The 57671-nt window shown below is 58.0% G+C and carries 38 protein-coding genes, 1 tRNA gene and 1 other RNA gene (1 of these 40 only partly in view); 21 read left to right on the top strand and 19 right to left on the bottom strand.

Translation table 11 applies throughout. The features are described 5' to 3' along the window. Window positions 1-1980, bottom strand: the 5' portion of a protein-coding gene (locus CA85_RS16220) for a hypothetical protein (protein ID WP_222435464.1). The gene continues 1203 nt to the left of window position 1, outside the view; only the first 1980 of its 3183 coding nucleotides appear in the window; its start codon is at window positions 1978-1980; its stop codon lies off the left edge, out of view. A 251-nt stretch (window positions 1981-2231) separates the two neighbouring features. Between CA85_RS16220 and CA85_RS16215 the strand changes: the two genes are divergently transcribed. After that, window positions 2232-3242: a lysophospholipid acyltransferase family protein gene (locus CA85_RS16215; protein WP_246112855.1), complete on the top strand. Its 1011-nt coding sequence runs from the start codon at window positions 2232-2234 to the stop codon at window positions 3240-3242. Continuing rightward, on the top strand, window positions 3239-3433 hold the full coding sequence (locus CA85_RS16210) for a DUF2585 family protein (protein ID WP_146392373.1): 195 nt from the start codon (window positions 3239-3241) through the stop codon (window positions 3431-3433). Before CA85_RS16215 ends, CA85_RS16210 begins: the two co-directional genes overlap by 4 nt. Before the next feature lie 319 nt (window positions 3434-3752). On the opposite strand, the gene CA85_RS16205 is transcribed toward CA85_RS16210, so the two are convergent. After that, a complete protein-coding gene (locus CA85_RS16205) occupies window positions 3753-5285 on the bottom strand; it encodes a hypothetical protein (RefSeq protein ID WP_146392372.1) in 1533 nt (510 codons plus the stop codon). A gap of 241 nt (window positions 5286-5526) precedes the next feature. Here CA85_RS16205 and CA85_RS16200 point away from each other — a divergent pair, with 241 nt between their 5' ends. Next, window positions 5527-6111 (top strand): redoxin family protein, encoded by a 585-nt coding sequence (locus tag CA85_RS16200; RefSeq protein WP_246112854.1) that lies wholly within the window; start codon window positions 5527-5529, stop codon window positions 6109-6111. Window positions 6112-6119: 8 nt separating this feature from the next. Beyond that, the gene (gene sugE / locus CA85_RS16195) at window positions 6120-6437 is read left to right on the top strand and encodes a quaternary ammonium compound efflux SMR transporter SugE (RefSeq protein ID WP_146392370.1); all 318 of its coding nucleotides are present in this window, start codon (window positions 6120-6122) and stop codon (window positions 6435-6437) included. 32 nt (window positions 6438-6469) lie between these two features. On the opposite strand, the gene CA85_RS16190 is transcribed toward sugE, so the two are convergent. Together CA85_RS16190 and CA85_RS16185 are read right to left on the bottom strand one after the other, a co-directional pair. Further along, window positions 6470-7474 (bottom strand): hypothetical protein, encoded by a 1005-nt coding sequence (locus tag CA85_RS16190; RefSeq protein ID WP_146392369.1) that lies wholly within the window; start codon window positions 7472-7474, stop codon window positions 6470-6472. A gap of 30 nt (window positions 7475-7504) precedes the next feature. Continuing rightward, complete coding sequence (locus tag CA85_RS16185) at window positions 7505-8059, bottom strand: hypothetical protein (protein WP_146392368.1); 555 nt, start codon at window positions 8057-8059, stop codon at window positions 7505-7507. 124 nt (window positions 8060-8183) lie between these two features. Here CA85_RS16185 and nadC point away from each other — a divergent pair, with 124 nt between their 5' ends. Beyond that, window positions 8184-9107 carry a carboxylating nicotinate-nucleotide diphosphorylase gene (gene nadC, locus CA85_RS16180; RefSeq protein ID WP_146392420.1) on the top strand — a complete coding sequence of 308 codons (924 nt, stop codon included), beginning with the start codon at window positions 8184-8186 and terminating at the stop codon, window positions 9105-9107. Window positions 9108-9540: 433 nt separating this feature from the next. On the opposite strand, the gene CA85_RS16175 is transcribed toward nadC, so the two are convergent. Continuing rightward, complete coding sequence (locus tag CA85_RS16175; protein ID WP_146392367.1) at window positions 9541-10713, bottom strand: DUF481 domain-containing protein; 1173 nt, start codon at window positions 10711-10713, stop codon at window positions 9541-9543. Window positions 10714-10916: 203 nt separating this feature from the next. On the opposite strand from CA85_RS16175, the gene CA85_RS16170 reads away from it, so the two are divergent. Then, on the top strand, window positions 10917-13577 hold the full coding sequence (locus tag CA85_RS16170; protein ID WP_146392419.1) for a U32 family peptidase: 2661 nt from the start codon (window positions 10917-10919) through the stop codon (window positions 13575-13577). A gap of 26 nt (window positions 13578-13603) precedes the next feature. Here CA85_RS16170 and CA85_RS16165 read toward each other — a convergent pair whose 3' ends face one another. Then, window positions 13604-15046, bottom strand: coding sequence for a sensor histidine kinase (locus tag CA85_RS16165; protein WP_146392366.1), 1443 nt, complete (start codon window positions 15044-15046; stop codon window positions 13604-13606). After that, complete coding sequence (locus CA85_RS16160; RefSeq protein ID WP_146392365.1) at window positions 15043-15732, bottom strand: response regulator transcription factor; 690 nt, start codon at window positions 15730-15732, stop codon at window positions 15043-15045. The genes CA85_RS16165 and CA85_RS16160 overlap by 4 nt, the downstream gene beginning before the upstream one ends. A 144-nt stretch (window positions 15733-15876) precedes the next feature. Here CA85_RS16160 and CA85_RS16155 point away from each other — a divergent pair, with 144 nt between their 5' ends. After that, a complete protein-coding gene (locus CA85_RS16155; RefSeq protein ID WP_146392364.1) occupies window positions 15877-16395 on the top strand; it encodes a hypothetical protein in 519 nt (172 codons plus the stop codon). Here the strand turns inward: CA85_RS16155 and CA85_RS16150 are convergent. After that, a complete protein-coding gene (locus CA85_RS16150; RefSeq protein WP_146392363.1) occupies window positions 16392-18623 on the bottom strand; it encodes an AAA domain-containing protein in 2232 nt (743 codons plus the stop codon). The genes CA85_RS16155 and CA85_RS16150 overlap by 4 nt on opposite strands. Before the next feature lie 32 nt (window positions 18624-18655). Here CA85_RS16150 and CA85_RS16145 point away from each other — a divergent pair, with 32 nt between their 5' ends. Continuing rightward, window positions 18656-19009 carry a DUF1294 domain-containing protein gene (locus CA85_RS16145; protein WP_146392362.1) on the top strand — a complete coding sequence of 118 codons (354 nt, stop codon included), beginning with the start codon at window positions 18656-18658 and terminating at the stop codon, window positions 19007-19009. Between the two features lie 1403 nt (window positions 19010-20412). On the opposite strand, the gene CA85_RS16140 is transcribed toward CA85_RS16145, so the two are convergent. The 9 genes from CA85_RS16140 to CA85_RS16100 all read right to left on the bottom strand — a co-directional run bounded on the left by CA85_RS16140 (window position 20413) and on the right by CA85_RS16100 (window position 34384). After that, on the bottom strand, window positions 20413-20856 hold the full coding sequence (locus tag CA85_RS16140; RefSeq protein WP_146392361.1) for a hypothetical protein: 444 nt from the start codon (window positions 20854-20856) through the stop codon (window positions 20413-20415). 357 nt (window positions 20857-21213) lie between these two features. After that, window positions 21214-21381 (bottom strand): DUF1328 domain-containing protein, encoded by a 168-nt coding sequence (locus tag CA85_RS16135; protein ID WP_146392360.1) that lies wholly within the window; start codon window positions 21379-21381, stop codon window positions 21214-21216. Between the two features lie 266 nt (window positions 21382-21647). After that, window positions 21648-23318: a flavin monoamine oxidase family protein gene (locus tag CA85_RS16130; RefSeq protein ID WP_146392359.1), complete on the bottom strand. Its 1671-nt coding sequence runs from the start codon at window positions 23316-23318 to the stop codon at window positions 21648-21650. Window position 23319: 1 nt separating this feature from the next. Further along, window positions 23320-24309 carry a calcium/sodium antiporter gene (locus CA85_RS16125; RefSeq protein WP_146392358.1) on the bottom strand — a complete coding sequence of 330 codons (990 nt, stop codon included), beginning with the start codon at window positions 24307-24309 and terminating at the stop codon, window positions 23320-23322. 278 nt (window positions 24310-24587) lie between these two features. Then, a complete protein-coding gene (locus CA85_RS16120; RefSeq protein WP_146392357.1) occupies window positions 24588-25283 on the bottom strand; it encodes an RNA polymerase sigma factor in 696 nt (231 codons plus the stop codon). A gap of 377 nt (window positions 25284-25660) precedes the next feature. Further along, a complete protein-coding gene (locus tag CA85_RS16115; protein ID WP_146392356.1) occupies window positions 25661-26737 on the bottom strand; it encodes a Gfo/Idh/MocA family protein in 1077 nt (358 codons plus the stop codon). 313 nt (window positions 26738-27050) lie between these two features. Beyond that, a complete protein-coding gene (locus CA85_RS16110; RefSeq protein ID WP_146392355.1) occupies window positions 27051-28553 on the bottom strand; it encodes a glutamate synthase subunit beta in 1503 nt (500 codons plus the stop codon). Window positions 28554-28786: 233 nt separating this feature from the next. Beyond that, window positions 28787-33364, bottom strand: coding sequence for a glutamate synthase large subunit (gltB, locus tag CA85_RS16105; RefSeq protein WP_146392354.1), 4578 nt, complete (start codon window positions 33362-33364; stop codon window positions 28787-28789). A 48-nt stretch (window positions 33365-33412) separates the two neighbouring features. After that, window positions 33413-34384, bottom strand: coding sequence for a LysR family transcriptional regulator (locus CA85_RS16100; protein ID WP_146392353.1), 972 nt, complete (start codon window positions 34382-34384; stop codon window positions 33413-33415). A 441-nt stretch (window positions 34385-34825) separates the two neighbouring features. On the opposite strand from CA85_RS16100, the gene CA85_RS16090 reads away from it, so the two are divergent. After that, the gene (locus CA85_RS16090) at window positions 34826-35965 is read left to right on the top strand and encodes a tRNA-uridine aminocarboxypropyltransferase (protein ID WP_146392352.1); all 1140 of its coding nucleotides are present in this window, start codon (window positions 34826-34828) and stop codon (window positions 35963-35965) included. Here the strand turns inward: CA85_RS16090 and CA85_RS16085 are convergent. Then, window positions 35916-36695, bottom strand: a complete 780-nt coding sequence (locus tag CA85_RS16085) for a thioesterase II family protein (protein WP_146392351.1) — start codon at window positions 36693-36695, stop codon at window positions 35916-35918. The two genes, CA85_RS16090 and CA85_RS16085, sit on opposite strands and share 50 nt — an antisense overlap. 107 nt (window positions 36696-36802) lie before the next feature. On the opposite strand from CA85_RS16085, the gene CA85_RS16080 reads away from it, so the two are divergent. The 4 genes from CA85_RS16080 (at window position 36803) to ssrA (ending at window position 43021) form a co-directional block, all read left to right on the top strand. Beyond that, entirely contained in the window at window positions 36803-39007 is a 2205-nt protein-coding gene (locus CA85_RS16080; protein WP_246112853.1) for an AMP-binding protein, read from the top strand. 98 nt (window positions 39008-39105) lie between these two features. Continuing rightward, a complete protein-coding gene (locus CA85_RS16075) occupies window positions 39106-40620 on the top strand; it encodes a sulfatase family protein (protein ID WP_246112852.1) in 1515 nt (504 codons plus the stop codon). Window positions 40621-40696: 76 nt separating this feature from the next. Beyond that, entirely contained in the window at window positions 40697-42487 is a 1791-nt protein-coding gene (locus CA85_RS16070) for an arylsulfatase (RefSeq protein WP_146392348.1), read from the top strand. Window positions 42488-42647: 160 nt separating this feature from the next. Beyond that, window positions 42648-43021, top strand: a transfer-messenger RNA (tmRNA) gene (gene ssrA / locus CA85_RS16065). Window positions 43022-43261: 240 nt separating this feature from the next. On the opposite strand, the gene CA85_RS16060 is transcribed toward ssrA, so the two are convergent. Further along, entirely contained in the window at window positions 43262-44380 is a 1119-nt protein-coding gene (locus tag CA85_RS16060; RefSeq protein WP_146392347.1) for a DUF1559 domain-containing protein, read from the bottom strand. Window positions 44381-44899: 519 nt separating this feature from the next. Here CA85_RS16060 and CA85_RS16055 point away from each other — a divergent pair. The 8 genes from CA85_RS16055 to CA85_RS16020 all read left to right on the top strand — a co-directional run bounded on the left by CA85_RS16055 (window position 44900) and on the right by CA85_RS16020 (window position 57267). Next, on the top strand, window positions 44900-49447 hold the full coding sequence (locus CA85_RS16055; RefSeq protein WP_146392346.1) for a CHAT domain-containing protein: 4548 nt from the start codon (window positions 44900-44902) through the stop codon (window positions 49445-49447). Between the two features lie 32 nt (window positions 49448-49479). After that, on the top strand, window positions 49480-49920 hold the full coding sequence (locus tag CA85_RS16050; RefSeq protein WP_146392345.1) for a hypothetical protein: 441 nt from the start codon (window positions 49480-49482) through the stop codon (window positions 49918-49920). An 855-nt stretch (window positions 49921-50775) separates the two neighbouring features. Then, entirely contained in the window at window positions 50776-51306 is a 531-nt protein-coding gene (locus tag CA85_RS16045) for a hypothetical protein (protein ID WP_146392344.1), read from the top strand. A gap of 756 nt (window positions 51307-52062) precedes the next feature. Continuing rightward, on the top strand, window positions 52063-52365 hold the full coding sequence (locus CA85_RS16040) for a hypothetical protein (RefSeq protein ID WP_146392343.1): 303 nt from the start codon (window positions 52063-52065) through the stop codon (window positions 52363-52365). A gap of 13 nt (window positions 52366-52378) precedes the next feature. Continuing rightward, a complete protein-coding gene (locus CA85_RS16035) occupies window positions 52379-53188 on the top strand; it encodes an MBL fold metallo-hydrolase (protein WP_146392342.1) in 810 nt (269 codons plus the stop codon). A gap of 342 nt (window positions 53189-53530) precedes the next feature. Then, window positions 53531-53604 (top strand) — tRNA-Ile (locus tag CA85_RS16030). 173 nt (window positions 53605-53777) lie between these two features. Next, window positions 53778-55820, top strand: coding sequence for a transketolase (gene tkt, locus CA85_RS16025; protein WP_146392341.1), 2043 nt, complete (start codon window positions 53778-53780; stop codon window positions 55818-55820). Between the two features lie 130 nt (window positions 55821-55950). Further along, window positions 55951-57267, top strand: coding sequence for an adenylosuccinate synthase (locus CA85_RS16020; protein ID WP_186774994.1), 1317 nt, complete (start codon window positions 55951-55953; stop codon window positions 57265-57267). The last annotated feature ends 404 nt before the right edge of the window (window positions 57268-57671 follow it).

Raw genomic sequence — 57671 nt, 5'->3', positions numbered from 1 at the left:
GATCAGCGTGCGTTGCGGACGCTCGCCCGTCGCCGCGGCGACTTGATTCGACATCGCATTGGACCGCGCCGAGATACACGCCAGTTCACCGAGGATCCCGAGATTCTCGACGATCGTCGTGACTTGGCGAGTTACCTCCGCAACGCGGCGTGTGGGATCATCCGTTTCCGACGCATACCGCATCGTCGGCGAGATTCGCTGTTCCGCGAAACAGACTACCATGGACGAGGCGGGGATCATGAGCGACGACCCTCGATTCGACGTCTCAGGCGACACGACTGGCACCGTCCCCACCTCCGAGGGTGCAGCCGATGACCAGCGAACGAGATCTGCGAGCGGGAACCGAACCCTCATCGGCCAGGGGGCCTGATTGATACAAACCAACAGGGTTCCTTCCCCGATTCCAGCATGCCGCACCTGGACCAAGGATCGTTCAGACATCCCATTATCTTTGCCGTCGCTAGAAAGGCGAGAGTCCTGCAGCCATCGGGAGTCGGCCGACCAACAGGCTTTCCATAACCTCCCGATATCGCCTGCCGTGCAAGAACGCGATTCCGTGTTCCTGCACAACATGGTTTCATCGACGACCAATCCATGCTGGTCGTTTGACTTCGAATGACGGATACACCATGACGACCAATCCGCCCGCCATGCGTCTGCTTGAAATGCAGCGTCGTGATTTGTCACGGGCGAGGGAGGAGAATCGACTACCGCGCCGCCCATCGATTCGCTCGAGGTGGCGTTGAGTTCCATGGCGATATCCGAGGAGTCTTCAAAGCCAAAACAGAGGAGATCCGCGTCGGGCGCCGCTCGCACGTCAGCGGGGAACTGACTGGAGATCGTTCGCAGCGGCGAACGCAGGAAATTGGCCGCTTTCCGCATCGAAGGCGAATCTTCGTCCGGTGGCCACGACGCCAATTGCTGCAGATCCACCAGTTCCACTGCGGAACCATCCTCAGGTACCTTCATCGATTCGGCTATCGGATTGAATTGCCACACCTCCAGTTCGACTTGCCTGGCTTTCGCGTAGAGGCACTGCATCAGAAGCATCTCGTGTTCGTCGGCGGTCGCCGGTGACAGGCTATCAATCGCAATACCATCGGCTCCGGCAGTGACGATTTGATCAAGCCGCTCATCCATTCGGTGCAGGATCTCGAACCAGCGTTGAGATGGGCTCATTACTTCTCGATCAGAACGGCTCAGAATGCGTGTCAATGACGACATGCCAAGGGTGGAGTACGTGAGCGATTGGCTATTCGCGTTCATGTCAGTAAAACCAGCCCAACGTGCCAATAGGCGACGGCCGAAAGGAGCAGGCTGCTCCGACGCGTCGAGCGGTGCGGCAGTGGCCGAGGCTGCGTCCGTTCGCTGGCTGGCTGGGACACGCGGCAATACGATCACTGGCCAAGTGCGTTCACCGAGGGCCTGGTCGGACGGGAGATGGCTCTCATCTGCGTCTCCACGCTGCCATGTTAGCAGCTCTCGAAAGCGAGAACTCACCGAACCGGCCGGTTCGAGCACAAGCTCGTAGACACCGCTGGGTAGTGGCTCAGAAAACTCGAACGCCCAGTATTCGGTTCCAGCCGGATTGTCTTGGATTGCTGGGTCGGCGGTCTCCCCGGTTGCCGGGACAAGCGTTAGCTCACATTTCTCGACCACTTTCTGGTCGAGCATCGACACTGCCAAAAGATTGAATTTCGCCTCGGAATCACCGTCCTCAGAGGGCGCATCGCTACCCACGCGGTGTTCTTCTCCTAGCACAATCTGGCCACGCGTTTGATCCGATCCCGCCGTCAGGACGACAGGCAATCGAGCCGGGCCGTCCGATCCCGTGTCGGTCGCACCGGCTGTCAAAACCAAAGGCGTTTGAGCATCCCCGGCGGATGCAACGCTCAGAGCGGTAACGATCATCGCCGCCACGACACCAGGGCGGACAACGCTGGACGGAAGAAAGACGCTGTTGCTTAGGTACCGAAACACAATAATTACGTCGCTCGCGCTCGAATAGGATCATGGGAGAGACAGAGAAAAGGACGACATCGAAGCCTAGCGATTTCGAGATTGCTGTCACAAGTCCGCTTTTTTCCAGGTCTCCGTGTGACGCCCTCCCGCCCAGTAATCGGTCTGCCCAGTAATCGGTCTGGTTGCCAAGCCCTGCAACCTGTCAGAATAGGACGACTGCACGCCAGTCGCCTGTCCCTGCCACACACGCCGCCAAGGAGCGGTGATCGATGCCGAGCCGAACCATGACGCCTGCAATGTCCGACGCTTTTGCCTACGCGATCGTGCGGATGGTCGTGGCGGTCATCCAAGTCTTGCCGCTGGACATGGGCGACCACCTCTGCCGCGGCCTTGCGCTCGCACTGTCGGGCCCCCTTGCGATTCGCCGCCGCATCATGGTCGACACCCTGGAGAAGGTGTACCCAACGGCGTCGCCGGAGCAGCGTCGACAACTGACGCTCGGGATGTGGCACCACTTGATGCTGATGGTTTGTGAGATCGCGTGGGCACAGCGCCGTCTGCACCTGGCGAACTGGACCGATCACATCCGCCTGAGCGGCAACCAGCAGATTCTGGCCACAAGCCTATCGCGGCGACCCTCAGTGCTCGTCAGCGGTCATTTTGGTAATTTCGAGATTGGCAGTTACTCGCTGGGACTGATGGGACTGAAGACTCTCGCGATCGCCCGCACGCTCGACAACCCACACCTCCACGATTGGGTCGACCGTTTCCGCAGTGCCAAGGGCCAGCGACTCGTCGACAAGAATGGCTGTGCCCCAGTCGTGGACCAGTTCATGCGAGAAGGTGGAGCACTTTCGCTTCTGGCGGACCAGCACGCAGGCGACAAGGGACTGTGGGTCGACTTCTGTGGCATTCCGGCATCCTGCCACAAAGCGTTGGCACTGTTTTCGCTCACCAACGAAGCCCCGATGCTGGCCCTCTATACCCGCCGAGTCGATGGGCGCCCGATGCAGTTCGAATCCGCCATGCTGGAGATGGTCGATCCACTCGCTGACGACCAGGACGAACGCAGCACCGCGGCGTGCGAGTCCGTTGATTCGCTCACCCATTGGTACAACCGCCAACTCGAGCGGTTCATCGACCTGGCCCCCGAACAATACTGGTGGCTCCATCGCCGCTGGCGAACACCCCCGCCCCGTGTCGCCAAGCGACTTGAGAAGGCGCGCGCTCTCAGCTCGAATCGTGATAATCAGTCGCAAACGGATACGCAGGCCGCGTGATCGCATCGCAGCTTCGCTTCCGGTGGTCTCTTGAATTGATCCTGCTAGCCGAGATCATTCTTTTGATCACGATCCGCGATTCCCTGCTACTCAATGTGATCGTGCTGATCTGCCCCATCAAAGCGTTCTCGATCTCCAACGAGGCGGTCCTCATGTTCACTCGATATCCAGAAGTATCCCGTCAGGGATGATAGAAAATAGCCGGAGGTTTGAGCGCAAGCGAACACCACCGGATACGACGCGAGACGCAAGAGCCAACCCCGAATGGGGTGGAAGATCGTTCATGAGGGATCTGCGACCCACTTCGGGGTCGACGTTCCACCACCAACGAGACACCGCAGGTGGCGCTGCGCTGACCGACGGCTATTCTCTTCAACGCCTCCGGCGCAGGAAGACCTGCGGGGCTCTACAGCCTGAAACTCCAGGCGTTGCCTGGGGCTATCACAGGACTGCCCCGTTGGGGCGTTGTGATGAGCCATCTGTTGCCTTCGTTTCGCTGGGAACCGGCGCTCACAACGCATTCTGGACACGTTCGACCAGCCCATTGTCGCGATCTTGGCTGCCCGGTAGCAAGTACGCGGCACTGGCGAGGTAGGCATTTCGAAACTCGGGCGAAACGGCATAGAAGTCCTCCAACGCTGCGGAACTGAACTTGTAGTCGTGAGCATCGTTTCCTTTCAAGAACACGAGCCGCCGGGCCGCATGAATGAGCGTTTCGGGGCGAGCCCCGGAGGCAAGAAAAGCTTGCATCTCAGACGCCGCCCGCTGCCGGTTGCTGGAAACGGATGTGAAAATCTCTTCCACGCCGGCGACTTCAGCCGGTTCGCTCGAGACGGCGTCCGCATCGATCCGCTGTTCTCCGACATTTCCCCGCGATCGCATGGATTCGCGGAAATAGGGGATGAAAGCAGCATTCTGGAGCAGTAACTCCCGGCGAGTTGAGTCGCGATAGGCAGTACGATAGGCGTACTGCACCGCATTGGTCGTTGTCGCCGAGTGCAGCGAAACGATCCCAGGCTGCTGCCGGAGCATTTCAGCCGATGAGAGGAACAGCGCGTCGCTGATCGATTGAGGCGACACCTCGTTAGCGATCAACTCAGCGGTCGCCGCGACCGCCTCTTCGGGAGTGGCACTGCGGAGGGTATCGAGCAGAGATCGAGTCGCCCCCGCATCGAACCGACCATGACTCCAGTTGGAGCGCAGACCGGGAAGCTTTTCTTGGGTTACCTGCCAAGCGGCGTCAGGCTTTAGCTGGGACTTGGCTGGATTGGGCTCGCCGTTGTGATTGAGTAAAGCATAGACGAGCGAGCGAAGCACGGGCTCGGCATACCTCCATCCGATGCACTGGAGAGTGCGATAGGCATTAGCGACGTAGATTGATTTGTGGCCGATACTGCGGTAGTCCCGACAACCGTAGTGGGCGAGCGTATCGAAAACCTCGGTCGCTGGAGCGGACCGGCAGAGCCCCGCGATCGCCACGTCGGCGGCTTCGACATCCCACGCGTCCATGGCAGCGGTGAAGGCTTTCTTGGCCTGGTGCGATGGCGGCACTTTGGATTCGTCCACCGCCGACAGGGTCCAATCATTCTCGTTGACGTCGCGAGCCTGAGCGGACTTGAAGTAATCCAACGCCCAGAAAATCGGCAGCCAGCGATCGGTACTCGGCGAATTGATGCTGGCCAGATGCGCCGAGTTGACAACCAAAACCGCGTGAAATTTAAACCCTACGCTGGGCCGAGGCTGGACATTGCGAACTCCCGCGAGAAGCAGTGCTGCGAGCACCTCTCGGTAGCTCGTCCCGGATTGAATTTGCGCCGCAAAGGCCTCGATCACCTTTTCTCGCGGGGTGTCTTCGAGGAGGCGAACGAGCGGCTCGATATCAGGTGAGAACGCGACGGCGTCAGCGGGCAATTGGGTATCCGCTGCTGAAACCGACGGCAATCGCCTTAGAAATCCAAACTCCGCTAGCGACAGTGTGGCCCCCGTGACGACCACCTTCTTAAAAAATTCGCGTCTGGGGTCGGTTGCGTTGTACCGTGTCATCTTGCGTTCTCCTTCGTGTTGCCGAGGAACTCATGGAGCGTCTTCAATCCATTCTACACGTTTGACCGACCGTCATCAGCTATCATGCGTGGCAGCACCGCCTGATTGATGGCGGACGAAAGGCGGCAATGACCATTTGCTCCCTTATCGACCGGAGAGGTAGACTCACCCGTGCGTTGCCCGGCCGGCGATTGAATCTATTTTTAGCTCGAAAACCTTGAGGTACCCCATGAAGACCGCGATGCCATTGCTTGCCACTTGCTCTTTCCTTCTCGCCACCGTCGCCGCCGTACCGGTGATGGCACAGTCCGATGCGGCAAACCGATCGAAGGGGTCCGGCACAAAGTTGGCCGAAGGCCAAACCGCGAAGGACTTCACGCTCCCAGCGGTCGCTGGCGAACTTTCCGGTGACGTTAAATTCAGCGAGGTCAACGAGAAGGGACCGGTCGTGGTCGTGGTACTGCGGGGTTACCCCGGCTATCAATGCCCTGCCTGCTCGGCCCAAGTCGCGGACCTCGTCAAGCACGCCGACCAGTTCGCCGAGAAGGGCGTGCGAGTCCTCCTGGTTTATCCCGGTGATGAATCGCAGCTTGCAAAGCATGCCGACGAGTTTCTGCACGGCACGAAGCTGCCACGGCCGATGACGTTTCTGCTGGACCCCGGATATCAATTCACCAATGCCTACGGCCTGCGCTGGGACGCCCCTCGGGAAACGGCGTACCCGTCAACGATCGTCGTCGATCGCTCAGGAAAAATCTCGTTTATGAACGTCAGTAACAGCCATCGCGGCCGCGTCAAAGCGGACGATGTCTTGGCGGCGCTGTAGGGTCCCTGATGTCAGCATGGATCTATTTGATAATCGCCGGTTTCCTTGAGATCGGCTGGGCGATCGGCCTGAAGTACACCGAGGGCTGGACGCGCCTCTGGCCCAGTGTGCTGACGCTCGCCACGATGGCAGCTAGCTTCTACTTCCTGGCGGTGGCCGTGAAGGAGATTCCGATCGGTACCAGCTATGCGATCTGGACCGGCATCGGTGCCGTGGGAACAGCGACTCTCGGCATCGTGTTACTGGGCGAGCCCGCCTCGATGACGCGAGTCGCCTGCATGGCGTTAATCGTCGCTGGAATCGTTGGGCTGAAGCTAGCGGGATGATCCGCCGGCGATTCAGAACTGCGTGGTGCCTGCTATTCGTAGCGGACGCCACGCATTGGATTTCCCGTCGGCGCGGCAGCGGTGTACTGCGAGGGCGTGCCAGCCGCAGTGGTCGTTGGCTCCGCCCAGGCGGAGGTTCCCGGCGGGGGTGAATAGGAGGTCGCTTGCGGCATGCCTGTCATCTGCAGCAGGTCGAGCCGATTCTCAGTCGCTGGCATTTGAAACAACTGAGGATCCCCCGATAGCAACTGATTGATGCTATAGGTTGGCACGTGCAACTGCATCGCCAACGGCGGCCCCGCGCTGGGGAAGAGCTCGATCTTCACACGGTGCGGCAGCACACTGTCGACACTCTCAAAGTACTCGTGTTCGCTCGAAAAGCTCTTGGCGACCAATCGTCCGTTGGGTGAGTACAGAAAGAGATGACTGATGTAGCCCGCAGTCGGCTCGATGAAACAAACTCGCTGGTACGTTCCCGCAGCGGTCGATACCGAGTTGCGAACTTCGATCAAACCGTCGGTGCGGGTAACCGGGCCCGCAATCACGGTGGTCGGATCAAGCCGGGCCAACCCGATCGCTTCGATCAGCCAACTTGGGTCGACGGGAAGAATCGCCCGCTGGAGATTGTGGGAATACTGTTCATGATTGGCATAGTAGAGAGTTTGCGACATCCCCTCGGGAACCTCGAACCAGAATTCCTTCGAGTTGCTGCCCAGATCGATGCCGCTGCCCATGATCAGTGGGATGCTTGCCTTGAGCCGAAAGTTTCGCTCGCGCTGCAAGTGCATCGTCGCTGTCAACTTCGGCACGGCGGTCATGCTGAGCACATCGAGCGTCGCCGAATTGGTCGACAACTCACGAATCGCGTCAGTACGATTGACCGCAGCAGCGAGCGCGTTGATGTCCGGCGCCGCTGGCAGGACAACCGGCGGAGGCGGCAGATTGGCAACCGTTGCGTTGCGAACACAGCCACCCGACAGAACCAGGCCGAGAGCCAAGGCAGATCGAAGGACCGTTTTGGTGCGTGCATCATGCATTGCGAGAACTGGCTCCCTTGCCAAGATCGGTTATTCGACGTCGCGGTAGAGCAGGTCGACAAGTTGCTCTTGTAGGCTTTCCGCTTCGCTCGAGGCAATGTCAGCTACCACGATCGAAAGGACCGATCCGTCGATGCTCGATTCCAGCTGCAACGTATCAACCTCTGGCGAGTTCGCCCCCTCGCCGCTCGGTCTGCCACCCGGCCCCTGCGTGGCTGCGGGCTCCGATCGGATCAACGTGGCATCCTCGTGCGGCTTGAGCTGCCGTTTGCGGAGCAGCATCAGCGCGAGCAAGTACCGCATCTTGACCATGTTCGGCTGCTCAGCCATCGACCGGAGAAGCTCAATCAGGACCTCGGGCGGCGCCAGCTCTCGTTTCTTTTCCTCCGGCAGGGGGACGCGATTTTTCCAATGGCCGATGCAGCCCTCGGGGGGCCCCTCCCAGGCATCCGCTGCGATATCGAAGCGACGAAAGTCCTCATCCTCTTCGGTCACGACACTGTAGTAGTACTCGCCCGGTTCAAGGGGGCGGTCTCCCACGCTGCAGCGACGGGTGGTACGGTTGATTTTGTATTCGCCTATCATATTGATCCTTCCCCGGTCACAGGCTTCCGCAGGTCACTGGCATCGTCGCCGGCATGCCGATGACATCACTACCACACCGCCACGACTCAACGAAAGGTCGACGTTGGACTCATCACACACCCCCCTGGATTATACCCCCGTTGAAATCGACGATCGCCTCGAAAATGACTTGCGTCAACTCGTGCGGCTAGCGATTGCGGAGGACCTCGACGTCGCCGTCGACTGGACGACGATCGCCATGATTGACGCCGAGCGCCGAGGCGCTTGCGAGATCGTATCGCGTGCACATGGGATCGCCGCCGGAATCGCACTGACACCTTGGATCATCGACGAGTTCGACGCGGAATTAACGACAGAACTGCTGGTAGACGAAGGTGATGCTTTCACCCCAGGGACACCATTGGTGCGGCTCTCGGGATCCGCCCGCGACCTTCTCACCAGCGAGCGGGTGACCCTGAACCTGCTTTCACGATTGTGTGGGATCGCGACGATAACGCGGTGTTACGTCGACAAACTGGCTGGCACAAACGCCCGCTTGTACGACACCCGCAAAACCACCCCCGGAATGCGGCGGTTAGAGAAGTACGCTGTTCGGTGTGGCGGTGGTCATAACCACCGCACCGGACTATTCGATGGATTCCTGATCAAAGATAATCATTTGGCACTGGGGGGCTCGTCGGAGTCGCAAGACAGTGCGCAGCTGAGCCCAATCGAGGCGGCTGGCCGCGCCGTTGCCATGCGAGGAGGGATGATGAATCAACTCGTGGCGCCTTCGATCGTCGAAATCGAAGTGGATCGATTGGACCAGATGGAAACGGTGTTGAGCAGTGGCATCGACATCATCCTGCTCGATAATTTCTCGCTCGAGGACCTCCGCTCGGCGGTCTCCAAACGCGACGCCGCCGCGGTCCCTGTCGAGCTGGAGGCATCGGGCAATATCACGATCGATACGATCGCCGATGTTGCTGGCACAGGCGTGGATCGCATCAGCAGTGGGGCTCTCACCCATCAAGCGACCTCGTTGGACCTGGGGATGGATTGGTCCTAGTGGTGCTGTGCCGCCTTGGTTTTAGGGTAGAAGATAGCTCATGACAACGCCCCAACGGGGCAGTTCTATGAAAGCCCCAGGCAACGCCTGGGGTTTCAGACGCCACCACCTCGCGCTAGCCCCAACGGGGCGGCTCTATTTGCACATGCCATCCGAACGGCAGGATTGCGGCGAACATGAGGGCCGCCCCGTTGGGGCTCAAGAACGCTTCCTTCGGGATACATGCGGGTAATCACAAAACCGGGATTCCTGTCAGACAAGCTGACGGGGGATCCGGTTTTGTGGGTAACTGGCAGGAGGCGACGAGTCCTTAACTAGCGTCAAATCCAAGGAGTCGTTGCCTCGTCCACTGCGTTCAACCCTGACTTTTAACTGTGACACACCAACAGTGGTGCTGTCCCAGTGGTGTATTACGCCGCGAGTCATGCCGATTTTAGAACTTGTACAGCAGCAGCGCCGCGTAATAGACGTCGTTGGGAAGTGCGCCCTGCGGCGTGCTGTCGTAGCGGTCGGTAACGGAGAGCCGGAGCGATAGATTTTCCGCAGTATCGATCAAGGTCTCCCACGCGAGATCAGCGACCACTCGGTAGTCGCCCAGTTCACGCAAGCTCGGGAAGTAGTCGAGCTTCGCGATAATTTTCTGACGTTCGGAAATCTGGTGATCCAAACTCATCCCCAGCACCGCTTCCGGCGTCCAGCGGTCGATCGGGGCCCCGAACTCTCTCGACGCACCAGCACCCATCCGGGTGATGAAGTTCGTGTCGTCGTTCCGAATCCAGTAATACCCCAGACCAGTGTTCATATTCAGACGCAGGTCAAACGACTTGAATTTGTCGTACATCAATCCGAGCTTCCCAAACGCGGTCCAGCTAGAATCGCCGAGCAGGCGGTCGTAGTCGACATCGAGCCGCCCGTTGCTTTCGGTGTTCCGCCCGTCCGTGCTGGCCTGGCGATAATTGAAATCGATCCCGAGTGTGTAGATATCGGTTTTCCGTCTCATCTCCAGACCAGTTTGAATCGCCGAGGTGACGGAGTTTCCGTGACTGCCGTTGAGCCCCAGTTCGGCGTGGTTGGTCCACCCTTTGCGGATCCATTGCCACGGAATCTCGTACCAACTCAGGATCTCCTCGTGCAGTGGTGGCTCCTCCATGGCGGCCGACTCACCGAGTCCCGCACCAATCGGCAAATCTCGGAGGCTCTCTGGATCGCCTGTGAGTGGATAGTCCGCGTACGCCCCCGAGGGGTCCGTTAGAATCACCTCGCCCTGCATGTCACCGGGGTCGCTTAGGGGCACAGACTCCATGACCGATTGCGATGGGCCGGGGGCGGATAAGCCGAAATTCTCTTGCCACTCCGCGGGTAGTTCGATGGGCAGTTCGACGGATTCAGCCGGAGTCGGGGCAGGCGTCGGCACTGTTTCGTAGTTGTCGCCGTTCCAGCTCGAGTGACCAGATTGCCATCCCGTCTCTGGCGAAATGGGAGGAGCTGGTAGTGTCTGTTGGGCGGTGGCAGGCGTTCCCACAAGAACGAGCAACACGACGGCGACCCACTCGCGGCACGGGAACCCGTTCCGGCTCGCTCGACGGGAGGTGAGTTGTCTCGGCATGATATCCTTCGCGGTCGATAATGGGATCGGTCAGCTCGTATTCCAGCCGAGCAAACTGCTGATTAACAAACCCGCCCGCCGGAGGGAAAGAGGAGCTTTTTGCAGCGAAGTTCGCTGGCGTCGTCTTGGCCGCCACAGAAATCAAATCGATGATTCCTCCGCTTGCCTCTGGGCCTGGTTTGATTAGCGGGTATCCTGATGCCATGGATCACACACACCCCTACCAGCCGGCACCCGAGAGGCCTGAACTTCTGTCCCCTGCAGGGAGCTGGGACTGCGCCGATGCGGCGGTCGAGAACGGAGCGGACGCAATCTACTTCGGCGTCGATCGAGGCTTCAATGCTCGCTCGCGGGCGGCAAATTTCGGTGTGGGCGATCTGCCCGGATTGATGAAAATGCTGCGGCGGCGCGGCGTGCGGGGCTACGTGACCCTCAATACACTCGTCTTCCCCGCCGAAATGCCCTCCCTGGTGGAGGTCGTCGCTGCAGTTGCTGAGGCCGGGGTCGACGCGGTATTGGTCCAAGACTTTGGCGTCGCTCGGATCGTCCGTGCCATCTGCCCCGAACTGGAGGTGCATGCCTCAACACAGATGAGCTTGACCTCCGCCGAGACGATCGCGGTGGCTGCGGAACTGGGCTTGGCTCGCGTGGTGTTGGCGCGGGAGCTATCGATCGCGGAGATCACGAAAATCCGTTCCAAGACCGCAATGCCTCTGGAAGCTTTCATTCACGGTGCATTGTGCGTGGCATATTCAGGGCAATGCCTGACGAGCGAGTCGCTCGGGGGGCGAAGCGCCAACCGCGGCCAATGTGCTCAGGCGTGCCGGTTGCCCTACGAACTCGTCTGTGACGGGCAAGACCAAGACCTGGGAGATGTGCGGTACCTGCTTTCGCCGCAAGATTTGGCTGGCTACGCAGCGATCCCTGACATGATCTCAGCCGGCGTCGACAGTCTCAAGATCGAAGGTCGGCTAAAGACGCCCGAGTACGTCGCGAATATCACCGGGCACTACCGTCGAGCGATCGATCAAGCGGTCGCTGATGGTTCAGTGCGGCTGACAGACCGTGACCGACAGGAGATGGAGCTCTCCTTCTCTCGAGGCTTTGCCCCGGGATGGTTAGAGGGCAACGATCACAAGCGTTTGGTCCCTGGCCTGCGGGCGGCCAAGCAGGGCATCTTGCTCGGCCAGGTCATGGACGTTCGCGGGGACGAGATCCGAGTGACGCTGGCCGCCGACGTTGCTCTTGGCGATGGGCTGGCGATCGCATCACGGCCGGCCCCGTCGCCGAGCGATGCCTACGCAGGCAGCGGTTTTGCTGACAACCATCAAGGGGGCAGGATTTATTCGCTGCAGGAAAATCATCGATCGACGGCGACGTCTACCGACCGGACGTCTTCACCCAACCGCCGGAAAGATCCCGCCGCACTCCGACGCCGACCCTCGAGCGAGAAGATGCAAACCGCCAAAGCGGGCAGCGATGTATGGATTGGCTTTGCTCGCGACTCGATTGATTTTCTGCGTATCGAGCCCGCTGCGGATGTCTTCAAGAACGACGATCCCAAGCTCAATAAAAAATTGGCGGCAACCTTCGGTGGCAAACCACGCCGCACGCGGGGGATCGATTTTCGAGTCGAGGCCCACTGTGGCAACCCGCTATGCGTCACCGGGGTCATTGACGATCAGACCCGGCCGCCCGCGATGTCGTGCCAGTTCACTTCCCAGACGCCTCTCGAATCTGCCCGCAAACACGCCATCACCTCGGAAGTCCTCGCCGACAAGCTCGGCCGTCTCGGTGGCACGCCGTTTCATCTCGGTCGAATCGACGCGGCCATCGAGGACGCCCCCATGGTGCCGCTGGCGATGATCAACGCAGCCCGCCGGGAGATCATCGATGGCCTCACCTCCGAGTTGGAGCAGGTGCCAGCTCGCAGCGTCGATGCTGCCGCTGGGATGGCCTTCACCGACGGCCTACGTGATCCCGCCGGACCAGAAAACGCTCCCGCGCCGAAGCTCTCGGTGCTGTGCCGGACCGTCGATCAACTCGCCGCCGCAGCCGAGATGGGTGTCGAAACGGTGATCGCTGATTTTCACGATGTGCGAACACACCGCGACGCTGTCCGGATCGGTCGCGCCGCGGGAGTCCCGACCTGGATCGCCACCATTCGCATGCAGAAGCCAAGCGAGATGGGATTGATACGCCAGGTATTGAAGTACCAGCCCGATGGGGTGTTGGCGCGAAACCTCGCTGCGGTCGATGCCGCAGTCGCTGCAGGGGTACCCACGGTGGCAGACTTTTCGCTCAACATCGCCAACCACCGCTCAGCGGAATGGCTGATCGGCCGGGGCGTCGAGCGTGTGACCGCTTCTTACGACCTCAATGCGGACCAGCTCGACGGATTGATTTCCACGACGCCGGGCCAGTGGATTGAAATGGTGATGCATCAACACATGCCAATGTTCCATATGGAGCACTGTGTGTTTTGCAGTGTCTTGTCGCCCGGCACAAACAAAACGAACTGCGGTCGGCCCTGTGATCGTCACGTCGTGCAGCTGCGCGATCGCGTGGGCAAGATGCATGTTCTGCAAGCCGATATTGCCTGTCGCAACACGCTCTACAACGCTACACCACAAAGCGCGGCCGATGTCGTCAGTTCGCTCGTTGACCGAGGGGTCGGCTGGTTCCGCGTCGAGCTGCTCGATGAATCAGCCGCGGAGGCTGAGAAAATTCTCTCTCTGTACCGCCGATTGCTATCGGGCCAGATCAGCGGCACCGAGGTGTGGCAATCCTTGGCGGCCGATAATCGTGTCGGTGTCACTCGGGGAACCCTGGAAGCGAAACGCAATCCGCTAGCAATCCTATAGCCCCACACGCGCATTCCCCCTCACCCTCAATGGTCCGCTGGCTCCGGACGAGCATTCACGGGCAAATACAATCCGAATCGGCTGCCTTGGCCGAGCCTGCTCGTGCACTGCAGCCTGCCGCCCAATGCATTTGCAATCCGGCTGGCAATGGCCAGCCCGAGGCCGTTGCCAGCAATCCCCCGGTTTCTCGCATCGCTGGAGCGAAAGAAAGCATCGAAGAGATGCTCCTGATCCGCATCGCTGATCCCGTAGCCAGAATCGGCAACCTCGATCAATACCTCTTCCTCCACACACTCCGCACTCACCACCACGGGCGTCCCCGGTTCGCTGTACTTCAGTGCATTGGAAACGAGGTTCTCAACAATCTGAGCTAAAAGAGAGTTCGTGCCCAACACAGTGGTGGAGGCCTCGAGATGGTTCTGCAGTTGCAGGTCGGTACCGCGAGGTCGGTTCGCCCAGGATCGGAAATGGTTGTCCAGCCAGGAATGTAGGTCGATGGGCTGCAATTCGGGCAGCGTTGCATCGCCCTCGCTCCGGGCCAAGAACAACAGCGATTCCACAATCTCCTGCAGCGTCTTGGTTTGCTTTCGCAACACCTCCAGTGCACCCTGGTACTCCGTTTCGGAGCGTGGGCGGCGGAGAGTAACATCAATCTCTCCCATCAGCACCGTGATGGGGGACCTGAGTTCGTGCGCCGCGTCTCCTGCAAAGCGACGCTGCTGCTCAAAGGCAACCTGTTGGCGATCGAGTAATCGATTGAAAGCCAGCCCCAACTCGGCGAGTTCGTCACCGGTATCGTCTACCTGCAGACGTGTCTGAAAATCGGTCCCCGCAATCATTTGGGCCTGCTCGGACATCTTCGAAACGGGGCGAAGTGATTGCCGGACAGCCCAACGGCCCAGGATCGCTGCGATCAACCAAGCCGCTAATGGTAAAAGGATTACCAGAGTGGTTAACCGCCAGAGCAGCGCATCACGTTTGACCGTCGACCGGCTGACAAATACCATGACTTCGTCAAACTCATCCAGCTCGCGAGCGATCGCTTGCGGGTGTGGGGCTTGCAAGCGTCGATACATCATTAGCCGAGGTTCTGATCGCGACGCTTCGATATGCAGTGCCCCGCGGTCGACGCTGGAGGCAACCAATTCTCTCGCCTCCTTCTGAAAAGCTGGATCCACGCTCCGGGCGGACTCCACCATGATCTGTTGGTCACCGATGACAATCCACTCGACCTCGCCAAACTCATCGAGGGATCCAAACGCGATCGAGTGTTCCAAGGGTTGCCACTTGACCTCGGTATCCTCCACCTCAGCGGCTGCCACCAAGGCGTTGAGAACACCGCTCATCTCACGTTCAAACTGGAAATGAATCTGCCGACTTGTGACCGAATAGAACGCGAGCGAGTAGACTGCCAAGGCAGCAGCGAGCATGACGAGAAAAAAGGCGGAAACGCGGGTGGTCAGTGTCATGCGTCTGCCGAGAGAGGTGCTTCGAGAATGTAACCTTGGCCGCGTCGGGTTTGGATGACGCGAGGACCAAACTTCTCGAGTTTGCGCCGCAAGTCTTTGATGTGCACTTCCAGCGTATTGGACAACCCGTCAAAGTTCTCGTCCCAAACCGTCTCATAAATCCGGGTCCGCGAAAGCACTCGCTGAGGGTTCCGAAGGAACATGGTCAGCAACGAAAACTCTTTCGCGGTCAAATCGAGTGCTTCACCACTGCGGCTGGCACGCTGTTGAGCCAGATCAATGCGAATGTCTCGATAGTCCAAATAGACCGAGTCCGATTGGTTGGGACGCCGCAGCAGGACACGTACTCGCGCCAGCAGTTCCTCGAAAGCAAAGGGTTTGGTCAGGTAATCGTCCGCCCCCGCATCCAGCCCCGTGACGCGTTCGGTCACTCCATCGCGAGCGGTTAAAAAAAGCACCGGCGTGGTGCGATTCTTCTGTCGGTATCGCTGCAGAATGTGAATGCCATCCTCGCCCGGCAGCCACCAATCCAACAGCACCAGGTCCCACGTTTCGGACTGCAGTCGCAGCCATCCATGCCGCCCATCGGCAGCATGCTCGACCACATATCCCTCTTCGACGAGCCCGCGGACGAGGAAATCCGCGATGCCAGGATCGTCTTCGATTACGAGAATGCGGACGCTCATCGTTAAGCCTTTCTATCGAACATGAAGAAATCTTTAGACCACGTTCATGATGCGTTTCAGGTGCCGTGCCAGAATATGGTTGTCGTTGGAAACCGTCTCGCCGATTGACGCACAACCATTCCTATTCTGCAGCAGATTATAACCATGTCCATGCAAACGATCACCACCTCACCTTTCCCCTTGCCCCGTGCTCTCGCACCGACGCTGGCAAACAGCTTCGCCATGATGGGAGCTCCTCGGCCGGTCGACAGGAGCACTCCGTCGATCTCCGTGACATCGTTCCACTCGGTTGCCAATCTAGGCGAGATTTTCAGTGCGCTCGATCATCGCTTCGCCAGCGGTCTGGGCGTGATCATCGAAGCCCCGGATCACTGGACACCGCAATGGGACAAGTTGGCGCGTCGACAGGAATCGGGTGGCCGTCTGGCGGTAGTGCTCCCACCGCACACCGCAGACTCCTTGCCGGCGCACCTCAACGAGAACGAAGTGCTGGCAATCGACGGTTGGGACGCCGCTGCCAACTGCGGTACCATCGATCACGCAATCGCGTTTCTATTCTCAGACCCTGACGCGATTGACCAATGCTACATTCTGCGTCCGGAGTGGCACGATCCGTCGCCAATCTTCTCCGCCGTTGGGCGCCGTGTCGTCGAAGGCTTTTAGCATTCGTGCTCAAACACGCTTTGGTAAGCATTGTTGTCTTCAAAGTACTTCAGCACATCGGCGTAGAATTCATGAACACATAATGTCGCGCTATCGCCGACAATAATCAGCTTGCGCTTGGCTCGCGTCATGGCCACGTTGCTACGCCGCCGATCGGACAAGAATCCAATGATGGCTTCCGGATTGCTGCGGACCATTGTCAACAACACGACTTCTTTCTCGCGGCCCTGAAAACCGTCGACCGTATCGACCTGCAATCCCTCGAGATCGAGTCGTGAGCGAAGCAATCGCACCTGGGCCGCGTAGGGGGCAATGATCGCGATCTCCTCACCTTCGATGCCCGCGTCAACGAGTTGATGGACGAGATCCACAACCAGATTTGCTTCCGCCGGATTCAGTTTGCTCTGGCCATCGGGTTCGAGCTCTTCCTCATAGCCCGCGCCCGCCGTATCAATCCAAAGCAACGGCGATTCGGTCAGAGACGTCTGGTCGACGCCCTCGATATCGGACAACAGGTGAGACCGAACCGAGGCGTCAGCAATCAGCGACCCCTCATAGAAATGATCACTACTGAATCTCATGATCGCTTCATGCATCCGGTATTGCACGGTCAAACGCCGGTAGACGGGTTCTCCAAAGCGTTGAACGAGCCGCTGCATGAGAGAATCACGCATCCCAATCCTTGCCGCCTCGTCGCTCAGGACGGTGGGTGGCAATTGACAGTGGTCACCTGCGATGATCAGTCGATCGGCTCGCAGGATGGCCTGCCACATGCCACCTTCGGTGCTCTGACACGCTTCATCGATGACGATCAAATCGAACCGCTCGTCACCGAGTAATTCCTCGTCGAGGGTCATGGTCGTGCAGATCACATCGGCACGATCGAGGACGCCGCGCACGATGGATTTTTCCAAGGATCGGATCTGCCCGCGCAGTCGCCCGGCCTGGGCGAACCACTCACCGCGCTGGCGGCCTCCCGGGGCGCGCTGGGCCATTCGCAAGCATTGCTCGAGTTCACGGCGGAGATCCTTCACCACGTGGCTCGACGGATCCTTCTCGACCTGTCCGTCGAGCGTGTAGTCCCGCAAATGCTCGAACACACGGGCCGGGTGGCCCACCCGGACGACATAGGGAACCAGCCGCTGCACGCGTTCGAGTAGATTGTCGACGGCCGTATTGCTCGCCGCACACGCCAGCACCCGCTCACCGCGATCGACCGCTTGAGCGATCACCTCGGCCAGTGTCGTGGTTTTTCCCGTCCCCGGTGGCCCGTGAATGATCGCAACGTCATCGGCGAGCAATGCGAATGCGACCGCATCTTGCTGCGGCGGATTGAGCTCGGTGCGAAAGCGAAGATCGGCTCGTTCTTCGGCAATCGTGTCCGCGCTCAGTGGCCCGGCACTGAGCTTCTTTCCGTCAAAGCGGGGAGAGTCGCTTCCCAACAAGACATCCCGCAGCCGGCCACCGCGGCCACGCTCGGTGCGAGCTCTTGCCATCGCAACGAGTTGACGCTTGCGCGTCGTCTCATCGGGTGACAGATCCAATCGGTAGCGAATCTCTCCGATCGCCCCTTGAGCACGCTTGCTCGATTTGGCCTGGGGCGCCTCGGGATCAGGAAAGACTTCCGTGGCGATCTGAATCTGATGGTTCTTGCGTAGGCTAACGACACCGGCAATGCCCTCATCGGAAGGGTCCGCGTCGTTGGACAATACAACTGGCGAACCGACCTTGAGCCGGTTCATGGGCAGTTGCTGGCGGGCCGGTTTTGCCAGGTCCAAGAGATACCGCCCGGCCAAGCCAGTGTGGTAATCGACCAAATCGAGACCCACGATCGCTTGCCCCGTGCTCTCAACATCTCGCTCGTTGCGAATCTGGCGGAGTCGCGCCAGCCGCGCGCGCTCCGCATCGGCCTCGAGATCCAACCACAGAGCGAGCTGATCGAAGTAGTCGTCGACATCGAGCGGCCGATCCGTCGGCAAACCCTGCGGGTAGGGCACCTCGCGTGGTGCCGCATCGGAGGCATCGGCGAGCTTGGCATGCTTGGCCGATTTTTTCTTTTTTGCCGACTTCCCACCAGCCGAGCTTCGCCCCCCAATCCCATCGCCAAAGGAGTCCGCGGCCTGTGCTAAACGCACTTCATGACCGCTCGAGCTGCGATTCTGGCGTTGATTTTTCTGATGAGAGGTATCTGGCCGGGCGGATCGACCTTTACGAGAACGTGCCGACATGCGATGAGTCCGAACGAAAACTGAAATAAAAAATGGACTCGGTGCCCATGCGCTATCTACCTATCATCGTCATCGAAATGATTCTCGCCAGTGCTCTTGCCATTGTTTTGTTCTGGTGGGACAAGCGGATGGCGACAAAAAACGGAAAATCGCAGGCGGAGCCTTCAGCGTCTTCGCGTCGCGCGCAATCGCCTGCAAGGCGGTCTCAGCGCATTTCCGAGCGGACGCTCTTGCTCGTCTCTCTGGTCGGTGGTTGGCCCGGCGCCTGGTGGGCCTCGCAACGCTTTCGACACAAAACCCAGAAGCGATCATTCCGAATTCGGTTCTGGATCGCCGCCACCATCCACATCGCCATCCTCGCGGCCTGGCTCAGCTATGCGGCCTGAGCAGGAAGCAGTGCAATGCGTGTGCAGGATCGCGTCCGAGGAGTTGAAACGTTGAGAAAACGCTGGTCGCTATCCTGGTTCACCCTCCCGAGCGAAGCTTGGGAGGGTCGAGAGACGAGCCTTCAGCGAGTTTCTCGGGGAGGGCTCAGTCACGATTGCGTCACGATTGACGCGTTCTCGCAGCACTCGGCGTACGACGGGGGCATGCCGTTTCTGAAATGGTTGTTTGCAAGACTTCACCCGCCCCCTGCGTTCAGGCTGAATCCCGGGTGATCTCCGAACTACTTTCGCAGCTCAGCCGCTTCGGCCTCGAGCTTGCTGATCTCGTTCTCGAGCTCTGCCAGTTCCGATGGATCATCGGCTTGCTCTTTCGACCCAGCCAAACGGGGGCGGAGTGTCTGCAGCTTTTTTATTGATCACGTCGAGTCGCTTCTTGGCTTTCTCGGGCGAAGAAAGGGTGTCCGGTACCGATTAGGTGATTGACCAGTCGTTGGCCGGGCGAAGAAAGGGTGTCCGGTACGAATGGCATTGTCTACGCTGTTTTTGACAGCTTTTGGCAAGCGACGGTCGACTTCCGCGCAGCACTGAGGGCCGCGTTCCTTCGCGGTTCAAAATTTCGGGCGAAGAAAGGGTGTCCGGTACCGATTAGGTGATTGACCAGTCGTTGGCCGAAGAAAAGGCGAAGGGGGTCGATTAAGGGCTCATCCGACGCAAGCGTGCGCTGGAGGTTTTCAAGGCATGGCTCCCGTATCCAAGGATTTATTTGTGGGATGTGATTATCAATGTTAGACTGGCACTGCCGGGAGAAACGGAGCCGAGCTCGAATGGCGTGGACTTAAGCGATTGCCGCGTGTGAAACATTCTTCCGTCGAGCTTGTCTCGGCGGAGGAATCAACTGGCAGCTACCGAAAAAATGCGAAGTAGAAACGGTGCTCCGTCTCGGGCTTGTCCCGGCGGTCACACGACTTGATTCGCTGATTCCGCCGGGACAAGCCCGGAGCGGAGATCGATCTGGCGAGGGCGTTTTGCAGGTAGCTTGCAGTTGCCGCTCCGCCCGGACAAGCCGGACGGAAGCGAAAACAGATGCCCGTGAAACTCGAGTAAAGCTGCTTAAGTCCACGCCATTCGAGCCGAGCTCTGCCGAGGTGCTGGCTTGGCAAGGGATATCTCGGTCGCCAGCGTTTCCCTGCAAAAGCGGTACGCCAATGGTGTTGTCGGTCCCTGGCGAGCGTTTGTTCGTCAGGGACGCATTTTTGAACGAGCATTGGATACCTCTGCAGAGCTCGGCTCCGTTTCTCCCGGCAGTGCCAGTCTAACATTGATAATCACATCCCACAAATAAATCCTTCGATACGGGAGCCATGCCTTGAAAACCTCGGGCGCACGCTTCCGGCGGATGAGCCTTAAAAGCAGGAGCGTGTCCGCACTCGATCCCAAGTCGATGGCTCCGGTCGCGAGCTCATCACGAGGGCGGTAACTGCCGCTCCAACGACGATCCCAGCGACGAAACTAGCCACCACCGATTCGGTTGGTCGCTCGGCGATACATTCATCGGCCCGCATGTAGGCGTACTGCGCTGACTCGCTCGCCCTGTGCAGTTGGTCGCTAGCCGCCTGACTGACACGGTCGACGACCGTCTCGCTGGGGGCGAACTCGGAAACCACTGATTCGACCTCGTCACTACTGGCGCCGACACGCTGCTTGACGAACTCGATCAGGTCACCGGAGTCGTTCTTGCATTCCGCCAGCTCATCACGATTGATCTGAGGCCAGCGTTCTGCGATCGCTTCGCGGACATATTCCCAATCGGCGCTCGATTTTTCTTCCGTTGCTACTTGATCTGTCATCACTGAATCTCTTGGTGGGGGAATGAAGGGAAAAGCGTCCGCGGCTTCAAAGTGCCAGACGGCAGCAAAACGCATTTAACATCGCGGGAGACTAATCGAATTCTACTCTCATCTCTCACGCAGTGCTGCAGATCGGAAGAGATCGTCTCCAGCATTACGATCGTCCTCGATGAGCCCTAAGCAACGCACGATCAATTTCTGTCGTAGTGGACGAGGCGACGAGTCCTGCGGCTTTGGACTCGTCGCCTCGTCCACTACTAAAACCGACATTTATTCATCGTGCGTTGCTAACTTGAGCACGACAACGCGACTCAAGTGCAGGGCCATCTAAATCCGCGGCTTTACCGGGACCCCACGCTAGGCGACTGGACCACGGCGTCCCATGATCAGGCCGATCACGAACAGCACCAAGAACACAACGAAGAGGATTTTTGCGATGGTGGTCGCAGTGCCTGCCACACCCAAGAACCCGAATGCGCCTGCGATCAATGCGATGACCAAAAAAGTTAAAGCCCAGCCTAACATGGCAGTCTCCCAATATTTGTAGTTGATTTTGCGGAGCCGTGTACGTCACTTCTCTCGCGTTCAATGGAAGCATTTCGCATTTGCTGTGCCAAACGTGATTGGATGCATCCAATTGCTGTCAAAAACCGGAAAACTACGTTTCTCATTGAATCAGTGGCCCGCCATCCGCTGCAAAACAACTGTGGTCCTACCATCGGGAGCACCAATTCATCCCATTGTCGCCAGACCTTGGTCGAATTCGTTCCACATTGACCGCTGCTGCGCCGCTACGCGAAACATTCCAATGCGGCGCGTCTTCCATGGTCGAAGGCTTCCTCGAAGAGCGCGATTCCACTCAGATCGGTGCAGGCAAAATGCACGTTTCCAACGGGCAACTGAGCAGCGTGACGGGTGGGATGAAAAATCGATCCAACGCGAGGACAGGGCATCGCGTGAGCCCAGATCATGGCATCGAGACGTGTGATCAAACGACGGATATCAGGATGAGCCAGTTCTAAATCCATGATCACGGTTTCAGCGATTTCCTCCCAAGTTCGACTCATGAGTCGTTGGCGAACTTCGGCGGGCTGGTCGGCGGGAATCGCTTGATACCAAGTCAGCACAGTCGGTCCATGGTCCATCCCAAGTTGATGCGTCGCGTTGACATAACCGAGCGATCCGGACGCCATGGTGACATTGTCCCAACTCATAGGAAACTTGGTTTCCCGCGGTCGCTCGCTCAAGTGCACATTAGCTACCAGCCACGATCCATACGAGAAAACGTTCGGCGGTGTCTCACGTTCGATGCCCAGCGACGACATCCAAGCTGCGTCGAGCATACGCGATGCGATGAACTGCGGCACCGCCACGATCACATGTTCCGCTGCTAACGTTGACATTGCTCCCGAGTGGCTGTCCATAACATCGATTTCCAACGCTGTGGTTTTCGACGACGCGTCCTGCGGTGAAATTCGCACAACGGCTTGGCCGAGTCGCAAACGGTTGCCCAGAGGAGCGGCCAACTGATCAACCAGAAATCCGTTGCCAGCCGGCCATGTCATCACATCCTGCGACTCTCCGCTAATCGGATCGATCCGCGCCGCAAAGTAGAACAGCCCCGCCCACGCACTCGTTTGGTCAGCATTCAATCCGTAGTCATCGCGACAGGCATAGTCGACCAACCAGCGTAGTGGCTTCGAATCAAAGTGATGAGCATCCATCCACTGCGACATCGAGATCCGGTCGAGTTCGCGGGCCTGCTCAGCGGTCGAACAATGACGCGTCGGAAGGATGAACAGCGGCCGTCCCTGAACATCACGCTGAGCCGCCAGCCGTTGTAAGTTCGCACGAAAGCGTTTTAGTTCCAACAGATCGGCCGGCGTTGCCACCGCTTCCGGATACAAACCACCCCACCACTGATCTGCAACGAAGATTCGTTCTTCGGGCTCACGACAGAGATACTGCTCCTGCACTTCCAAGGCTGCGTTGGAAGCTACTTTCAAGACGCCGCATTGGGATAGAAAGTGGACGAGAGGTTGATTGTCAGGTTTGGGAACGGGAAGATAGTGGGCCCCCCACGGAAACTGGAATCCTTCGAGGCTTCCACTGCGTGAGGTACCGCCGATCTCGTCTTCCAACTCCAGCACGACTATTTCTTCGACGCCCTGTTCGATCGCATGCCACGCGGCAGACAGGCCGGCGACGCCTGCGCCGATCACCACACAGTGATGCTTCTCCGAAGGTCGTTGCGGAGCTCGCGGTTTGGCGGCAAAGTCACGCACCTGGTGGCCGGCGCGGCGATCCTGAGAGAGCAAGCGACCTGCGTCAGGAAGGTCGCCAGAAACCCAGTCAGCAATCGAGTCGCAGCCTAACGTCGACGCAAAGAGGCCAACCGCCGACGCCCCAAACGCCATCTCGATCAGTTCTCGTCGAGAATGCTGCAGACGACGCCTGCCCATCTCAGACGGTTTCAATCAAAAGATAGGCGATGTAAGCACAGTACAGACCAACCATCACGAAACCTTCGACTCGCGTGACCACTTGATGCGTCCGCAACACGGCCCACGTCAGTACGGCTGCTCCAATCATGACGGGGATGTCGAAGAACTCCAACGACGGCGCCACATGCAGGCTGACCGGGGACACGGTAGCCGCGACGCCCAGAACGGCGAGGATATTCAGAATCGTACTGCCGACCGCATTGCCGATCGCAATCCCTCGCTCGCCCTTGAGCGTGGCGGCCACCGACGTTACGAGTTCGGGAAGCGACGTGCCGACGGACACGATGGTCAGTCCAATCACGGCTTCGGAAAGCCCAAAGTATCTCGCAAATGTGACCGACCCCGCGACGAACCATTCACATCCCAAGACCAAAGCGCCAACGCCAAGGGACAAAATCAGAAGCTGCAGCAGCACCGCTGCGGCACTCCGTGCCCAGGACGGTGCGGCCAGGGGCTCGCCGGCGACATCGTCAACAAACTCCTCAATGTCCTCAGATGTCTTTCGCTTGCCAAGTCGGTAGGAGATGGCGAAGTACACGACCATTGCCACCAACAAAGCAATACCATCGAATCGGTCGATACTGCCGTCGTATCCCACGACACCCATCGCGATGCAGACCGCGACCATCACGGGGGCGTCGAAATAGGTGATCTGACGCTCGACAGGCAGAGCCGCGACGATCGCACTCAGTCCCACGATCATCAACATATTGAACAGATTACTACCGACCACGTTCCCGATGGTGATGTCGGCCTGGCCCTGCATAGCGGTCGCCACACTTACGGCCATTTCAGGTGCGCTCGTCCCCAATGACACGACTGTCAAACCAACGAACAAAGGGCTCAGCTTCGCTAGAATCGCTAACCGCGAGGCTCCCCGAACAACACCCTCACCCCCGATGAGCAATAACAGCGAGCCCACAACGAGTTGTCCAACGGCAAAAAGCATGATGATGGAAATCGTTTGTAAGAGGGATTTCAAGCGGTGAAGTAAGCCGAGAGGGTTGCTCGACAAAGGAGCCTACCAAAGCCAATTCCTTTCGTCATCAGGCAGCGTCGCATTTCGCCGCCCAACCGGATATGAAGTACCAGCAGCGCATAAAAAAAGCCACGCAGCTTTCCAGTGCGTGGCTGAACAACATTCCGCAGATTCGCGGCGAGCCCTATCGGTGCCTCGGTACCCCGACCGATTTACCGGATCGGGGCACAGAGCAGAGCTGGCAGAGACTAGTCCGAAGAGTGGGAATCGTCCCAGAAGCCACCGAGCTGATGAATTGCCGAGTGCAAACGGCTCTTGACCGTGCCGACGGGAATCCCCAGCACTTCGGCTGCTTCGCGATACTTCAGACCTTGGTAGTAAACCAGTTCGACAACCTGCTGCATCGGCTGGCCCAACTTCGCAACAGCATCATGGACCCACCGGCCATTCTCCTCGCGGGAGGCCTCAGCAAGCGGATCGGCACTGGACCCAACCAGCTTTTCGGACCAACTGCCACCGCGGTCGTCATCTTGCCACGACCCGGGACGATCGAGACTCACCATTCGGTGGCGTTTATTGCGGCGCTGGACATCGATCGCTTGGTTGGTCGCGATTGCATACAACCAGGGCCGAAACCGGCGGGTGAGATCGAACTGTTGGCACTTCAAGTGGACCTGCAAGAAGGTGCCTTGGAAGGCATCCTCTGCCATCTCGGCATTGCCCATATAACGGCGAAGGTACGCGTAGATTTCGCGTTCATAACGCCGCATTACCGTTTCGTAAATCGCGCGGTCACCGCTCTCGCGATATCGTGCGATCAATTCTTCATCAGTTATTTCTTGCTCAGGAGAAGCCGGCTCGCTACCGCGGCGGAGTGAATCCGAGGGCCGCGGCGAGACGTTGATCGGCTTTTCTGGAGCAAGAGTGCTCGTTGAAAAGTTCATGGGTTCCGTCTGCTTAATAAAAAGGAATTAAAAACGGACAATACCGATTATTCGTGAAAAACACGCATCAGCAAAAAATGTCCGAAGAAGGTTAACTTCTCATTCAATAAATGCACGTACAGCATGATAACCCGCCAAACGGGTTAGCCCATTCACCACATTTTCAGCTTTGAGCAGCGAAATTTCGTCTCTTAAGCATAGAACGTCCGCAAAATCGGGCCAGAAATGGCTCGTTTCAACACGGCAAACCGACGACACATTATCGCGTCAGCATACGGAAAAGTCAACCATTCACCTTCAACAGGGGGGCACCCGGTGTCCCTAAATAAGCCGCCTCCTAACTCTCCTATCTCTCCTAACTCTCCTAGCTCTCCTAACTACTCACTCGCCTCATCGAGCTTGCCCGCGAGCAACCGGTCCGCTTCCGCAGTAGCCTCTTGCACCACGTCAGCGATCGCGACCGGATCGCCGCCCGCCTGTTTACTGGCAAACGCAGCTTGCATGAACGCATAGATCTCAATCGTCTCTTGAGCGTCAATCGGTGGCTCATGACTATGAAAGAACTCTGCGACCTGAACGAACAACGGTTCATAGCCTGAATACGGTCCGATTTCGGCGATTCCCTTGTCTCCGAAAGCGGTCCCGCCATAACCTCGTTGGCCAATTTGAATCCCCCGAAAGGTTCCGATCCGCCCGTCATCCCATTGCCCCACTGCGAGCTGGCAACTGTCGGTTTCGGTGTGCCGTACCGTTTGACACCCCGTGCCCATGCAGGTGAACAGGGTTTCGACCCCATGGATGCCGTACCAGAACAGGTCGACGTGCGATGGCTCCAGTGAGCACGGACTGTAGGCGCTGCATCCGATTACCCGCCCCACTTTGCCGTTCCGAATCGCTTGCGCGCCCTCGGTGTATCGCAGTGACGAAGCGGAAAACATCGGCACCTGATAGTGTTCGGCGGCCCGGAAGATCGCCACGGTCTCCGCCAAATTCGATCCTGTCGGCTTGTCGATGAACACGGGTTTGGACGCTCGAAAAACTGGCAACGCCTGTTCAAGGTGCAACTGTCCATCGTTGGTCTCGAGGAAGACACAGTCGACCTGGCTGAGCAGCTCGTCGATGGAATCGACAATCTTCACCCCTTCCTTTTCAACGGATTCGGTGATCGCAGGAATTCGGCTGGAGCTCGATTCAATCGTGCGGCTGCCGTAGGGGTACGCCGCAACAACACGGAAGTCATTGAAAATCTCGTTCTCAGGATTGGGATTGTTGAATATCTTGATAATCGCAGGCGAATGCGAAGTATCCAATCCAATGATGCCTAGACGCACAACCTCCGGTGACGACGTGGATTCGTCTGCCAAGACAGTCGGAGCGAACAGACTCAACCCGGACCAGGCGAACAAACAGACCAGGGAAGTGAATCGAGCGAAGGAGAGCGGCGTCCAATGCATGCGTGATACTCAAAAGGCGAGGGAGGCGGAATCGGGGAGGGGCCCGCGAAATCGCTGTCTCGTTTACATGACTGGAGTCGTGCAAAGCGGAGAACGCACGCCGCGGGGGGCACCGAGCGGCATGGCCGCCCGGTCTGGCGTGCAGTATATCCGCAATCAGCAGCGTCTGCTGGTGTTACGCCTTATGAGATTCGACCTTCATCCCAGCCGCGAGCACGAGAGCTCTGCTCACCAACTGCATCGCCGCCGATCAACACCCCGGTGCATGCCACTGGGATGTTGATCAACTCCAGATCGATATGCCGACCGGCGTCTAGACGCCGGCTAACGACGTCCCCAAAGTAATCCCCGGTGCGGGAAGACAGCTTGACCCTTGCAAGAAGACGTCGACCGCACGCGCCGCGCCACGACCTTCGTTGATCGCCCAAACGACGAGGCTCTGACCGCGCCGGCAATCCCCCGCCGCGAAGACACCCTCGACGCTCGTTGCAAACTTCCCGTACTCAGCCTGGAAGTTGCTACGGGCATCGGTCTCCACCCCGAGCGATTCGGGCACATACTGCTCAGGCCCCAAGAATCCCATCGCGAGCAAGATCAGTTGAGCGGGCCAGTCCTTTTCGCTGCCTTCGACTTCGCTCATCTGCCAACCGCCTTCATCGTTCTTGGTCCACTGGACCTCGACGGTTTGAATGCCAGCCAGTTTGCCCGCATCGTCGACCAAAAATTTCTTGCTGAGAATTTGGTACTCACGTGGATCCTTGCCAAATTTGGCTTCGGCTTCCTCGTGACCGTAGTCGACACGGAATACGCGCGGCCACTCCGGCCAGGGGTTGTCGGGAGCCCGGTCTTCAGCCGGTTTCGGAAGCAACTCGAAATTAACTAGTGAGCGGCAGCCATGACGGATGCTTGTCCCGATACAATCCGTCCCCGTGTCGCCGCCGCCAATGACGATCACATCTTTCCCTTCGGCACTGATGAACTGATCGCCGAGTTCGTCGCCGTGAACGCTTTGCTTCGTGTTCGCGGTCAAGAACTCCATGGCATAGTGAACCCCTTGGGCCTCGCGACCTTCGATCGGCAGATCGCGTGGTTTGGTCGCACCACAAGCCAACAACACGGCATCGTACTGATCCCGCAGCTCGTCTGTTGTGATGTCTTTGCCAACATTCACGCTGGTTCGGAACTCCACACCTTCCGCGGTCAGTTTGTCGACGCGCCGCTGCAGCACATCCTTGGACAGTTTCATGTTTGGAATGCCATACTGCAGCAAACCGCCGGGGCGATCGGCACGTTCAAAAACAGTCACGAGGTGACCGACTTTGTTCAGCTGATCGGCAGCAGACAAGCCTGAGGGCCCGCTGCCTACGATCGCTACCTTCTTGCCCGTTCGCGATTCCGGCGGTTCAGGCTTGATCCAGCCTTCCTCCCAGGCCCGGTCAACGATCGCGTTCTCGATATTCTTAATCGTGACCGGCGGGCTGGTGATTCCCAGCACGCAGGCGCCCTCACACGGGGCAGGACAGGTGCGTCCCGTGAACTCGGGAAAGTTGTTCGTCTTGTGCAGACGCTCAATCGCTTCCTTCCACCGGTTGTTATAGACCAGATCATTCCACTCCGGAATCAAGTTGTCGATCGGACAACCGCTGGCCGATTGGCAGAACGGAACACCGCAATCCATGCACCGGGCGCCCTGATCTCGCAGATGCTCGGTTTTATGCTCCGTATAAATTTCGTCATAATCATTGATCCGCACGACTGGCAGACGCCATGGCACTTTTTCGCGGTCGAACTCGGTAAACCCAGTGATCTTGCCCATGGTATTGATCCTGAAAAGATGAGGTAATTGAGAGGTAGTGAGCCGAGCTGCCTAAGCAGCCGGGTAGTATTCCTGTGAGCCGAGCTGCGTATGCAGCCAGGTAATATTCCTATGAGCCGAGCTGCGCAAGCAGCCGGGTAGTATTGCTGTCAGCCGAGCCGGCGTGAGCAGCCGGGTAACGCCCGTCACCCGGCTTCGCACCGCACACGGCCAAATCGTTTCATTGCAACGGCCTAGACCGTTGCGGCGACCGATTCGTCGGCTTGTTTCTGAGCACGCTCCTGCAGAACACGCTTGTAATCGATCGGCATGACCTTGACGCATTGACTGAGGAAGGTGTCCCAGTCCGCCAACACTTCGGCAGCCACGTCGCTGGACGTATATTCCTGGTGGCGTTGGATCATTGCCTTGACCTCTTTTTCCTCTTCAGCCGACTCGATCTTTTCGAGTTCGACGGTCGCGAGATTGCAGTTCAAGTTGAAGTCACCTTGGCGGTCCCAAACGTAGGCGATCCCGCCAGACATCCCGGCAGCAAAGTTCCGGCCGGTCCAGCCGAGCACGACCACGCGTCCGCCCGTCATGTACTCACAGCCGTGATCACCGACGCCTTCGACAACCGCATTGGCACCGCTGTTACGAACGCAGAACCGCTCGGCGGCGCGTCCACTGAAATAGGCCTCGCCGCTAGTCGCCCCATACAAACAAACATTGCCAACGATCACATTTTCAGCCGCGGCGAAGGTGCGTTCGCGAGGTGGGTAGACCATGACCCGGCCGCCCGAAAGTCCCTTGCCGACGTAATCATTGGCATCGCCTTCGAGTTCAATGGTCACGCCGTGAGCTAGGAACGCGCCCAAGCTCTGGCCGGCCGAACCGGTCAAGTCGATGTGAATGGTGTCGTCTGGCAACCCTTTCTGGCCGTGAACCTTCGCGATTTCGTGAGACAAGATCGTGCCGACGGTACGATTGATATTGATGATCGGAGAGACGATCCGCACCGGTTCTCCCGTATCGATCGCCGAGCGGGCCTCGCTGAGGATCTTGGTCATGTCCAAGGACTTTTCCAGCCCATGATCCTGTTTGCGCGAACAGATCACGCCAACATTCTCATGCGGCTTGGTGGCTGGTTGCAGGACGTGGGTCAAATCCAATCCGTCGCTCTTCCAGTGCTTGATAGCATCGTCAGTCATCAGGACGTCGCTGCGGCCGACCATCTCGTCGATCGAGCGGAAGCCCAGCTTGGCCATCAGGCGGCGAGCATCCTCGGCAACCATGAATAGATAATTCACGACGTGCTCGGGCTTGCCCGTAAACTTCTTACGCAGCTCCCGATCTTGAGTCGCGATCCCAACCGGGCAAGTGTTCAAGTGGCACTTCCGCATCATGATGCAGCCCAGTGTGATCAGCGGCGCGGTTGCGAAACCGAACTCCTCGGCACCAAGAAGAGCTGCGATCACGACGTCGCGTCCTGTCTTCAGTCCACCATCGGTTTGCAGAATCACGCGGCTTCGCAGATCGTTGAGAACGAGCACTTGGTGCGTTTCGGCAATCCCGAGTTCCCAGGGCAATCCAGCGTGTTTGATGCTCGTCAGCGGCGAGGCCCCCGTTCCACCGGTATCGCCGGAAATGAGGATGTGGTCGGCGTGCGCCTTGGCAACGCCCGAGGCAATCACCCCAACACCCACCTCACTGACAAGTTTGACGCTGACGCGAGCCGAGGGGTTGCTGTTCTTCAAATCGTGAATCAGCTGAGCCAAATCCTCGATCGAGTAGATATCGTGGTGCGGTGGTGGGCTGATCAATCCCACGCCGGGCGTGCTGTAGCGAATTCCGGCAATGTAGTCGTCGACTTTCTTGCCGGGCAACTCACCACCTTCGCCAGGCTTGGCGCCTTGGGAGACCTTAATTTGCAATTCATCTGCATTGGCCAAGTATTCGATCGTGACACCGAAGCGTCCCGACGCAATCTGTTTGATGCTCGACCGCTTCGAGTCCCCATTCTCCATCGTTTGGAAACGAATCGGATCTTCGCCGCCCTCGCCCGTGTTGCTCTTGCCGCCGAGCCGGTTCATGGCAACGGCCAAAGCCTCATGAGACTCAGCGCTGATGCTGCCGAGACTCATCGCACCGGTGCAAAATCGCTTGACAATGTCCTTGGCACTCTGGACCTCATCGAGCGGCAGGGCTGGCCCCGCGACACCTTCGCGGAAGCCGAATAGACCACGCAGGGTGCATCGATTGCGGTTGTCCTCGTTGATCGTGTGAGCGAATTGCCAGTAGGCATCTTCATTGTTGTTTCTCGCTGCGAGCTGCAGGCTCGAGATCGACTGGGGGCTCCAAGCATGCTTCTCACCCTCGGCTCGCCAGTGGAATTCGCCTAGGTTCGGCAGGGAGGGCAGTCGGTCGCTGGATTTCTCGGGGAAGCCGAGTTCGTGGCGTCGCAGCGTCTCTTCGGCCAGAATGTCGAACGAGACTCCCTGGATACGGCTAGCCGTGCCGACGAAGCAGCGTTCGATGATCTCGTCACGCAGGCCGAGAGCCTCGAAAATCTGGGCACCTTTGTAGCTCTGCAGCGTGCTGATGCCCATCTTGGCCATGACCTTGAGCATGCCCTTGCCGACGGATTTACGGTATCCAGCAACCACGGCATCGTCATCGCAGGCAGGCGGCAACAGACCGTCGCGGTGGGCCTGCCACAGCGATTCAAACGCCAGGTACGGATTGATCGCATCAGCCCCGTAGCCGATTAACAAGCAGTGGTGATGGACCTCCCGCGCCTCGCCGGTTTCGAGCACCAAACCCACCCGGGTCCGCTTGGCTTGAGCGACCAGGTGATGGTGAACAGCACCGGTGGCCATCAGCACACTGACGGGCACGCGGTCATATGATACCGCACGATCGCTCAGCACGATCAATTGGATGTTATCGTCACAGGCTGCCTCGGCTTCGGCGCAGATGCGGTCGAGCGTCTTCTGCAACCCGGCTTTGCCTTCGCTGCGGTCAAACGTGATATCGATCGTGCGGCTGTGCCAGCCCTCGTAATTGATATGTTTGAGCGTCGCAATCTCTTCGTTGGTCAAAATCGGATGGTCTACGAGCAATCGGTGGCAGTGTTGCTCCGTCGCCGCCAACAGGTTCTGCTCCGGACCGATGTAACATTCCAGCGACATGATCACCTCTTCGCGAATCGAATCAATCGCGGGGTTGGTAACCTGAGCGAAGAGCTGCTTGAAGTAGTCGTAGATCATCCGCGGTTTATCCGACAAACACGCCAGGGCGGAGTCGTTCCCCATCGATCCAACGGGATCCCGCGCTTGCTCGACGAGCGGGCGAAGCATGAAATTCATCGTTTCCGACGTGTATCCAAACGCTTGCATCCGCGGTAACAAGGTGCCCCCGTCAAATCCGTGCGGCTCCTGTTCAGGATGCAGGTCGGCCAAGCGAATGCGTTGCTCCTTGAGCCACTTTCCATAAGGTTTGCGGACAGCAAATTCTCGCTTGAGTTCCTCGTCAGGAATCAGACGTCCCTGCTCGAAATCGATCAAGAACATTTTGCCTGGTTGCAATCGCCCCTTCTCGCGAACGATCGACGGATCGACTGGCAAGACCCCGACCTCGCTCGCCATGATCACGCGATCGTCGTGGGTGATGTAATAGCGGCTCGGGCGCAACCCGTTGCGGTCGAGCGTCGCGCCGATGTAATGGCCGTCGGTGAACACGATCGAAGCCGGGCCGTCCCACGGCTCCATTAAACAGCTGAAGTACTCGTAGAATGCTCGCTTGTCTTCCGGCATCGTCTGATGCTTCTGCCATGCTTCGGGAACCATCATCATCATGGCTTCCTGCAGCGTACGGCCATTCATGAGCAGGAATTCGAGCACGTTGTCGAACGTTCCTGAGTCGCTCAGGTGTGGTTCGATCACCGGGAATAGATTCTTCAGCTCGTCGCCGAAGATCTCGCTCTTGGCCATCCCCTCACGCGCCCGCATCCAGTTCCGGTTACCACGCAGCGTGTTGATCTCACCATTATGGCTCATGAATCGCAACGGCTGAGCACGATCCCAACTCGGGAACGTGTTCGTGGAGAAGCGACTGTGGACCATCGACAGATGGGTTTCAAAGTCCTCGTCACGCAGGTCAGGGAAGTAGGGCATCACCTGAGCAGGCGTCAGCATACCCTTGTAAATAATGACTTTGGTCGACAGCGAACACACGTAGAAGACGAGTGCCTGTTCGAGCGTCTCGCTGCCGCGTAGTGCATGAGAAGCCTGTTTGCGGATCAGGTAGAGCTTGCGTTCGAACTCCTCTTCGGACAATCCTTCAGCTGCCTCGACGAAGAGTTGCTCGATCACCGGTTCACTCTGCCGCGCCGTCGGCCCAATATCCGCTGCGTCGGCTTGTTGTGGAACGTCACGCCATCCGATCAAGGTTTGACCGGTCTCAGCGATCAACTTTTCCATCGTGTCCTTGCAGATCTTGCGTTCAGCATCATCGGGCGGCAGGAAAATCAACCCAGCAGCGAACTTGCCAGCTTCCGGCAACTCCACACCGAGGTCTGACTTAGCAACCTTGCGAAGAAACTTGTGCGGTAGACCACAGAGGATCCCCGATCCGTCACCTGTGTTCGGTTCACAACCGCACGCACCCCGGTGATCCATGTTCTGCAGAATCGTATCGGCATCGATCACCGTCTGGTGACTCGGGATGCCTTTGATGTGCGCGACGAAGCCGACTCCACAAGCATCCTTTTCCATCTCGGGATCGTAAAGACCTTGGGCCGGGGGCAGGTGATATTGATTGAGTTGATTCATGGTGGTTTAGTTGCTGTTAGGAGTGAAAAGATTTATGTTTGATAGGCACTAAATCAGCACCGATGCGGCCCGATCCTGGGATTCGCATCGCTCGCGGTCCGCTTTGGCCGCCTCGTTCTTGGTGAGCAGGTCATGCTCCATCTCGTGGCCCAACAAGAGTGAGCCGAAGTCGATTGCCGCGCCGCTGAGCGCGCCGCGTTTGCGGAAGATGATCCCCAATGGGCGAACCATCTGAATCTCTCGACAGGCAATGACACGTAAAGTGCCATCGGCCGTCTCACGTCGTACCGCCGCCTCAGGGATCATCCCAATCCCCCGGTTTGCCTGGATCGCTCGCACGATCGAGTCGCAATTGTCGAACTCCATTGCGGTCACCACCGATATCCCCGCCGCCTTGAAACACTGATCAACGGACTGACGCAGAACCAATCCACGTTCAAATCCAATCATCTCAATGCCATTGAGCTGCGCGGCCGAAACCTCGGTCTCACACGCTAAAGCGTGCTCCGCCGAACAGACCAAACGCATCGGTTCGGACTGCCACGGGATCGTCCCAAGTACCTTGGTCGCACGGGGGAAGCTGACCAGCCCAAAGTCGACCTTGTTCTCAAGTACCAACTCCACGACCCGCTGGCTCGAGCCAAACTCAGTGCGGACGCGAACATCAGGGTGATGCTCCTCGAAAGCCTTCGTGGCCTCGGGCATGTAACTCAGACCGACCGAATATACCGCTCCGACCGTCACCGTGTCACTGCGATGGCGGTCGTGCTCCTGGACACGCTCGATCAATTCCTTGTACTGGCGAACGATCTCGCGAACGCCCAATAGGTAGATCTGCCCCGCCTCGGTCAGCGTCAAAGGACGCTTGGAACGATCGAACAGCTTCGATCCGATGGACTCTTCCAGATGCCCAATCGATTGACTGACTGCGCTCTGAGTGACGCCCGCCGCTACGGCAGCCTTCGAAAAGCTCCGTTGGTCGGCGACATGACAGAAAAGTTCGAAGGTTCGCAGCTGCAAATGTCGCCTCTATTAGATTTGGTGATAGCACTGCCTCAGATCGTTAGGGCAGCTAATGCGAGAAGAGTACCGAGCAGACGGGCGGTCGTCAAGTGCGGGCGGGTATCGCACCGCCTCCCGCCGCTCTCCCGCTACGCCGCCGATCAGTCACGGCCGATGCGGCCCTTCGCTGGGGGAGCCATCGGCAGGCCTGAGCCGCCTGCATGCGTCGAACCCAAACGTTTATCTGAACAAAGGTTTCATGCCCAACCCAGCCGCGGTGTTAGACCTGTTCTGCCAGTTCGACCAATCCTGCCAGTTCCACTCGTTCTGCCAGTTCGCCCCGTTCTGACAGTTCGACCTGTCCTGCCCGTGATGCGGTCGCCGCGTTTCTCCGTCCGCCGAGAGAGTGACCCGCTGATCGGTGACGTCCTCGGGAACAGTTCGCTAAGATCCGCCTCCATGTCCGCTCGCACCAAACGATGTCTCCGCTGTTTTCGCCCCCGCTCGCTTTGCTTCTGCGATGCGATCGAGCCCGTGCATCACCGCACTTCGGTCATTATTCTACAGCACCGACGCGAGCGGTTTCATCCGTTCAATACAGCGCGGATCGTCAGCGAATCGCTGCAGAGCTGCAAACTTCTGGTCGCCTACAACGACGAGCTCGCCGAGCAGTTTGCGGCACTGCCGCTCGACGAGGAAGTCGGACTGCTTTATCCGGGGCCGCAATCGCAGCTATTGAGTGACCTGTCGCCATGCGATCGGCCGCAGCAGTTGGTTGTCTTGGACGGCACCTGGCATCAAGCCAAAACGCTGTACCGAGACATCCCGAGGCTGCACACACTTCCACAGTATCGGTTGGCCCCGAAAACACCGGGGCGATATCGAATCCGTCGCGAGCCCGATGCGCACGCCCTCTCGACCCTGGAGGCGACGGCAGCAGCATTGCTGGCACTGGAGCCCGAAAACACGGAGTTGGCTGGTCTGACGCGAGTGTTCGATCGCATGATTGGCGACCAATTAAGCAAGACCACCACGAACTGGCGTCAGAACCAACGCCGCCGCCGAGGCTCCGCGAACGTCCCACGCGTGCTGAGCGGGGATCTGGAGAATATTGTCGTGGCCTACGGCGAGCGTGGCACTGGCGCCCCGCTCCCGATGTACTGGACCGCCATGCGGCTCGGTAGCGGCGAGCGTTTCGAGTGTGCGATCGAGTCCCCCGCCTTTGATGATGCGAAGCTGATGGGGCACCTCCGGCTGGACCGACGAGTCGCTGAGCGGGCACTCAGCTTGGCCGCATTTCGTAGCAGCTGGCAATCTTTCTTGAGGCCCGCTGATCGCATCGCGATGCAGCACCATGGTACCGCCGAGCTGCTGCAGAATGCCCAGGCTGACTTCGCTCCGACTCTGATTCTCAAGTCCATCAACGTCCCGGCATCAGTAAAATCACCGGACGCGTCACTAGACGAGTCATCCATCGGAGCCTCAGACGAGCCGGGGACGTGCCGGGCCAATGACCGATTGCAAACAGCGGTCGCCTATGTTTACCGGCTCAATGCGTTGTATCAAAACAACGGCGAGCCGATTGCAACACGCGATTGACGTGCAACAAAGGAAAGAAATGATCGCCGGACAGCGTCTCCAAAGAAAATGTCGCGGTCGTGCGTCCTCGCCATCCCTCCATCCTTTCAGCACTCACTCGGGTATCTCGCGACCCCGCGTACGCTCTGACGGGAATGTCGACGATCTTCGCAGCATCATCCTGATAGGACTCCATCAAGCTTAAATCGTGACGGACAGGAGGCAGGAATAACCGCATGGCTTCCTCGTTCTCGCGGAGCGTCTGGGGAATCCCGCCGTAGCGACGGTCGAGCTGTTGGACAAACTCAGCGTCCTCGAGATGGACGATCGAATCGCGACGTGAAATCAGCTCCGGCGGCGACATTGCCATCACCACCAAACCGCTGGCTGCGGCGGACTGCGCGACACAGTAGGCCAACAATGCGCCAAAACTGTGACCAATCAATACTGGCGGGCGAGGCAGTTGCGGCAGTTCGGCGACCAACGTTGCAATCAGCTGATCGAGGGTATCCGGCATCGTTTCGTTAAATCGCCGCTCGCGTCCTGGCAAGGTCGCGGCAAACACATTGATTCCGGGCGGTGAACGATTGAGTTGACGGATCAACGAAGAAACGCCCCCACCGGCATGCGGGAACCAGACCACACTCTCGGTCGACGGCAGCGGATTACCAATGCGGCGATACCAGGACTGCGGTGACGCGTTGCTCATCAAATCAGACAATCCATCATCCATGGGGCCGATTGAAATCACGGCGGAATTTCACGAACTCGTTCATCTTTTCACGCACTTCCACGGGTCTTATGCTATCGCATGACCAACGAATCATCCGGTTCCGTCTCGTCGGTAGCGATGATCTCATGAGTTGTTTTACTCAATTCACCTCTGACCACCTACCGCCCATGCATCGAAAACCCGCTTCGGCTGCTCAACGGACGCCCGATTGGTTGTCACTGCCGCATTTGCTCACCGAGCGTGCACGGTTGCATCCCGATCGCCCCGCGTTGACATTTATCGACGGTGACGGCCCAACGCCTTCGTTGACCTATGCAGAGCTACACGACCGTGTCATCGAACTGACGCAGCGGATCGAGGGCGTCATGGGAAGTCGTCGCCCCACAGCCTCCCAGGAGCGTGCGGTGGAGGAATCGCAATTTGCCGCGGCGGCAGACCGGGCTCTCCTCCTGTTCCCGCCCGGGCTCGAGTTCATCGTCGGGTTCTTCGCCTGCCAGTACTGCCGGCTGATTCCCGTACCGACTTGTTTTCCCAAACCGGGGCGTGCCATGCCCCGCCTGGAATCCGCAGCGGCCGATTGCGCGCCGGCACTGCTCCTGGCCGATGCAGAAACTCTCGCAGGCCTCGATCCCGCCCGATTGTCCCACGCGGTTACCTCGCCACCCCACCTGGCGACCGACGCCGTTCAACCCGGCCCCATCGCCGGGAATGCCGCGGCACTTCTCGATCGGATCGAGCCCACCGACCTCGGATTGCTCCAGTACACGAGCGGTTCGACGAGCGATCCCAAAGGGGTCATGGTTTCCCACGCAAACCTGCTGACAAACCTGGAGTCGATCTGCGATGCATTCGGCCTGCACCGGAGTCGCTCGGCCGACGACCACTCGATCTCCGCTGTGTCTTGGTTGCCTCCGTTTCATGACATGGGGTTGATCGGCGGGCTCCTCGAAGCGATCTACCTTGGCGGGCACACGACGTTGATGTCACCGCGTTCTTTCTTGTCGAAGCCTTCGCGGTGGCTCGCAACGATTGCAAGTACGGGCGCAACGATCAGCGGGGCACCTAACTTTGCCTTCGAGTTGTGTGTCGACCGGATGACGGCCGATGAGGCTGCCGAGCTCGACCTGAGTCGCTGGGAGGTCGCCTTTTGCGGCGCCGAACCGATCGCGGTGGAGACGCTCGACCGATTTGCCAACCATTTTGCCGCTGCAGGATTTCGCAGCAATGCGTACATCCCTTGCTATGGCCTAGCCGAGGCGACGCTGTTGGTTGCTAGCAGTCGTTCGAATCACTCAGCTCCACGCCTGAAGATTGATCGCGACGAATTAACGATGGGCCGTGCCACGCCCGTCGGTGACGATCATCCTCGCAACCAAACCCGCACAATCGCCTGCTGCGGCGAACCCTGTTTGGATACGCGAATCGAGATCGTCTGCCCAGACGGGCGGCCCTGCCTCGATGGTCAAATTGGCGAGATCTGGCTGCAGGGTGGCTCCATTGCCCAGGGCTATTGGCAGCGTGACGACATTAATGCCGAACGTTTCGGCGCACGAATCGCCAACGACGCAGCTGCCGGTGAGTTCCTCCGCACCGGGGACCTGGGATTCTTCCATGACGGCAACCTTTATGTGACCGGTAGATGCAAGGACCTCATCATTCTGCGCGGCCGTAACCATTTCCCTCAGGATATCGAGGCCACCGTGCAGCGAGCACTCGGTGACCAGATGACTCGGTGCGTTGCCGTGGCAACCAACGCCTACGTCGGAGAAGCCCTTTCCATTGTTGCGGAGGTATCGCGACACACCGACGAAGACTCGCTCCCGTCACTCGTTCGTCACATCCGACGGCAGGTCATCGACGAGCACGAAATCGATGCGCGGCAGATCGTTCTGACGCGGCCGGGGGCCATCCCGGTGACCACGAGCGGGAAAGTCAAGCGTGCGGCGTGCCGACAGTTACTCGAGTCCGATGAAATCCCTGCTCGCTATGAATGGTCTCGCTCCATTCTCGCCGACCAGGGCACGTCGGATCAGCTACCCCCGTTGCCCCAGCACGTCGATGAATCGTCTCGTGGTGAAGCGACGCAACAAATTGAAGCGTGGATGCTGGCCTGGCTCATCCATCGCAGTGGGATGGATGCGAAAGACGTCTGCCGCGATACCCGCTTCACCGAGCATGGGCTCGATTCCATGAGCGCAGTCGAATTGAGCGGCGAACTCGACGATTGGCTGGGCGTGGAATTGACGCCCGTGGTCGCTGAGACTTACCCCACCCCGGCGAAATTGGCCGCCTACCTGGCTGGCGAACTGGTAGAATCCACACCGCACTGAGCCATCCATCGTGCTCGGACCGCACCTGGATTCCGGCAAAAAACGCCCGCAGCCCGTCCCCTCCCATTCTCTTAAGTTGCAGTCCCATGCGCTGTCACGTGCCAACTTCATGCCGCCGTGTTCTGGCTATCCTATGCGGCATCGTCACATTGCCCGTTAGCGCCGATACACCTCGGGCAAACTCGACGCCGGCCCAGCCAAACATTGTCGTCGTGCTTGTCGATGACATGGGCTACGGAGACCCGGGCTGTTTCCAGCCGCAATCCAAGATTGAGACGCCCCACATCGATGCGCTCGCCCGGGCCGGGATGCGTTTCACGGATGCCCACGCCCCTGGGCCTCTATGCCACATGTCGCGTTATGGGCTGATGACAGGCCGGTACCCGTTTCGAACCGACGTCAGTGTCTGGCCGACCGAGCCGCTGATTGAGCGGCACCAGATGACCATCGCGTCGCTCGCGAAAGACCAGGGCTATCGAACGGCCATGGTAGGGAAGTGGCATCTTGGGTTTCGTGAGCATGGCTACGACCAACCCTTGCCAGGCGGTCCAGTCGACTGCGGATTCGATCACTTCTTTGGAATCCGAGCCTCCACAGACATCCCGCCCTACTTTTACATCCGCGACGATCATGCTGTCGAAGAACCGACTGAGCGGATTGCGGCGAATCGCAGCGAGAACTGGTCACCCATTCAGGGCGCCTTTTGGCGGGCGGGAGGAATCGCTCCGAATCTGCAACTCGACAATGTGCTCGAACGTTTCACTGACGAGGCGATCAAGGTCATCGAACAGCACGCGGCCCAAAACGGTCCGTCAGACGACGAGCAACCCGCTCAGCCGTTAATGCTCTATCTGGCCTATCCCGCGCCGCACACTCCCTGGCTGCCCGCGGAGAGGTTCGCTGGCAAGAGCAAGGTTGGCATGTACGGCGATTTCGTCATGATGGTCGACGCCGAGATCGGACGGGTCACTCAGTCGCTCCGGACGGCGGGAATGGAGGAGGAAACCCTTCTGATCTTCACGTCCGATAACGGTCCGGTTTGGTACGAGGACGACACTCGACGCTATCAGCATGATTCCGCGGGCGGGCTACGCGGCATGAAAGCCGATGCCTGGGAAGCTGGGCACAGGATGCCGCTTATCGTGCGTTGGCCAGGACGAGTTCCAGCAGACAGCCACAGCGAGCAATTGGTTTGCTTCACCGATTTCCTCGCCACCTTTGCAGACGTACTCGACGTGACCCTTCCCAAGAATGCGGGGCCCGACAGCTTCAGCTTTCTTCCGGCCCTGCTGGGAAATTCCTCTCAGACCGCGACGATGCGGAAACAATGGGTCATGCAAGCCGGCAGCGTGCGTTCGATGATGACCATTCGCGAAGGCAACTGGAAACTCATCACCGAGTTAGGCTCGGGTGGGTTTTCCAAACCCAAACGGCAACAGCCGAGCGAGGGCGGCCCCACCGCTCAACTCTATGACCTGAAAGCCGACCCGGCCGAACGGACCAACCTATTTGCCGAACGCCCGGACATTGTCATTCGATTGCAAGCCGCTCTCAATGAGATCGTTCACAACCATCATAGCCGCCCCACGCCACGCCCCGATTCGATCGACTAGAATGGTGCCGATACCCGGCCTGCCGACGCACGTGCCGTCGCCCGCCTCCGCTCCCCGCTAACTCGGCTGCCACTCGATGTTTCGTAACACCTTCCTCGCGCTGCTGTTGCTGCTGACAACCAGCACCAACCTCGAAGTCGTCGTCGCCCAGGAGCGCGCCGAGTCACCCAACGTGATCTTGATCATGAGCGACGACCAGGGCGGGGGCGACTACGGATTCATGGGCAACGATCTCATTCGGACGCCTCACCTCGACACGATGAAAGATCAGAGTGGCTTCCTGAGCAACTTCTACGTCAGTCCGGTCTGCGCACCGACGCGGGCCAGCCTGATGACAGGGCGATACAACTACCGCACGCGTTGCATCGATACCTACATCGGCCGCGCCATGATGGCTCCCGAAGAGGTCACTGTCGCCGAAGTTCTCCGCGACGCTGGCTATCAAACCGGTATCTACGGCAAATGGCATCTAGGCGATAGCTATCCGCTGCGGGCAATGGATCAGGGGTTCCAAGATAGCCTCGTCATCCGCGGCGGTGGGATCGGCCAACCGTCCGATCCGATCGGAGCGGAGGGGAAATACACCGATCCAATCCTGATTCGAAACGGTGAGGAAGTGCCGTTGAAAGGATACTGCACCGACCTCTACTTCGACGCTGCCATCGACTTCATCGAAGAGACAGTGAAAACAGAACAGCCGTTCTTCACCTACATTGCGACCAATGCACCGCACGGGCCGTTCCATGATGTGCCCGATGAACTCTACCAGCAGTACCAGCAGGTCGATTTCGCTCCGATCATTATCGGGCAGGTTTCCGACAAACGAGCCAAAGCGGAACAGGACAAACTGGCCCGGATCGCGGCCATGATCACCAACATCGACGACAACGTTGGCCGCCTGATGGGCGAACTCGAGCGACTCGGCATTCGCGACAACACGATCGTCATTTATCTCAACGACAATGGTCCAAATACGAGACGTTACGTCGGCGAGATGCGGGGCAAGAAGGCTGACGTCGACGATGGTGGCATCCGCTCCCCGCTGCTCTTCCACTGGCCGGCGCGTGTTCCCGCCGATCAAACCTCTGACGAACTGTGTGCCCATATCGACGTGATGCCCACCATTCTCGAGGCCTGTGGGATCGAGCCGCCGATGGAGAATCCCATGGACGGCCGCAGCTTCCTGCCACTGCTCACTAACGAGGATCCGCGCTGGCCGACTCGCCAAGTGATCTTTCAAGCTCATCGCGGCGACGTCCCACACCCGTATCATCATTTTGCTATTCACGAAGCACCCTGGAAACTGGTGCACCCCAGCGGTTTCGGCCGCGAGCGTTTTGTGGGCGAGCCCAAAATCGAACTGTACAACCTGAACGAAGATCCTCGCCAGCAACACAATCTCGTCGACGAGCGACCGCAAGTCACCAAGCGTTTGCTCGCCGCGTATCACGATTGGTTTGAAGATGTCAGCTCCACACGGCCCGATAACTACGCCCCTCCGCGAATCGTCATCGGCACCGAACATGAGCCGTCGACGGTGCTCACACGCCAGGATTGGCGGCACATTCAGGGCACCCCCTGGGCGGCAGGTTCCAACGGGCTCTGGAAATTAGAGGCGCGAGAGCCCGCGACCTATCGCATCGAACTGATCTTTCGAAACGCCCCTCCCTCCGCATCCGCCACGATCCGAGCAGGCGAAGCCAGCGAACGTGTTGAGATCGAGACCGGGGATCCGCGCGGCCACTTTGCCACGATGGAGCTGCCGGCGGGGCAGTTCGATTTCCAGGTCGACGTTGACGTCGACGGGACAGTTCGCGGTCCCCATCAAGTCATCGTCTCTCGCAGCCTCGAGACAGACTCCCAATAGACACACGAGTGCCAGCACGGGGCGTCGGATCCTTACCCTGCACCATTCTGGCGGGCTTTCCAGATTCCAGTGAACCTTTCGCCCGCCCGCTACGTCTGGTAGAGTGGAATTCGATGTCGTTGACGACTTTTCGTCGCCACTGACGTCACCCCAGGTACCTGGGGGCGACTTGGAATCGACCGGATGTCAAGAAGCGAATGCCTGCGTGTCGTGGTTGATCAGAAGGCCACGTAAAAATCTGATCAAAAATTTTAGTTGCAGAAGAAAACTTTGCACTCGCCGCCTAAGTATAGGTAGCGCGGACTGAGGGGGATCGCCGGAGTCGCCCGAATGTCCGTCACAATTCCGGATCGCTGGTCGTCTTACTCAAGACGCGATCGGTTAAATTTGATTTGAGTTAGCCAATCGGGGAGCCTGTTAGGCAGCGCCTCGTGAAGCGAATCGCTCGCAAGAGCACAAATAGTCTGACTACACATGTAGACGGTGTCGTGGATGCATCGCGGGACGGGAGTTCAATCCTCCCCGCCTCCACTGATTAGCCACTTTGCGATTCTTCGCAGAGTGGCTTTTTTTATGGACTAACGTCCATTCCCGTAATTGATGAGCATCTCCGCCCGTCACTGGGTCGAATGAGACCGATCTCGGAGGGCAACTGGACGCTGGTGGACAGGCCTCCAGACGTCTTCATCAACCGGTCCCACGGGAGAAACACGCTTTTGCCACAGTTGCTTCATTTGAGCGGCAAGTTGAGTAAAGAGAGCGACCTGCGATCACTCAATACTCCTCGGGAACCTGGCGATCGTCCCGCAGCATCAGGTTAAGAAACACACCTTGGTCAATGGAGTCAGTGATATTCCGCACTGAGCCATCGCACAGCCCAATGTGGACCGAACCCGGATGGAAACTGAATGGCTGACTCTTGTTGGTATGGTTGAGCGATCGATAGCTGCCACAGGTGTCGATGGTCGCTTCCCAGGCTGCTGGCTTGGTGCAGTCAGTCGGGGTATCGGGAAGGTTCGGATTAGCGGACGTTGACTTGCCACGGTTCGTATTCGACGTGTCGGCAGTCATATTGTCGCCGAGGTAGGCTCGCATTTTCACGCCGTCACCCGCTCCCGCCCAAGCGATGCTCGGACCGCCCGTGGGGTCTACCATCCTGCCGCGCACAAACAGTTCAGGAGAACCGACGCACTCATAGTACATCAGCGTGTTTGAAAAGCCGTCCAAGATGCTGCTCGCCCGTCCGCCCTTGTTGTTGGGATTGAAATTCCGCGATCCCGAGGCTGGGGTCATTGCCGTGCTGAATTGCATCTGTGGCTCGCCGTCGCGATAAAACAGCGGGTGTCCTTCCGGACGAAGTGCTGGAATCCGCGGGGTGGTGTAATCTGCGACACCCATTGTAAAGCCGTCGCTGTCAATGATCGTTCCGGATCCCGTGCGACTGGGACATTGAAACACCGAGAGTTGCGATGCCGCACCATCGAGCAACTGGTCCTTGTTGCTCCAGTCCGTTGACAAGATACCGTTGTAACCCCATTTGTACTCCGATGCCGTCGGCACGTTGAAATTCGGGTGCTTGGCTGCGTTGAACCGATCACCGAGTTCCGTTTGCTCGACGTACCCCAAAATTCGCCACAAGGAACCCGTCCGAGAATAGGGGTAATGCTTGAACGTGTGCTCGAACATCGTCATGCCGAGCACAATTTGCTTGACGTTGTTTTGACACTGCATCCGGCGTGCTGCTTCGCGTGCGGCCTGCACGGCAGGCAACAGCAACCCGACCAAAACGCCAATGATGGCGATCACCACCAAGAGCTCAACAAGGGTGAATCCGGACTTCCGCTGTTTCAGAGAGGTACACGGCAGCGGTGAACGACGGGCGGTAAAAAGCATTTTCCAGAACTTTGCGCGGGGGGAGGCTTGGCGGGAATCTTCATCGCAGCAGTGCTGCGAACGGATGTCTGGCTGGCTGGACAAAGTTTGCTGGCTTGACGCTCTGGCTATTGAGACTCAATCGCAATAGCCTTCGTTAGTTTAGAGTAGATGGCAGACCATGGTCAAGAGGCTCGCCTTGATTCACCGGCCCGTCACATCGGCCGAGGTATTTGACAGTACGGGGACACACACGAGGCGTCGCCGCGTCGCTTCCCGCGAGGGACAAACACCTGCGCGTCTCCGTGCCGCAAGGAATGCGGGCATCCCGCCCGCCCGCGAGAAATGGCAGTTGAGTTGACATCCGCTGTTCTGCATTGCCAGAGAGAACAAGACGTGGCCGGTCAGAGCATCTTCTGTGCGCCCCTGCCTGAAGCGCTACGGAAAATTTGACAACGGCCCCCTGAAGGAGTAGCCTTAACCGGCCTCACAGGGTAGGTGTACATCCCTATTCGGTGCGAAATTTCCCGAGAGAACACCATGTCCACTTTTTCTCAATCTGACCCCGCCTTTATGGCTCAGGACCAACAACGCCCTGAACGTGAGACACGGACTTGGCTATTCCTCTTTTATCTCTGCGGCGACCACGGTCAGTGGAGCCGCCGAATCCAAAAAAATCTCAAACACATCCGGAAGATCAAACCTTCCGAGCACGTCTATGTTGCGGTCCAACACGACTTGGCGGGAGAGGGGGCCCACCGATTCGTAATCGCGGACGAGTCAATGGACAATATTTCGGCCGATTCCATTGGCGAGATCAATACGGGCGACCCTGAAACGGCGCTGAAGTTTTTCCGTTGGGGCATCCAGCAATGTCCCGCCCGGCACATCGCGCTCATCTTTGGTGGCACGGGAATCGCCGAGCCGGATTCGATCGTGGGAAACGTTGACTCGACAGGCGACTACGAGCAACTGTTTGCGTTCTGTGACGACGGTACGGCTCAGGATGCTCTGAATCCGGTTGAGTTAGGTGAGGTGCTCGCAGAGTTGGTCAAAGACCGCGATGGCAAACCGATCGACTTAATCGCGTTTGACATGTGCTCGATGCAGTTCTTGGAGATTGCCTATCAGCTGCGATCATTGGTCCACGTCATGGTCGGATCGGAGAATAACGAACAGGCGCCAGAATGGTCATATGCCAAGTTGATCAACGGCTGTGCGGAGCTTCTACGATGGAAGGATGACGATCCACTTATCGACGATGAATCTGATGACGATCCCTGCAACCTTATCAAATTGCTCAAGGATATGCGGTATGCCAATCCGCGGGATCCTCGCGCGATGGGGTGCGTTCTGGTGCGAATCATTAGCGAGACCTATCACAGCAAGCAGGAGTTGCTGCCCGTGGTTTCTGCATTGGATTTATCACACTTGGAACGGATCACTCGCTCTTTGGATACGTTTCTTCTTGTGATGTTGGCCTCGTTGGGAAACCCCGTCGTCTGGGAAATGCGCGACCGCGTTTTCCGAAAGCTTGTCGCTGAATTTGATGAGCGAAACGATGCAGTTCCGGACCTACGAGGTCGCGAGCTGATTGCCTATGACTTGCTGGTTCTGCTGCAGGTCGTCTGTGAGGAGATGGACAAATTAATTGAGCAGGGGCCCTTTCGGTTCTGGTATCGACAGCAATTGACTCAGCATTTCACCGCGGAGAGAAAAGAACGCATTCCCGAAGAACTGCAGGTCAATTTTGAACACGCGTTTAAGAACCTCATGGCTACTCATTCGGAGAGGGCATTTCACCCCAAGTTGCCAAAAGGCGCCGCGCTCGATGCGGCGGCCGAATCACGACGCAAAATATTGGAAACAATGTGGCATGACTTTCAGACGCGAGATTCACAGGAAGAAGAAGCCAATTTTGAAAATGCGGCTCATCTGTTGAAAGTGACCCAAGAAGTGGCCACTCTTTTCGAGCCCGCCGCAACCGAATTGGCTACCAGCGGCCAGTCCTTTGTTTTGGCGAGCGAACCGCGTGCTGACGCCGATGACGGGGTGGATCGGAAGCTTAAAAAAACGCGACGATGCGGAGTCCTGATTCATCGCCCGCAACATCTCGATCGCTTGATAAACTCCGGCTATCTTGATCTTGATTTTCACCAGCACGTTCATTGGGTATCGCTGTTGGGCGCGATCAATCTGATCAGCAATCATCCGGGCGAAATGTGGCGTTTAATCAGCTCGTTACTTTCGACCGCGAGTGCTGGGGCAAGAGACGATTTGTTGAAGCGTTTGACGGGGCCAGACTCGGTGATTTCGGGTGCGGGCAGCCAGTTTCGAGCGCTCCGTCGTCCGCCCTGTGTGACGCTTTCGATCAACGAGGAGACGATCGACGAACTCAAGGCATCCATTCCGCTAGGGGATACGCCGGCACAACGTACAGTAGTCAAACGCAGCGGCTATCGCGTCGTGTTGGAATCGTCTCGGTTGGGCGCCACGGTTGCCGAACAATTCAGCCGCGTCAACGAGCAGACGATTCGAAGCACGCTCAGCCGCCTCGAAGGGTTGCTGCAACGCTCATGGGTAAACAAGACTCACCTGAAAACCTTTGAGTCGCTTGGTCGTTTGCTCGGCGAAGATGTCATTCAAAGATTGCATACTCCGTTAAACATCGAACGGCAACACGTCCAGAAGGAGACCCCCGATCAAGTCTTGCACCTGCAGCTGCAACTACCGCTGTCGCTGATGCGTTTCCCCTGGGAACTGATGCACGACGGCACAGCATTCTTGGGAGAACGGTACGCCCTCGGGCGACAACTGGCGATGCCAACGGGAATAGCACGACCGGTCCCGAAACGATCGCAGCGGGGACTGAAGGTCTTGATAATCGGTGACCCAATCCTGGGGTCCTTCGGAGGGGCCCAGCAACTACCGCGCGCGAGAGAGGAGGCGGAGCAAGTCGTTCAACAGTTCAAGCGACTCAAGGTGGAACTTGGTGGCGAACTAAACTTCCAACCAGAAGACGTGCGAATCAATGAAATTGTAACCACACACCAAGTTCGTGAATGGCTGCGTGAGGGGAAGTACGACATCATCCATTTCGCTGGGCACGCCGAGTACGTCGAGGACGACCGCGAACAAAGCGCCTGGATTCTGTCCGACGGACCGTTATGGGCGGTCGAGATTCGCAACACGTTGGCCAACGCCGGCTCAACGCCTTGGCTCGTCTACGCCAATGCCTGTGAATCCAGCATGGGCGAATCCGAGACAACGGGCTACCAGAGCGACGTCTTTGGGCTCGCGACCGCGTTCATCAATCAGGGCGTCACTGCGTACATCGGTCCGCTCTGGCCTATTGACGACGCGGTGGCTATGCAACTAGCCACCGATTTCTATGACGCTTTACTACTACAGCGTGAAAGTGTGGGCGAAGCGCTGCGGATCGCCAAAGCTCGGGCAAAACAGATCACGGTGGGTGGGATTGAGCCGAGCGAGTGTCTTGGAACCTTTGCCGGACTCAGTTGGGCAAGTCTGATTCTATACGGCAATCCGACGATGAAGCTGATGGATACGTTCGGCATGCAGTCAATCGACCCGCCCACGCCCAGATGCGGAAACTCAACACCGCATAACGACAGTGAGTCCCAACAGGCTGACATTCTTCGGCGACGCAAGGACGGATCGTGGGGCACCTGCCACGCGCCGCTGCAACGCTCGGTCTCCACGCTAGGTCGATCGCTCAGTGGCCCAGGAATGTCGGCCAAAATGCTGCGCAGCCGAGACGCGAGTGAAGCGATACCTGATGACCATTTTGAGTTAAGCCTCGTCGATCAAAACGGTCTACGCTACTGGCAGGTTGCAGACGGCGAGAAAAACCGACCTCTACCGGGTTCAATCTTTCAATGGGAAATCGATCGGAGCGATTCGCTGCGTCAGGCCTTTGGCATCCAACCGCGTGTCTTCAGCCCCCCGCTGACTCCACGCCCCATTGGACATTGGATCGCGGAGCGTTCCGCAGGATCGGTAGCGGAACTTGTCCAACGGTACGACTCCGAACGCATTGCAGGCGAACGCCTCGTACAGGTGAATCCCAACGCGACGGCTGAGCCACTGGGCCAATCTGCATTGAGTTTGGGCAACTATCCGACCTCAGGTGACGTCCCCCGCACGCTCCTAATTCTGCACGACACACTCTGTGACACCGAAAGCGTCTTGGGGATGTTGCAGGAGAGCTTTTCCCGTCGCGTCTGTCGCAAATATGCGGCCGTGGTGGGATTTGACCACCATACGCTTTCGAAATCGCCGCTGGAGAACGCCAATGCACTCGCACGTGCCCTCCAGCAACAGCTCGGGAATCGTGTCGCAAATGAGAACTGCATCGACATTCTCGCCCATGGTCGAGGCGGTTTGGTAGCCAAAGCTTTGATCGAATGCCACGATGCAAAGACCGTTGCTTGGGACAATTCCGTCCGCAAAATCATCTTCGCCGGAGTGCCCCATGGGGCTAGCCGCATGCTCCATCCTGACAATTGGGGCCAGCTTGCCGACCTGCTGATCAACATGTCCCATCTGGACGGAACAGGCATGTATGCAAGTGTCAGTGGTTTGCTGGCACGTCTAGCGGCCATGCAGCAACTCAGCCAAACCCACTCAGACCTCCAGCGGCCAAGAGATGTCCCAGGCTTGGCCGCACTCGACCCCAATCGCTGTACCCCCGCTTTACCGTGGCCGTCGCAAGTGGAGCGAGCGGACATCGTCGCAATCTACGATGCCGGCCGCCAGCAGAATGTTTGGAAGCTGCTACGTGAAGGTTTAGAACCAATCGATCCACGCGAAAACTCGATCTTGATGCGTCCCAGCGATCTCATCTCCGAGTTGCCTGATCTTCCCAATACAGCCGACGCTGGACTAACTCCGTCCTCCGGCTGCCGAGATAGAAAACGACGATTGCTTCTCGCAACGCGTTTGGAGGACGACTCGTGCGGCAATCCTTTGGACACGGAATTCTCACAGAAGGAAGGAATCCATCGCACCAACATGCTCTCAGTAGATCGAACTCAAGATTTTATCCACGAACATCTAGCTTTCTGAACCACTCCGCAACGATCGACATGAACTAAGTCATGAATCAAGAAAATGCACTGTCTTCACCCCTGTTCGTCGGCAGCGGACTGCTTGCCCTTCTTCTCTACTTCGGTTGGAGCCCTGATCCCGCCATGAAAGAAGAGTCGCAAGCGAACAAATCCCCTGTTGAGTTCAATACCATCTATCCCTCGGTGTCAGGCACCCTCAGCTTGGCTGGTTCGATGTGGGACGATCCCTTCAAGGATATTCAGAATGAAAAACTCAAATCCATCACGGAACCGACGCATGCCATTCAGGATCTAATTGAAAACAAACTGACGAAGAATCAAAAGTTGATGATGCTCGTCATTCCGGTCCAGGAAGGAGATCGACCAGTGGATATCGAGAATCGTCGACGTCGACGTCACGCAGTGGAACTGGCATTAGCCAATCAAGGATACCAGGCTCCCTTCTGGGACCGAATGACCTATCGCTCCTGAGAGATCGAGTACCACTTCACCGATCGTTCAGCAGCGGCCACCCAGACCCGGAAGCAGCACAAACTGGCTACCACCAGCGTTCCCATCCTCCTTCCTACAAAACTCTACCGGCATAAAGATCCGGGAGACCTGATTCTCTTGACGTCGATTATGCGTCCTCATCTTGGCAAACGCCCGCTCGACACGTTGCGCACGATTACCGAGAATATATCCCCCGAAGACCGTATAAAAGATACTGCATTCTGCCTATTGTGGTCCACCGGAAGCAATTCTTTTCGAGAATTCGTTACCGACTGCAAAGAGGTAGCTAGTGGTCTGTCACGACTTATTCTTAGGGTAGTGGACGAGGCGACGAGTCCTGAACTGGCGTCAAATCCAAGGACTCGTCGCCTCCTGTTGATTACCCATTAGTTTGCTCCCCCGTGTGCTTGTCACACGGGAAGCGACGTTTTGAAATTAGAAAACCGCGGTATCGACACACGTTCCCCTGTCAGCTTGTCTGACAGGAAACCAAGTCGATAAACTTTGCTGTCATGCGGGGCAAGCCCGCATGGGAGCGGGATGAATGCTCCATCTTGATCGAATCACAAAACGGTGATTCCTGTCAGACAAGCTGACAGGGGATCTGGTTTTGTGGGTAATGACCAGCTCGTCGCCTCGTCCACTACGATCAACCCTAAATTTTAACTGTGACAGACCACTAATGGCGACGAAGGCGACGACCTGCGAGAGTTTTCTAGATGCTTCGGCATGGGCACGATGGTATGCAACTCCTCGTGTACGTCGTCCAACCGGGGGCTCGGTTAAACCGGCCCCCCAGATCAGATCCCGCTGGGAGACGGCGTTTCTTTTAAGTTGATTCATACGATTGGCGATGACAATCGCTTGATTAGCCTGCTGGGGCATGAACTCCGCCTGCGCGGCACGTTACCCGCTGAAGGCTCAACCAGCGAGATAGTTCTTTTTGTCGAGCAAAGTTCGGTCGATTACATTAATCGACTACAAGACTCCTTCTATGGATCTAGCGATTTCGCTACCCCGGTCGTGGTTCCCCATCTCAAGAACATCGGGTCAACAAGGAATGATACTGAGACCGATAATCACGAAGACCTGAGTGCGGTAAAGCCATCCGTGCATGACTATCTGGAACGATCGATGGCAGAGTTTCGTGGCGTGACTGCGTCGCGCAACGTCCGGCCCAGTCGAGTAAGCGCCGTGGGAATCATCGGATCGGAGTGGGCAGACGAAAACCTGATTCTCAAGAAGGCCAGACAGGTCTTCCCCACGGCAACGTTCTTCACAATGGAAGTTGACGCGAGATTCAACCCAATCAGCCAGGCCTCAAGAAACCTTCCGCTGTGCTCTGCGCACGCTTCCGTCGGATGAACCCAAAATCCGCGATGTTGACCTTCGAAGCCGCGCGGATCGCTTTTCGTCACCCCAACGCAGAAAACCATGCATTCTGAACGTCAGATCGTGCCAGGTCTATCCATTTCGCCATCAGGAAAAGCAAAGCTTGACCCCACCACACGAGATACGATTGTTGATCTCGCCATCGACTTGGAGAAGGAAACCAACCTACCGGTCACTATTGATCTCGTCGTGGCGGCAATCAGGCTAGCTGCTCGAACGAATAGACTCCCGCCAAACAAGCCGATAAAGTGTTGCGATCGCATCCTGGTCGGCATCCTCATACCACACGTGAAAACGGTCTCTTTCCTCATGCAACGGCATTGCAGAGACACTGCGACTGGCGATGACTGAAACGCCAATCGGTCTCCTGCCACGAAAGGCGACAGTTCGTGTCGGCAGAGACCGATGCCATCGTCGTCGTCCGAACCAGTCCGGCCAGAGACAGCCGTGTTCCTCCTGATGTTTTCCCCGTCCCGATCACTTTCCTGGCTTTCTCTGAAACAGAATACGCCCCTGGTTTGGTTTTCCACGGATCAGTTCTCTCGGGAGCAACTCAGGCGGGGTAGAATGCGGTCTACTCAAACTCGGAGATGAGAATCACGATTTCACGCCGACGATTCTGCGGAACACTCGGAGCCAGCCTCGCCGTAGCCAACGACAAAGCATCGTTCGCACGACGTGATCACCTGCTTCAGATGGCCGTATTTCATTCAAATCAGTGAGGTGTCCGTGGACAAGACCAGCGCTCATCAAATCGCACCGGGTATTTTCGTCACACCAGCGGGCCAAGCAACCGTCGAGCCATCGATGGCAGATCCGCTCTTCGACATGGCGATCACGCTGGAAGAATCGACGAATTTACCAGTGGATGTTGAACACGTTCTGGCAGCTGTCGTTCTTGCGGGTCGCAAGGGAGAGCTTGACCCAAATAGGCTGCTTACGTCCGATGATCCGGCGTTAGTTCAAATGCTCGCCGTTCATGTGAACGCCGTCTTCGAGCAGTTCGGTGGGAAGGTCGGCAGGGACAGTTGAAAGCGAAACAATCATGTCGAAATACATTTGCACAACCTGTGGCACGCAATTCGCCGAATCAGACGAACCGCCCAGCGAATGCAAAATTTGCACTGACCAACGGCAGTATGTCGGTTGGAACGGCCAGCAGTGGACGGTCCTCGATGAATTGAAGCAGTCACATCGCAGTGTCGTCAGGCTTGAAGAGCCTGGTTTATACGGAATCGGAATCGAGCCATCGTTTGCAATCGGCCAACGTGCGTTGCTTGTCACTCACCCGGATGGAAATGTGCTCTGGGACTGCATTCCCCTAATTGATGACGATTTGGTCGAGATAGTGAAAGCAATCGGCGGGATCTCAGCCATCGCCATCAGTCATCCCCACTACTACACGAGTATGGTCGAGTGGAGCCAAGCGTTTGATTGTCCGATCTACCTTCACGCCGCCGACCGTCAGTGGGTTGCGCGGCCAGCCCCAGCCATCGAATTTTGGGAAGGCCAGACGAAAGACATCGGCCGCAGCCGAACGCTGATCCGCTGCGGCGGTCACTTCGATGGCGGAACCGTGATGCACTGGCCTGATAACGCAAACGGCAAAGGCGTCATCTTGAGTGGCGACATCCTGCAAGTGGTTCAGGACCGTCGATGGGTCAGTTTCATGTACTCGTATCCGAATCTAATCCCACTCCCGGCCTCGGCCGTGCGCCGGATTGTCGATTCTATCGAGCCCTTTGAGTTCGACCGAATCTACGGAGCTTGGTGGGGGAAGGTAGTCCGTCGCGATGCGAAGTTGGCGGTGAAACAGTCCGCTGAGCGGTACATTCGTGCGATCCACGAGGACTGACGAAAATCAAGGTCTGATCAGTCCGATGAAAATCTTGCTGTTAGGATGCCACCGCGATGCCTTCAAAACCCACCACTCTGTGTCTGCACTGAAAAGACTGCACATCAGCGATCCTCGTAGCCACTGTGAGCAAAGTACCCTGCGGTCGCTACGCAAGCTTTTCCCCTGAAAACTAGCCGCCGGCTATGTCTGTTGCTTGACCAACAGCGCCGCTACAATTGGCCCGTCGTGATAGCGGGCCCTCGATGCGACTGCCTCAAGAAGCGCCCCCAGCGGGGTCTTTGGCGGCGGTTGACTCAGCGAGGTGTGACGGATCGTTTCGCACCGCAATCGACGGCACTTGGGGCTGTAGCTCAGTTGGTTAGAGCTGGGAACTCATAATTCCTAGGTCGCGGGTTCAAGTCCTGCCAGCCCTACTTTTTTGGTTCTCCGCCTCGGTGTCCCTGCACGCCATGCTGTCCCCTTTTCCGAGTGGGCCGAGGTGAGTAGGCTTTGGCGGGCCTGGAAATAGTCTCGGCGAGGCGGTTGCTGTGGTTTTTCCAGGATTTTTTTATTATTTCTCCTCCCCACTGACCCCTCGGCACGGTTCATGACAGCCACTTCGACTGATATTCAGAATCTGGCAATCGATACCATTCGCTCCCTCAGCATGGACGCGGTCCAGACGGCCAACAGTGGCCATCCTGGCACGCCGATGGCATTGGCGCCGATTGCCTACCAGCTGTACCAAAACACAATGAACTATGACCCGGCTCGGCCCCAATGGCCTGGTCGAGATCGATTCGTGCTGTCCTGTGGCCATGCCTCGATGCTGCTCTACAGCACGTTGCATCTAATCGGGACGAAAGCCACCGATGAGTGCGGCAATCCGACCGGCGACGAAGCGGTGACGCTGGAGGATATCAAGAAGTTCCGTCAGATTGGGTCAGTTTGCGCCGGGCACCCCGAGTACGGCGAAGCTGCTGGGATTGAAACGACGACGGGCCCGCTCGGTGCTGGCGTGAGCAATAGCGTCGGAATGGCGATGGCCGAGAAATGGTTGGCCGCGAACTACAATACCGCTGACTTACAACTGTTCGATTACAACGTGTACGCGCTCTGTAGCGACGGTGACATGATGGAAGGGGTTGCCTGCGAAGCAGCATCGCTCGCCGGCCACCTCCAACTCGACAATCTGTGTTGGATCTACGACGACAATCACATCACGATCGAAGGCGAAACTTCGCTGGCGTTCAGCGAAGATGTTGGCAAGAAGTTCGAAGGGCTTGGTTGGAATGTGCTCCAGGTCGCCGACGCCAACGATGTCGACGCATTGGGCAAGGCGATCGCCGAAGCCGAGGCGTGCACTGGCAAACCGACGCTGATCATCGTCAAGAGCATCATTGGATACGGTGCCCCGCACAAACAGAACACGCACGGCGCTCACGGCGCACCACTGGGCTGGGACGAAGTCGCCCTGGCGAAGAAGGCTTACGGGTTGCCCGAGGATGAAAAGTTCTACATCCCCGAAGGCGTCAAAGAGCACTTCGCCAATGGTCTGGGCGCTCGCGGCAGCGAGGCGTCGGCAGCCTGGGACACAACATGGGAAAAGTACCAGCAAGCGGAGCCCAACAAGGCTGCGGAACTGCAAACCATCTTCGACGGCAAGCTGCCTGAGGGATGGGACAAGGATATTCCTGTCTTCGAGGCCAGTGAAAAGGGTGACGCGACCCGCAACAGCTCGGGCAAAGTGCTCAACGCCATCGCCGCCAACGTGCCGTTCATGATCGGTGGTTCGGCTGACCTTTCCCCGAGCAACAAATCGAACCTGACCTTCGACGGTGCTGGCGAGTACCTGCCCGGCCAATACGCGGGCCGCAACCTGCACTTTGGTATCCGCGAGCACGCGATGGCGGGAATCGCCAACGGCCTGTGCCTCTCGGGTTTGCGTGGCTACGCAGCGACGTTCTTTGTCTTTACCGACTACATGCGTGGTGGCATGCGGCTGAGCAGCATCATGCATCTGCCGACTCTTTACATCCTCACCCACGACTCGATCGGTGTCGGTGAAGACGGCCCGACCCACCAACCAGTCGAGCACTTGTCCGCTTGCCGGGCGATCCCTGGATTGAACGTCTACCGCCCGGGCGATGCCAACGAAGTCGCCGAATGCTACCGCACCGCGATGCTCGATGAAGATCATCCCGCGGCCATGGTGCTGTCGCGTCAGAACATGCCGACGCTCGATCGTACCAAGTACGCTTCGGCCGAGGGCTGCCGTCGCGGCGGGTATGTCCTGAGCGACTGCGAAGGCACTCCGGATGTGATCCTAATGGGCAGCGGCAGCGAGCTATTCATGGCCCGAGACGCCGCCGAGACCCTGACCGCGGCGGGCAAGAAGGTGCGTGTGGTCAGCATGCCCTGTATGGACATCTTCGCCGCCCAAGACCAGTCCTACATCGATGAAGTATTGCCGCCGGCAGTCACCAATCGCGTGGCCGTCGAAGCTGGAATCCGCATGTCGTGGGACCGCTGGATCGGTTCGGCAGGCAAGTTCGTTGGCATGGACAGTTTCGGTGCCAGCGGCCCTTACGATGCCGTCTACGACCATTTCCACATCAACGCAGCCGCCGTTGTCGCAGCAGCAGAATAAGGGTTCGTCCAAGAATCGTGTTCTGATGAGGCAGGTGAAGGCATCGTTCGAAACGAGCTATTGCCTTCACTGTTTCCTTTGAACAGCGAACCCAGATTCCTTCTTCATCTCTTTCTTAAGGTTTCCTGTTTTGTCCGGTACATGTGTGATTGGTCTGCAGTGGGGCGACGAGGCCAAAGGCAAGCTCGTCGATCTGCTGGCGCCGCGGTTTGATTGTGTGATTCGCTACCAAGGCGGTGCGAATGCAGGGCACACTGTCGTCGCGGGCGATGAAGTTTACAAACTGCACCACATCCCGTCGGGGATCCTGCACGGTGACGTCAAGAACTTCATCACTCCAGGTGTCGTGATCAACCCGACCACGATGCTCGAGGAAATCGACGGGCTGACGGCTCGTGGGATCGATGTGGTGGGCAATTTGAAAGTGAGCGACCGCGCTCATCTCGTGATGCCTTGGCACATGATCGAGGATGCGACGATCAATGCGGTGAGCGTCAAGGGAGAGTCCATTGGCACGACCAATCGTGGGATCGGGCCCTGCTATCGCGACAAGGTCGGACGAACCTACGGGATCCGCATGACCGACCTGATCCAGCCTTCGCGTGACGAGCGGATCGCCACGGTCGCTGAACAGAAAACGGAACTACTCCGCCAACTCGGCGCGTCCGACGAGGAACTCGCATCGATCTCACCCGAGAAGATGGTTCCCATGGCAGCAGCCTGGGCGGAGCGTTTGGCACCGATGATCGCCGACACGACAGACCAAATTCTGGACGCTGCCGAAGCCGATCAGAAACTGCTCTTCGAGGGTGCCCAAGGCGCTCTGCTCGACATTGATCACGGCACCTACCCGTTCGTCACGAGCAGCAATAGCAGCGGCGTGGGCGTCTGTGCGGGCGCGGGGGTTCCTCCCAAGTGGATCGACCACGTCCTCGGAGTCTGCAAGGCTTACAGCACCCGCGTCGGTGGTGGCCCTTTCCCAACGGAACTGAGCGACGAGACCGGAGATAAAATTCGCAAGCTCGGCAATGAGTTCGGCACCACAACCGGACGGCCCCGACGCTGTGGTTGGTTCGACGCCGTCGCGGTTCGCTACACTGCCCGGTTGTCCGGTGTGACCCGACTCGCACTGATGATGATGGACGTGCTCGCTCATTTCGAGGAGCTGCAGGTCTGTGTCGCCTATGAACTCGATGGCAAAGAAATTCACCACGTCCCCAGCCACGCGGACGAACTGAAACGTTGCAAACCGGTGCTGGAGACCATCTCGGGCTGGAATTCGCCTGTCGACGATGTCCGCGCTGTTTCCGATTTCCCACCGGGCGCACTCGCCTATGTGAAACGGATCGAGGAACTCGTTGGGGTTCCCGTCGGCATTCTCTCAGTCGGTCCCGATCGAGCGCAAACGATCTTCACCGACGAAGCCGCGGGGATGGGATTGGCCTAGTCGCCCGATCCCGACACGCGGAATGCTCGTGGAATCGATGCTGACGCCGCGATAATGAGCCGAGGGCCGTAAGGCGAGTGGCACTTACTTTGGCCCCGTTTGCCAACGCAGTGAAGCATTTCTGCTTGGCGTTGCGTCGTGTCATGTGATCCATCAGCGGCGCATTGGTAGTGGACGGAGCGACGAGCTGGTCATTACCCACAAGTATCCCGTAAGGGATGAAAGAAAATAGCCGTAGGTCAGCGCAGCGCCACCTCATAGGCATCAAGTTAAGCAATACTCGAGGAGGTTTGGGTCGGCGAGCAACTCAATTGTTCCTGGTTTTGCCTTGCGTTTGGTTCTTTGGCAACGACGTCGGACGCGGGAGATGAGCCGATTGAAAAAATCCACCAGTTGAGCACTCG

This window comes from Allorhodopirellula solitaria (genome assembly GCF_007859855.1).
GTDB classification, from domain to species: Bacteria; Planctomycetota; Planctomycetia; order Pirellulales; family Pirellulaceae; genus Rhodopirellula; species Rhodopirellula solitaria.
This window is presented reverse-complemented; position numbering and strand designations above follow the sequence as displayed.

Coding starts and splice junctions, on each gene's coding strand:
- CA85_RS16215 (WP_246112855.1), top strand. CDS start 2,232: ATGCCGAGCCGAACCATGACGCCTGCAATGTCCGACGCTTTTGCCTAC.
- CA85_RS16205 (WP_146392372.1), bottom strand. CDS start 5,285: ATGACACGGTACAACGCAACCGACCCCAGACGCGAATTTTTTAAGAAG.
- CA85_RS16200 (WP_246112854.1), top strand. CDS start 5,527: ATGCCATTGCTTGCCACTTGCTCTTTCCTTCTCGCCACCGTCGCCGCC.
- sugE (WP_146392370.1), top strand. CDS start 6,120: ATGTCAGCATGGATCTATTTGATAATCGCCGGTTTCCTTGAGATCGGC.
- CA85_RS16190 (WP_146392369.1), bottom strand. CDS start 7,474: ATGCATGATGCACGCACCAAAACGGTCCTTCGATCTGCCTTGGCTCTC.
- CA85_RS16185 (WP_146392368.1), bottom strand. CDS start 8,059: ATGATAGGCGAATACAAAATCAACCGTACCACCCGTCGCTGCAGCGTG.
- CA85_RS16175 (WP_146392367.1), bottom strand. CDS start 10,713: ATGCCGAGACAACTCACCTCCCGTCGAGCGAGCCGGAACGGGTTCCCG.
- CA85_RS16170 (WP_146392419.1), top strand. CDS start 10,917: ATGGATCACACACACCCCTACCAGCCGGCACCCGAGAGGCCTGAACTT.
- CA85_RS16165 (WP_146392366.1), bottom strand. CDS start 15,046: ATGACACTGACCACCCGCGTTTCCGCCTTTTTTCTCGTCATGCTCGCT.
- CA85_RS16160 (WP_146392365.1), bottom strand. CDS start 15,732: ATGAGCGTCCGCATTCTCGTAATCGAAGACGATCCTGGCATCGCGGAT.
- CA85_RS16155 (WP_146392364.1), top strand. CDS start 15,877: ATGTCCATGCAAACGATCACCACCTCACCTTTCCCCTTGCCCCGTGCT.
- CA85_RS16150 (WP_146392363.1), bottom strand. CDS start 18,623: ATGTCGGCACGTTCTCGTAAAGGTCGATCCGCCCGGCCAGATACCTCT.
- CA85_RS16145 (WP_146392362.1), top strand. CDS start 18,656: ATGGACTCGGTGCCCATGCGCTATCTACCTATCATCGTCATCGAAATG.
- CA85_RS16140 (WP_146392361.1), bottom strand. CDS start 20,856: ATGACAGATCAAGTAGCAACGGAAGAAAAATCGAGCGCCGATTGGGAA.
- CA85_RS16135 (WP_146392360.1), bottom strand. CDS start 21,381: ATGTTAGGCTGGGCTTTAACTTTTTTGGTCATCGCATTGATCGCAGGC.
- CA85_RS16130 (WP_146392359.1), bottom strand. CDS start 23,318: ATGGGCAGGCGTCGTCTGCAGCATTCTCGACGAGAACTGATCGAGATG.
- CA85_RS16125 (WP_146392358.1), bottom strand. CDS start 24,309: ATGCTTTTTGCCGTTGGACAACTCGTTGTGGGCTCGCTGTTATTGCTC.
- CA85_RS16120 (WP_146392357.1), bottom strand. CDS start 25,283: ATGAACTTTTCAACGAGCACTCTTGCTCCAGAAAAGCCGATCAACGTC.
- CA85_RS16115 (WP_146392356.1), bottom strand. CDS start 26,737: ATGCATTGGACGCCGCTCTCCTTCGCTCGATTCACTTCCCTGGTCTGT.
- CA85_RS16110 (WP_146392355.1), bottom strand. CDS start 28,553: ATGGGCAAGATCACTGGGTTTACCGAGTTCGACCGCGAAAAAGTGCCA.
- gltB (WP_146392354.1), bottom strand. CDS start 33,364: ATGAATCAACTCAATCAATATCACCTGCCCCCGGCCCAAGGTCTTTAC.
- CA85_RS16090 (WP_146392352.1), top strand. CDS start 34,826: ATGTCCGCTCGCACCAAACGATGTCTCCGCTGTTTTCGCCCCCGCTCG.
- CA85_RS16080 (WP_246112853.1), top strand. CDS start 36,803: ATGAGTTGTTTTACTCAATTCACCTCTGACCACCTACCGCCCATGCAT.
- CA85_RS16070 (WP_146392348.1), top strand. CDS start 40,697: ATGTTTCGTAACACCTTCCTCGCGCTGCTGTTGCTGCTGACAACCAGC.
- CA85_RS16060 (WP_146392347.1), bottom strand. CDS start 44,380: ATGCTTTTTACCGCCCGTCGTTCACCGCTGCCGTGTACCTCTCTGAAA.
- CA85_RS16055 (WP_146392346.1), top strand. CDS start 44,900: ATGTCCACTTTTTCTCAATCTGACCCCGCCTTTATGGCTCAGGACCAA.
- CA85_RS16050 (WP_146392345.1), top strand. CDS start 49,480: ATGAATCAAGAAAATGCACTGTCTTCACCCCTGTTCGTCGGCAGCGGA.
- CA85_RS16035 (WP_146392342.1), top strand. CDS start 52,379: ATGTCGAAATACATTTGCACAACCTGTGGCACGCAATTCGCCGAATCA.
- tkt (WP_146392341.1), top strand. CDS start 53,778: ATGACAGCCACTTCGACTGATATTCAGAATCTGGCAATCGATACCATT.